The organism is Saccharothrix sp. CB00851, from assembly GCF_001905065.1.
Lineage (GTDB): Bacteria > Actinomycetota > Actinomycetes > Mycobacteriales > Pseudonocardiaceae > Actinosynnema.
On sequence record NZ_LWLC01000023.1, the window covers coordinates 230,687 to 288,357 of the forward strand.

Consider the following 57,671-nt stretch of genomic DNA (forward strand, 5'->3'; position numbering starts at 1 on the left):
AGCGGTTCTACGTCCTCGACGCCTCCCGGTTCGCGCCGCTGGCCCGATGGCTGGCGTCGTTCGACGCACCCACCGAGCCCTCCGCGTGGACGCACCGCCTCGACGCCCTGGAAACCGAGGTCTACCGCACCCGCCGGGACCGCCGCGCGGCCGACCAGCGCGCGGCCGACCACCGCGCGGCCGACCAGCGTGCGGCCGACCACCGAGCCACCGGTCGGCGCGCGACCGATCCACCTGCCGACGACCGCCGGGTTGCCGACCGCCGCGCCGTCGATCCCCCTGCCGCCGAAGTCAAGGAGCACACCGCATGAGCCCGACCCCCACCGGTCGCCTGTTCCGCACCGACCAGGGCAGCGACCTGGTGCTCACCCGCACCTTCCGCGCGCTCGCCGACGACGTCTGGGCGAGCCTGACCGAGCCGGAGCGCACCGCCCGCTGGTTCGGCCCCTGGGAGGGCGAGGCCGCGCCGGGCCGCACGGTGAAGGTGCAGATGGTGTTCGAAGAGCAGGAACCGTGGATGGAAGTCCGCATCGACGCCTGCGACCCGCCCCGGCGGCTGGCGTTTTCCATGGTGGACGAGGCCGGCACGTGGCGGATGGAGCTGCTGCTGTCCGAAGTGGACGGTGTGACGGAACTGCGGCTGGTGCACCACCTCTCGACCGAGGAGGGCATCGGCGAGGTCGGCCCGGGCTGGGAGTACTACCTCGACATGCTGGTCGCCTCCCGCACCGGCGCGCCGCTGCCCGCTTTCGACGACTACTACCCGTCCCAAAAGACCTACTTCGAGGACCTGACGACCTCCGGGTGAGAGTGCTTCAGCCCTTCCCGACATCGACCACGCAGAACAGATTGCCCTCCGGGTCGGCCAGGACGACGAAATCGGCCCCCGGCGGGTAGGTCCACGGGACGCGCTCCGCACCGAGCCCGATCAGCCGCTCGACCTCGGCCCGCAACTCGGCTTCACCGCTGACGTGCAGGTCGAGGTGCGTCCGGTCGGTCTCGTCCAGGGTGATGGGCGGCCCGGCGCCGTCCTTCGGGGCCAGGACGGGGCTCTCGTCGCCGATCGGTCCGTTGACCAGGTGGTAGCCGAGGGCTCCGCTCCAGAACTCCGCCGCCCGGCGGAGGTCGTCGACCTTCAGGACCACGCTTCCGATGTGCGCCATCGGTCCATTGTCGCCCGGATCAGTCGGGGATGCGGGCGGCGACCTTGGCCTGGAAGTCCGGGCACGCGGTGATGTCCTCGGCTTCGCAGCCCATCGCGTGCTCCAGCACCGACAGCGACGCCCGCAGCGAGGCGATCCGCTCGGCCAGCCGGTCGTGGTGCTCGCGGTAGAGCGCGCGTCGGGTCGGGCGGTCGGCGGTCGCGGCGAACAGCAGCCGCACCTGGTCCAGGCCGAGCCCGGCGTCCTTGGCGAGCAGGATCATCGCGATCCGTGCCTCGTCCGCCCGCCCGTACTGCCGCCGCCCGTTCGCGTGGCGGCGCGGTGCGAGCAGTCCCATGTCCTCCCAGTGCCGCAGGACGTGCGTGGCCAGCCCGAACCGCTCGGCCACCGTGCCGATCGACATCTCCTCGCTTGACTTCATGTCGACATGAAGTTGCACAGTCGGTGGTGTTGTCAACCCCGACGATCGCGCAGCCGAGGAGCCTCGATGACCGTGTCAAGCCGCCGAGGGCGTGGGTGTCGGCGCGGCGGGAGTGAACAGCCGGTTGTCGCGCAGCAGTGCCCAGAGCCCATCGACCAGACGTCGGGCCAGGGCGAGCAGGGCTTGGGTGTGGATCAGCCGTTCACCGCGTTTTCTGTCGTGGAAGGCACGGGAAGGGCCGTTGGCGCGGATGCTGGACAGGGCGCCCATGTAGAACACGCGGCGCAGCCTGCGGTTGAAGCGCTTGGGGCGCTTGAGGTTCCCGCTGACGCGTCCCGAGTCCTCGGGCACGGGCACCAGTCCGGCGTAGGCGGCCAGTCGGCCGGCAGAGGCGAACGAACCCAGGTCGCCGCCTGTGGCGACAAGAAACTCCGCTCCGAGGATCGGCCCGAGCCCGGGCACAGACTCGATGATCCGCGCCTGGGGATGGGTCCGGAAGCGCTCGGCGATGAGCTTGTCGATGTCCTTGACCTCCCGGTCCAGGTCGAGTGGCTCGCGCGCCAGGCGTTTGACCAGCACCGCCGTGCCGGCCTCACCGGGCAGCCGCACGGTCTGGCCTTCGGCCGCGCGCTGCGCGGCGACGACCATGCCGGGCACGCTCTTGCGCCATGCCTTGTGGCCAAGCAGGTGCGCGGTCAGGCCGGGCGCACCGGCGGCGCGGACCTCGTCAGGCGTGCAGGACCCGGCCACGAGGATGAGCGCGGAGCGGGTCGTGTGGTCAAAAGCGCCCTCCAAAGCGGGGAAGATGCCGGTGAGCAGGTCGCGCAGCCGGTTGGCACCACGGACCCGGTCGGCCATCAGGTCCTCCCGGCGCGCGATCAGCCGGACCAGCTCCACGACCAGTTCGTCAGGCGTGGCGATCTCGGCGAGGTCCGAGCGCATCCGGGCGGTCTGGGCGATCACCCTGGCGTCCTCGGCGTCGGTCTTGCCCTCGCCGCCGAACGCCCCGCTCATACTGTTGACCACCCGGCCGGGCACGTAGACGACCCTCTGCCTGGCCGTGATCAGCACGGCCAGCAGCAGGGCGACGGCGTTGCTGGTCAGATGACCGCCCAACGCACCTCCGTCGCCGCCTCGGTGGCGCGCACGACAAGCTGCTGGATGGCGCCCTGGTCGTTGGCCACCCTCTGCGAGAACACCACCTCGCCATCCGCGTCCATCGCGCAGGCGTGGTGCGCGGCCTTGCCCGCGTCGATCCCGACGAAGACAACCTGTCGAACTGTCACGCACATTCTCCCGTCACCGCAAAAACCCCGTGGACAACCCCGCCGGCAGGTCCCTGAACAGCGACGGTCCGCATCAGGTCTCAATCAGCGGCCAGGGCGTCCAGAACGACGGGGCGGCCACTCCTCAGAAGCCACCTCACGGCAGACACCCCATCAGCCACACCCCGTCGCTCCGGGCATCCGGGGTGTCAGCCCCGAACAACATCAACCTTAGGGAGCCCCCCGTGTCCGACCACTCGTCCACCTACTTCGACCGGAAGCGCAGCGCCTCCTACGACCGCCGAGCCGCCCGCCTCCTCGGCGGCCTGTACCGACGGGTCGCCGCCGACGTCGCCGCGCTGGCCGCTCCCGGTGCGGTCGTGCTCGACGTCGGCACCGGTCCGGGACGGCTGCTGCACCAACTCGCCGCCCGCCGTGCGGACCTGGTGCTGGGCGGTGTCGACCTGTCCGCCGACATGGTGGCCGTCGCCAACGCCGCCGCCGGCGCCTGGTCGTCACGCATCACGTTCCAGGTCGCAGACGTGACCTCGTTGCCGCGGCCGGACGACAGCGTGGACTTGATCGTCTCGACGTTGAGCATGCACGAGTGGCCGGACCACCGTCGGGCGGTGACCGAGCTGCGGCGGGTGCTGCGTCCCGGCGGCCTCCTGCTGGTGTACGACTTCCGCTTCGCACGCTTCGAACGCGAAGCGTTCTCGGACTTCGCCCGAGTCCGCCGCGCTCCAGTGCGCCTGAAGTGGTGGCCGATGGCCCTGTTCGCCGGCGTGACCGCCTCCAAGCACTGACCCTCACGGCTTTGGGCTGCGCATTTCGGCAGGTAGGGGTACGGTCGGTGGACGCAGCGGGTTGAGCCAGCAGCCACTGCCTTCTTCGACTCCGAGGAGGCTGCGGGCAGTGAGAACAGAACCTTTCGGGCACCCGTTCAGGGTGGACCGCCAAGTGCACGGCTATGCCGTTGTGGTGCGCGTGGCCGGCGAGGTCGACGCGATGACCGTCCGCGAGCTGAAACACGAGATCGCGGTCGGCTTGGCCCTGGCCACCCCACCGGCCCCGGTCGTCGTGGACCTGACCGACGTCGACTTCTTCGCCGCCGCCGGTCTGAACGAACTCCACCGCGGCCACTTGGCGGCGAAGGCCGCCGGCGTGCCACTGCGCGTCGTCGCCAGCCACCGCCACGTCCTGCGCCCCTTCGAGATCAGCGGCCTGGACCAGGAAATCACCCCGTGCCCGACCTTGGCCGAAGCCCTGGTGGTCCACACTCCCCGAGGCCTGCGCCGCTTCGCACTGCCCGCGACCTGACCGAGCCCCACCCGCCGCGAGCCTCGACACCACCCGCTTGACGGAACCTCCGCGCGAGCGAAGGTGATGAGCGGCGGAGAGCGTGCGTGCCGCGGTAGGGGCGTCTGTGGGTGGAGGGTCGCTTTCAGAATCGCCAGAGAGCCGGAGCCGGCGGTGCGGGCGCTGGGAAGGTGTGGACGGGGGTTGTGGGTCCGCCGCCGACCGGTGCGGGACGAAGGACTGCCACCGCGGCAGTGCACCCACCAGCAGGACCGGGCCGAAGATCAAGGTGGCCGCGAGGATCCGGCGGCCGGGGAAGGTGTGGGTCATGGCAGTGACGATGCCGGCGGGGGACCGGTCGCGAATCGGCCCACGGTCCGGAATCTCAGGTCAGACCAGGGTCCGAGTTGGCGAGTGGGTGCGCAACAGCACCGCGCTGTGAACGACCGGGTGCCACAGCGTGTAGGTCGCTCCACCACGGGTAGTCGGCGTGGGACTGCCGATGAGGAGGAGCACGTGGACGCGTTCAAGCCCGCCAAGGCCGTGAAGGAAGCTCTGGACAAGGCCGCGGAGAAGGTCGCCGACCTGGTCACGCCGCCGGCCCCCGGCTCGCCGGGCAGCGCGCCGCCCCCGGTGGACCCGCCGAACGAGCCGCAGGGGCCACTACCGCGCAAGCCCGACCAGGCATCACCCCAGACGCGGACCGCGACCGGCGCGGAAACCGGCGCCGCGGCCGACACACGGGAACAGCGGGGCGAGTACCTGACCACGTCCACCGGCGCGCGGCTCTACAACACCGACCACTCCCTCAAAGCCGGCGCGCGCGGACCGACACTGCTGCAGGACCACCACCTGCGCGAGAAAATCACCCACTTCGACCACGAACGCATCCCCGAACGGGTGGTTCACGCGCGAGGTGCCGCCGTGCACGGTGTCTTCGTCGGCTACGGCAGTGCCACGAACGTGTGCAAGGCCGCGTTCCTCGCCGAAGGCGTGACCACGCCGGTGTTCACCCGGTTCTCCACGGTCGTGGGTTCGCGCGGCTCGGCCGACACCGTGCGCGACACCCGCGGTTTCGCCACGAAGTTCTACACGTCCGAGGGAAACTTCGACCTGGTGGGCAACAACATCCCGGTGTTCTTCATCCAGGACGGCATCAAGTTCCCGGACATCATCCACGCCGCCAAACCGCACCCGGACCGGGAGATCCCGCAGGCGCAGAGCGCGCACGACACGTTCTGGGACTTCGTCTCCAGCCACACCGAGGCCACTCACCACGTCATGTGGCACATGTCCGACCGTGCCGTGCCGCGATCGTTCCGGATGATGGAGGGCTTCGGCGTCCACACGTTCCGGCTGGTCAACGCCGAAGGCGCCACGTCGCTGGCGAAGTTCCACTGGAAGCCGAAGCTGGGTGTGCACTCCCTGCTGTGGGAGGAGGCGCAGCTGATCGCGGGCGTCGACCCCGACTTCCACCGGCGCGACCTGTTCGACGCGATCGAGTCCGGCGCGTACCCGCAGTGGGAGCTGGGCATCCAGGTCTTCCCGGACACCCCGGAGCAGACCTTCGAGGGCATCGACCTGCTCGACCCGACCAAGATCGTGCCGGAGGAGCTGGCGCCGGTGCAGCCGGTGGGCATGCTCACGCTCAACCGCAACACCACCAACTTCTTCGCCGAGACCGAACAGGTGGCGTTCCACGTCGGCCACCTGCCGCCGGGCATCGACGTGACCGACGACCCGCTGCTGCACGCGCGCCTGTTCTCCTACATCGACACGCAGCTGAGCAGGCTCGGCGGGCCCAACTTCAACCAGATCCCGATCAACCGGCCGCACGCGCCGGTCAACGACATGCTGCGGGACGGCTTCCACCAGCACGCCGTGCACAGCGGTGTGGCGCCGTACAAGCCGAACACTCTCGACGGCGGCTGCCCGTTCATGGCCGGCGTGGAGACCGGCGCCTACGTGGAAGTCCCGCAGACGGTGGCCGAGGGCGTCAAGGAGCGTCGCGCACCCGCGTCGTTCGAGGACCACTTCACCCAGCCCCGGCTGTTCTACCGGAGCCTGAGCCCGGTGGAGAAGGAGCACCTGGTCCGGGCGTTCACGTTCGAGCTGGGCAAGTGCTACGAGCAGGCGATCCGGGAACGCGAGCTGCGCGTGCTGGCCAACGTGGACGTCGAGCTGTGCGCGCTGGTGGCGGCCGGTCTCGGGCTACCCGCCCCCGAGGCCACCGAGCCCGCCGCCGAGGTCACGCCCAGCCCGGCGTTGTCGCAGCTGGGCCAGGTGTGGCCGGCGGACGGTCGGCTGATCGGCATCGTCATGGACGCGGACGACCCGGCGAGCCTCGACGGGCTGCACGCGCTGCGCCAGACGATCACCGCGGGCGGCATGGTCCCGCTGGTCATCGCCGCGCGCGGCGGTGAGCTGGAGGACGGCCTGGTGCCGCAGCGGACGTTCCTCACCGCCCGCTCGGTCGAGTTCGACGCGTTGCTGCTGGCCGCCGCACCGCCGCCCGCACCCGACGCGCTGCCCGCCCGTGACGCGAAGGCCGGTGCGCCCGCCGTCACCGTCGACCCGCGCGTGGTGCTGATGGTCCAGGAGTGCTACCGGCACGCCAAGGCGATCGGCGTCTGGGGCAACGCCGAGGCCGCCCTGGTCGAGGCCGGTGTCGCGCCCGGTGAACCCGGAGTCGTCGCCGGTCAGACCGCGGCGGACGTGTTCGCGGAGGTCCAGACCCTGCTCGGCACCCACCGCGTGTGGGACCGGTTCCCGGCGACCGTGGCCTGAGGGGCGGACCGGCCGCGGCACGTCCGCGGCCGGTCCCGTCACGTCAGCAGATCAGGCACAGCGAGTAGTTCGCCCGGTACGTGGTGGCGCTCGCCGGTGCGACGATGTTGTGCGTCTGCGCGCCGCCGTCGGACCAGCTGCTGTACCGGTAGCGCAGGCCGAGCGGACCGCTCTGCGGGCTCGGTGCGCTGATCGAGTTGTTCGACCCGACGATCACCGTGCGGGTGAACGGCGTGGTCTGCGCCGTGCCGCCGACGCTCAGCCGCAACCCGCTGGGACTCGACGTGAACGTCAGCGCCACCGTCCGCGGGTCGAGCTTCGTCGTGGTGCTCTTGGTGCGGCCCGAGGAGTCCGTGGCGGTCAACGTCAGGTCCAGGTACGACGGGTACTCGTGGTCCGGTGCGATGAACGAGCCCGACGCCACCCCCGACCAGTTCTGCACCACGTGCTCGTGGCACGAACCGCTGGTGGCGCAGTGCTGGATGCTCAGCTTCCAGCTCAACGCGGACGCGGGCAGCGTGCCGTCCTGAGGGTCGGTCGCGTGCCCGGAGAACGGCACGTTCTGGCCCACCGACCAGTTCAGCGGCGCGGTCGGCGTGTCGATCACCGGCACGGGGTCGTCCGAGACCGGTGTGCCGACCGTGACGGTGACCGCGGTCGTGCCGGACGCGCCCGCCTGGTCGGTCACCCTGAGCCGGACCGTCACCGCGCCCTGCGTGGTGTACGTGCGGGTCGGGGTGGCGGAGGTGGAGTCGTCGTACTGGCCGTCCCCGTCGAGGTCCCACGCGTAGCTCAGCGTGTCACCAGGGTCCGGGTCGGTCGAACCGGTGCCGCTGAACTGCACGGCCAGCGGCGCGGGCCCGGACTGCGGGGTTGCGGTGGCGACCGCGGTGGGCGCCCGGTTGCCGGTCGGGTAGCTGACGCGGCGCAGCTGGCCCGCGCCCAGCGCGAGGTAGAACAGGTCGCCGCCGGGGCCTGTGGTGATCTGCACCGGGACGTTCACCCCGGTCACGAACGGCACCAGCTTGGCCGGGTCGGGCTGGCCAGCGGTGGTCTGCATGGCCCAGATGCAGCCGCGCGAGCTGTCGGCGAAGAACAGCGCGCCGTCGTAGGCGGGCGGGTAGTTGCTGCCCGACTCGAACGCGATGCCCGACACCGAGGAGCCGCCCGTCGGGCACGGGTCGGTCGCCACGACCTTCGCCGAGTGGTTGTAGGCGTAGTAGGGGGTGGTCTGGCCTGCGCCCGTGTAGAGCGACTCGCACAGGGTCAGGTTGGCGCCGTCGTAGCCGCCTTGGCGGGCCGAGCCCTCGTAGCAGGGCCAGCCGAAGTTCTCCGCCGTCGCGTCGTTCACGTCGGCGATCCGGTTGATCTCCTCCCACGTGTTCCAGCCGACGTCGCCCGCCCACAGCTCCTCGGTGCCGGGGCGGAAGGCGAAGCGGAACTGGTTGCGCATGCCGTGGGCGATGACGCGCTTGGCGTTGGCGTCGGCGTGGCCGGCGAACGGGTTGCCGGGCAGGCCCGCGCCCGTGTCGGGGTCGATGCGGACGATCGTGCCGTCGAGGCTCACCGGCTCACCGGACGGGCGGCGGATCGACTGCGCGCGCAGGGCGCCGCCGCGGGCGGTGGGTGCGGTGAGGTTGGTGCCCGCGGGCGACGGCGGGTCGGCGCACGGGTTGCCGACCTGGCCGTAGTCGGTGAAGTTGAAGCTCGCGCCGTCACCGCCGCCGACGTAGAGGCCGCCGTCGGGGCCGAAGACGACCGTGCCGATGGAGTGGCTGGGGTACTGCTGGCACCAGTCGGTGACCAGGGGCTGCTCGGCGGTCATCGTGCCGCCGGCGCCCATGGTCAGCTTGGACACCCGGCCGGTGACCACGCAGCCCTGGTCGGTGGCACCGGGCGGGGTCGGGCACTGGTCGCCCCAGCGCGGGTGCGTGCCGCCGGGGACGGCGTCGTAGGTGTAGGCGACGTAGACGTACGGGCGGGTCGGGAACTGCGGGTCGACGGCCAGGCCGAGCAGGCCGCGGTCCCAGAAGTCCTGGGTCTGCGGGCGGAGGTCGGCGAACACGGTGGCGGTGGTGTCGGCGAGCGAGTCGAAGACCTTGACCAGGCCGCTCTTCTCGGCGATGAACACGCGGCCGTCGGGTGCGAACGAGACGGCGGTGGGGCTGGTGAGGCCGCTGATGGCGAGGGTGTCGGTGAAACCGGTCGGGACGGCGGCGGTGGCCGTCGGCGGGAGCGCCACCGTGGACGCGGCGAGCAGGACAGCTGCGGCGGCCACGGTGGTGACCCGTCTGGAACGGGGTGAAAGCCGGGTGCGGCGCGGTAAAGGCATGGTCCGTTTTGTTCCCTTCGTGACACCTTTGGGTGAGCACGGAAGGGTGCCATGCGAGTCGGCGGTCACGCACCGCTTTGTCGGGTGGGTGCCGGGCTCTCATTCGAGCGGACTATCGGCGACCCCGAAAATTCGGCCCAGGCGTCGTCCGTCCGGTGGAGGCAGGTTCGGCGTTCAGCCCAGCACGGTGTCGCGCTCGGCCTTGCCCCAGGTCACCAGGAACCCGGCCGCCGCGGCGAGTGGGAACATCACCACGCCGTAGACGGCCGCCGGCACGGCGAGCTGCTCGCTGCCGAGCACGGTCACCGCGACCGTGATCGCCAGCGTGCTGTTGTGCACGCCGACCTCGAACGCCGACGCCACCGCCTGCCGCTCGCCGACCTTCGCCAACCGGGGGACCAGGTAGCCCGCGGCGAGGCTGCACGCGCAGAACACCACGGTCGCCAGCCCGATGTCGGCCAGGTAGCCACCGATGTTCTCCGACTCGGCGACGATCGTGCCAGCGATCACGGCCACCAGCACCACCGCCGAGAAGATCCGCACCGGCTTGTCCGCGCGGTCGGCGAACACCGCCGACCAGCGGCGCACCAGCATGCCCAGCACCACCGGCACCAGCACGATCGCGAACACCTGGGCGACCTTGCCGAACTCCAACCCGACCGCGCCCTCCGTCGACGGCTCGAAGTGGTCGAGGGCGAAGTTGACCACCAGCGGCAGCGTGATCACGGCGAGCACCGAGTTCACCGCGGTCAGCGTGATGTTGAGCGCGACGTCACCGCGGAACAGGTGGCTGAACAGGTTCGCCGTCGTGCCTCCGGGTGACGCGGCGAGCAGCATCATGCCGACCGCCAGCACCGGGTTCAGGCCCAACACCACCACCAACCCGAAGCACACCAGCGGCAGCAGGACCAACTGGGTGGCCAACGCGACCGCCACGGCACGAGGCTCGCGGGCGATGCGGGCGAAGTCGGCGACCGTCAACGACAACCCGAGCCCGAACATCACCACGGCCAGTGCGATCGGGAGGCCGACGCTCGTCAGTGCGGAATCCACGGCGATCACCTGCGTTTCTGCGTCGAACCCGGGGGAGGCCGGGGGAGGAGCGCATCCTCCCCCAGAACGGGACGAATCGGGAGGTTCGAGGCCGGTTCGATGACATTCGGTGATCAAGCGGCGGCGAACTGCCAGAAGCTCGCAAGGCGAGGACGCCTTGGATCTTTCAAAGCTTTCAAGCTCTTCAAGCATCCACGCCGAGCCTGGTCACTCCTTGCGGGCCACCAGCAGTGACTGACCCGGTGACGTGGTCAGCGGGTGGACCACCGGCGATCTGAACCCCGCGGACGTGAGCCAGCCGGTGATCTCCTCCACGCCGTACACCTGCCCACCTTGACCGTGGAACAGGTTGAGGCTGAAGACCCGGGCGAAGGCGTCGCCCGCGCGGTCCGGTGGGTGCTCGTCGTGTTCCAGCAGCACAACGGCGCCGCCAAGCCGCAGCGCCGACGCGACCCGCGCCAGCAACGCCTCGTTCGCCACCGCAGTACGCCCGTGCACGACGTTGAACAGCAGCACGGTGTCGTAGTCCGAGCCCAGGTCGAGCGTGTCGTAGTCACCGGCGCGCAGGGTGATCCGCCGGCTCAGGCCCGCGTCGGTGACGGCCGCCGCACCCACCGCCAGCGCGTCCGGCAGGTCGATGACGGTGGCCCGGAGCGCCGGGTGCGTGGCGCACAGCCGGATCGCGTGCTTGGCGTGCCCGCCGCCCACGTCCAGCAACGTCGAGCCGACCGGCAGGATCGAGGCCACCTCGGGCGCGATCGCGTCGGCGTGCCCGGACAGCATGCCCTGGAACCGGCGCAGCACGTCGGGCCGTTCGGCGAGCCACGCGTAGAAGTCGATCGAGGGCTTGCCGGTGCGCACCGACTCCTCCATCCCCTCCCACGACTCGAACAGCACCACGGACCAGAACTTGTCCACCTCCGAGTAACCGCCGCCGGCCAACCACTCGGTGGTCTCGTCGGTGTTGGCGTAGCCATCCGGCGCCCGGGTCAGGTAGCCGAACGACACCAGAGCCTCGGCCAGCAGCCCGGTGCCGCGCGGGTCGGCGCCCAAAGCGGACGCCAAGGACGCGATCGGGAGCGGGCCGTCGGCCAGCGCGTCGAACAAACCCAGCCGCAGCCCCGTCGCGACGGCGCGGTAGCCCGCCGTGGCGAGCAGGTCGTGGAACGACGGCGGGCCGTCGTCCGGTCCCAGGTGCAGTGGCATGGTCAGCCCCTTTCCGGCAGCACGCCCGCGGCGGCGAGGAAGTCGACGTGACGGGCGATCATCTCGGCGTCGGCGGGCGGGAACTCCACCCCGACCGACGCCGCGGCGGCCCACGTGGCGGAGCAGTCGAACACCGGGTGCGCACGGTGCGTGGTGGTCAGGCCGAACGCCAGCGGGCCGAACGCGCTGTCCGGGCTCTCCAGCATCAACGACCGCCAGTCCGCGTACTCCAGCAGCCGGGTCGGGTAACCCTTCGCGGTGAGCACCTCGCCCAGGTCGGCGTAGCTGAACCCGTCGGCCCGGTAGTAGTGGAAGTCCCGGCCCAGCGCGGACGGCGTCGTCGAGATGCCCGCGATCGCGCCCGCCAACCGGTCCACCGGCAGCATGTCGATCACGTCCGGCGTCGTCGGCACCGCACCCGCGTGCGCGCAGGTCGCGATCTGCCTGCTCAGGTACGACTCGGTCTTCGCCGTCCCGGTGCGCACGTCGCCCACGATCGCGGCGATCCGGTGGATCGACAGCGGCACGCCCCGGTCCCGCGCGAGCACGCCCATCATGTCGGCCACCCACTTGGTGGTGTGGTAGCCGGTGTCCAAGCCGGTCGGGTCCTCGGGCCGGTCGGCCTCGGTGACCAGCTGCTTGTCGTAGTTCACGCCGAGGAACACACCCAGCGTCGACATCAGGTGCACCGGTTTGGTCGAGTACCGGGTGGCCAGCCGCAGGACGTCGACCGTGCTGCCCACGTGCGGCGGCATCATCCACTGGTAGGTGAGCACGAAGTTCATCACCGCGCCGTTGTGGTAGATCGCGTCCACGCTCTCGGCCAGCGCGTCGAAGTCCTTCCGCGGCAACCCGAGCAGCGGCCGCGACATGTCGCCGATGACCGGCACCACCCGGGCCAACCGTTCCTCGGGGACGTTTAGGTGCGCGCGGCGCAGGTTCGCCCGGACCCGGGCGAGCGCCACGTCCGGCGTTTCGGCCCGGACCAGGCAGTGCACCTCGGCGTCCGTGCGGGACAGCAGTTCGGCCAACAGGTGCGCGCCGAGGAACCCGGTCGCGCCGGTCAGGAGCACCCGCTGCGCCGGTCCGGTCCGTACGGGGTGTCGCGGCTCGATGTCGTCCGGCGGTATCGCGTCCGCCCTCATCTCCGGCACGGTCGGCAGGCCGGACTTGTACTTCTTGGCGAACGTGTGGTCCGACGCGGCCGCCTGCTCCACCACCTCGGCCAGCTCCGCCAGATCGGCGGTGGCGAACAGGGCGCGCAGCGGCACGGTCACGCCCAGCAGCGAACGGACCTTGGCCAGCACGGCAGCGGCGATCAGCGAATGCCCGCCGAGGCCGAAGAAGCTGTCACGACGGCCGACCAGCGGCACGTCCAGCACCTCGGACCACACCTCGGCCAACGTCCGCTCGACCGGGGTGCGCGGCGGCTCGTACGGCGTCAGCCCGGCCGCCGGATCGGGGTCGGGCAGCGCCGCCACGTCGACCTTGCCGTGCCGGGTGAGCGGCAGCTCGTCCAGCACCACGACCGCGCCGGGCAGCATCGCGTCGGGCAGCCGTCCGGCGCAGAACGCCCGCAGTTCGTCCAAAGCGGGAGTTTGCGAGCGCGCTACGACGTAGGCGACGAGCGTGTCACCCCGCACCGCCACCGCCGCCGCGGCGACCTCGGGATGTGCCTGCAGCGCCGACCGCACCTCGCCCGGTTCGATCCGGTGACCGCGCAGCTTGACCTGGTCGTCCACCCGGCCCAGGAACTCCAGGGTGCCGTCGGGCAGCAGCCGGACCAGGTCACCGGTGGCATACCTCCGACCGCCCAGGACCGTCGGGTCCGGCAGGTAGGCCGACGCCGTGCGCTCCGGGTCGTTCCGGTAGCCACGCGCGGGCGCGAGGCCGCCGATGTGCAGCTGACCGGGCACGCCGACGGGAGCGGTGCGCTGGTCGGCGTCCAGCACGTACGCCCCCACGCCGGGCAGCGGACGCCCGATCGGCAACGTCGCGGCACGCGGGTCGACCTCGCTCGCGTCCACCGTGCGGTAGGCCGTGGCGCAGACCGTGGTCTCGGTCGGACCGTAGTGGTTGACCAGCGCGACCCGCCGACCGGTCGACGCCGCCCACTCGGCGACCGCCTTCGGTGGCACCGCCTCGCCACCGATCATCATCACTGTCAGCGGACCGGGGTCGACGTCGAGCCCCGCCAGGTCCGCGACCCAGCGCTTGAACAGCGCGGCGGGGGAGTCGACGGCGGTGATCGCGTGCTCCGCGCACAGCCTGAGCAGGTCGGTGCCGCCGATCGCGGCCGGTTCGGGGTGCACGACGACCGCCGCGCCCGCGCACCACGCCGGGAACACGTCGCCCACCGACGCGTCGAAGCTCAACGGCGGGATCATCAGGATCCGCTGCCCGGGCCCGAACCCGTGCAGGTCGATGAACGCGCCGGTCAGGTTGGCCAGCGTGTCGTGCTGCACCTGCACGCCCTTGGGCACGCCGGTCGACCCGGACGTGTAGACGATGTACGCCAGCCCGTCGTCCGGCACGTCCACGTCCACGACCGGCGGCGCGTCGGCTTCGCCGGTGAACGCGTCGTCGGTGGTGTCCAGCAACGCCCCTCGGAACCCGCCGAACCGATCCCGGTCGGCGGGCGAGGTGATCACCACGGGCGCGCCGCAGTCGGCCAGCAGCCCGGCGAGCCGCGCGGGCGGGTGCGCCGGGTCGAGCGGCACGTACGCGCCCCCTGCTTTGAGCACGGCCAGCAGCGCCACCAGTGCGTCCGGCCCGGCCTTCAACGCCAGCCCGACCGGGACCTCCGGACCGACGCCCCACTCGGCCAGCAGCCCCGCCACCCGGTTGGCCCGCCGGTCGAGCTGGGCGAACGTCACCTCGGTCCCCTCCGCCAGGTCGAGCACGGCGGTGGTGTCCGGGTGCGCGGCGACCTGCGCAGCGATCCGGGTGAGCACGCCGGGGTGGCGCAGCGACAACGCCGGGTCCAGGGGGTCCTGCGGCTCGCCGTTGAGCCGTCCGGCGGCCAGGCGGTCGGCCTTCGTCGTCGTGTCCACCGCGGACAGCCGGGCGGACGGGTCGGTAACCAGCGCGGCCAGCACCGCGAGCAGGTGGTCGGCCAGCCGCGCCACGGTGTCCGGGTCGAACACGTCGGTGCTGTAGTCGAGGTTCGCCGGCCAGTCGCCCTCGGTCTCGCGCACGTGCAGCGTGAGGTCGAACCGGCTGGTCTCGCGATCGATCGGCAGCTCGGAGGCCGCCATCCCGGCCCAGGAACCGGTGCCGCCACCCCGGTTGAGCACCAGCATGACCTGGAACAACGGGTGGTGCGCGAGGTCGCGGCGCGGTGCCACCCGGGCGGCGACCTCGTCGAAGCTCACCTCGGCGTGGTCGAGTGCGTCGATCGCGGTGGCCCGGGCCCGGCCGAGCAGGTCGGCCACGGTCGGGTCGCCGGACAGGTCCAGCCGCAGCGCGGTGGTGGTGACGAACATGCCGACCGAGCGCTCCAGCTCGGGGAACGGCCGGTGCGTGGTCGGCGAGCCGATCACCAGGTCGTCCGCGCCCGACCGGCGGGCCAGCAGCACCCCGAACGCGGCCAGCAGACCGGCGAACGTGGTGCAGCCGTGCGCGCGGGTCACCTCGGCCAGCTTCCCGGCCAGCGCGGCGGGCACGGTGAACCGGTGGCTGCCGCCCGCCGTGGTGCGGTGGGGCGTGCGCGGCCGGTCCAGGGTTAGGTCGAGCACGTCCGGCGCGCCGGCCAGCCGGTCGTGCCAGTGGTCGAGCTGCCGCTGCCGCTCGCCGTCGGCGAGCCGGTCGGCCTGCCAGTGCACGTAGTCGGGGAACTGCGCCCCGACCGGCTCCGGCGTCACGCCCGCGTAGACGTCGCCGACCTCGCCCGCCACCACGCCGAGGGACACGTCGTCGCACACGATGTGGTGCGCGCTGAACACGATCGCCGTGTCACCCGGGCCGACCCGCACCACGCGCACCCGCAGCAACGGCGCGACGGCCAGGTCGAACGGCGTGTCCACTTCGGACACCAGGAACGCGTCCAGCTCGTCCTCGCCCGACACCGACGAGAACGCCACGTCCTCGGGCACGTCGTCCAGCACTTGCTGCTCGGGCACGCCATCGGTGTCCACGATGCGCGTGCGCAACGCCTCGTGCCGCCCCATCACGGTCCGCACCGACTCACGCAGCCGGTCCTCGTCCAGGGAGCCGTTGACCCTCAGCGCGGCGAACATGACGTACGCGCCCGCGTCCAGGCCGAGGCGCCCGGTCAGCCACAGGCCGCGCTGGTTGCCCGACAGCGGCACGACCGCGCCCTCGGGCCGTCGTGGCACCGCCTGGCGGAGTGCGGTGGCCAGCCCTCGTTCGGCGAGCAGCTTCGCGAGCAGGCGTTCCCGGTGGTCGGAGAGCTCGGTCATCCCAGGCTCCTCTCAGGTGACGGCGTCTCGTCGGGCACCGCGTCGGGCAGGTCGTCCACGGCCCGCAGCCGCGGCCGCGACCAGGCGAAGGCCGCCAGAACCAGCATCAGCACGCCGACGACCAGGAAGATCAGGGCGATGCCGCGGCCCTCGCCGGTGCCGATCAGCGCGCCGACACCACCGGCCAGCGGTCCGTCGGACGCCATCAACGGCTCGGCCACGCCGTCGGTCAGCGGGCCGATCAAGAGGAACGCGACGGGCATCGCGGCGGTGCTGAGCATCCGCACGACGGCCAGCACCCGGCCCAGCACCGCCGGGTCGACCTTGGTCTGCAACAACGTCACGCAACACGTGTTGATCAACGGCAGGGTGAACAGGAACGCGGGCGCGGCCACCCCGATCAGCCACGGCGACGGCGCGAGCGAGTGCAGCACCAGGAACACCCCGCCCAGCGCCAAGCCCAGGTAGATGCCGTGCACCCGGCGCTTCGGCCCGCCCCACACACCCATCACCAGGCCGCCGACGAACAGCCCGCTGCCGCCCGCTGCCATCAGCACGCCCAGCGTCGCCGGACCGGAGAACGACAGGATCAGCGGCTGCACCAGCCCACCCGCGATGGCGAACAGGAAGTTCCACACCCCGAACACCGCGCACAGCGCGAACAACCCGGGCGCGCCGCGCAACCACCGCAACCCCGCCCCGATGCCCTCCCGCTCGTCGTCCGAGGCACCTGCGGGCCGCACGGCGTCGTCGGGCAGCTTGGCCAGCACCAACGCGCCGACCGCGAACACCATCGACACCAGGTCGATCAGCAGCACGCCCCGCAGGCCCACCAGCCCCAGCAACGCACCGGCCACCAGCGGAGCCGCGATCTGCACCCCTTGCGTGATCTGCATCAGCCCGTTGATCCGGCCCAGGTGCTCCTTGGGCACCAACGCGGGCACCAAGGCCGTGTAGGCGATGACGTGGAACGTGTTCAGCGTCGCGGTGAGCGCGGTGGCGACGTAGACCTGCCACACCGCAAACGCGTCGGTCGACACGGCGACCAGCAGCAGCGCCGTCACCACACCCGCGCCGGAGTCCGCGACCAGCATGATCCGCCTGCGGTCGAACCGGTCGGCCACCACGCCCGCGTACGGCGCGAGCAGGATGCCCGGCACCACCGCGCAGAACTGGATCAGCACGAACGTCGTCACCGAGCCCGTGCCCAGGTACACCCACACGCCGAGCACGAACGCGGTCAGCGCGGAGCCGATCACCGACACCAGCTGACCGGCCCACACCACGGCGAACCGGCGCAACCCCGTGTTCATCGCGCCTCCCCGAGCATCGACTCGACCTCCTCGGCCGACCTCCCGGCCAGTTCCAGGCGCAGTTCGGCCACCGCCGCCACCCGCGCCGGGTCGTCCAGCGCGACGAGCGCGGCGGCGACACCGGCGACCGTCGGCGCGGCGAACATGCGGCCGATCGGCACCGCCACCCCGAACGCGGCCCGCACCCTGGCCAGCACCTTCGCCGCCAGCAGCGAGTGGCCGCCCAGCGCGAAGAAGTCGTCGTGCACGCCGACCTCCGGCACACCCAGCACCTCGGCCCACAGGCCCGCCAGCACCTCTTCCACCGCGTCACGGGGCGGCACCCGGTCACCCTCGACGTCCCACACCGGCGGCGGCAGCGCCTTGCGGTCGGTCTTGCCGTTGGGCGTCAACGGGAACGCGTCCAGCACCACCGCCGCGGCGGGCAGCATGTAGTCCGGCAGCCGTGCCGCCAGCGCCGCCCGCAACCGGGGCCACAGCCCGTCCCGCGGCACGTCCCCCGGTACGACGTACGCGACGAGCCGTTCGTCGACGGCCAACCCGACCGCCTCGCGCACCTCGCCGGACGCCAGCAGCGCGGCCTCGACCTCGCCGAGCTCGATCCGGAACCCGCGCACCTTCACCTGGTGGTCGGCCCGGCTCAGGAACTCCAGCGTGCCGTCCGACCGGTGCCGCACCAGGTCACCCGTCGCGTACAGCCGTCCACCGGGTTCCGCCGCGAACGGGTCGGGCAAGAACCGGCTCGCGGTCAGCTCCGGCCGGTCGTGGTAGCCCCGGGCCACGCCCGCGCCACCGATGTGCAGCTCGCCGACCACACCCGGCGGCACCGGCTCCAGCCCCGGACCCAGCACGTACAGCCGGGTGTTGCCGATCGGCGGCCCGAGGACCACCGGCGCGGGGGAGGGCTCGACCCGGCCGGCGGACGACCAGACCGTGGTCTCGGTAGGCCCGTAGGCGTTCCACAGCACCGCGTCGTCGGCCATCAGGTCGTCGGCCAGGTCGCGCGGCAACGCCTCGCCGCCGCAGATCCGGGTCACCACGCCGGCGGGCACGCCACCGGCGGCGTGCAGGAGCCGCCACGTCGCCGGGGTCGCTTGCAGCGCGGTCACCTCGCGTTCGACCAGCAGCTCCCGCAGCGCCACGCCGTCCGCGCTCACGTCCGAAGGCACGACCAGCGCTTCCGCGCCCACGGTCAACGGCAGCAGCAGTTCCAGCACGGAGATGTCGAACGACAGCGTGGTCACCGCGGCGAGCCGGTCGGCGTCCGTGAGGGCCAGCAGCCGCTGGAACGACACCAGCAGGTTCACCACCGCCCGGTGCGGCACCTCGACGCCCTTCGGCGTGCCCGTGGAGCCGGAGGTGTAGATGATGTACGCCAAGTCCTCACCCGACGCGGGACACGGCTCGGGTGACGGCTCGTAGCGGTCCGCGTCGGCCAGGCTCAGCACCGTGCCGCCGAACGGCAACCCGCGCTCCGTGACCAGCACCGCCGCGCCCGAGTCGGCCGGCATCGCCGTCAGCCGGTCGACCGGCCAGCCGGGGTCGAGCGGCACGTACGCGGCACCCGCCTTCCACACGCCCAGGACAGCGGCCACCAGGTCCGGGGTGCGCGGCAGGCACAGCGCCACCGCCGACCCCCGGCCGACGCCGTGCGCACGCAGGAGCGCGGCGATCCGCCCGGCCCGGGTGTCCAGTTCCGGGTAGGTCAGCGCCGAGTCCACCCCGGACACCGCCGTGCCGTGACCGGTGATCAGGTCCAGCGCGGTGCGCGCGGGAGGCAGGTCGAGATCGGTGGCGTTGAAGCCCTCCAGCACCTCCCACCGCCGCACGCCGGTGAGCCCGTCCAGCTCGCTGATCCGCCGTTCCGGGTGCTCGGCGGCGGCGGTGAGCAGCGCGATCAGCCGGTCGGTGAACTCGGCGACGGTCGATTCGTCGAACAGGTCGGTGTTGTACTCCACGCCGAGGGCGAGCGTGTCGCCCTGCGGGTCGGCGGCAGCGGTCAGGTCGAACTTCGCCACCTTCGGGTCGGGCACCAGCGGCGTGACGTCCAGCCCGGAGAGCGCGATGTCGAGCGGTGGGGTGTTGGTGAAGATCAGTTGAGCCTGGTAGATCGGCGCGTGCCCGGTGCTGCGCCGCGGGCTCAGGTGCTCCACCAGCCGCTCGAACGGCAGGTCGGCGTGCGCGAGACCATCCGCCGCGACCTGCCGGATCCGGGCCAGCAGTTCGGTGAACGTCGGATCCCCACCCACGTGCGTGCGCAACGCGAGCGTGTTGACGAAGAACCCGATCAGGCCTTCCAGGTCCGGGTGCGAGCGACCGGCGACCGGCGTGCCGACCACCACCTCGTCCTGCCCGGCCAACCGGCCGAGCCGGGCCGCGAACCCGGCCAGCAGCACCATGAAGACGGTGACGCCGTGCGCGCGGGCCAGCTCCTCCAGCGGCCCGATCGGGACGTAGCCGTACCGCAGCGCGCCCCGGTAGGTCACCACGGGTGGTCGTGGCCGGTCGGTCGGCAGGGTCAGCAGTTCCGGCGCGCCCGCGAGGTGCCGCGTCCAGAAGTCCAGGTGCCCGGCGGAGACCTCGGCCATCCGGTCCCGCTGCCACACCGCGAAGTCCGGGTACTGCAACGTCAGCGCGGGCAGGTCCGGGTCACGGCCGTCCAGCGCCGCGGCGTAGGCCTGCCCCAGCTCGCCGAGCAGCACCGACAGCGACCAGGCGTCGGCGATGATGTGGTGCAGGTTGAGCACCAGCACGTGGTCGTCGTCGGCGAACCGGCCCAGGCTCGCCGCGAACAGCGGCCCCCGGTGCAGGTCGAACCCGATGCCGCCGCGTTCGTCGGCGAACCGCTGGGCCGCCGCGTCCCGGTCCGTGTCCGGCAGGTCGTGCGTGGTGAGGGGCGCGGTGCCGGTGGGTGCGACGAGCTGCACCGGCTCGCCGCCCGAGTCGGGGAACGTGGTGCGCAGCGACGCGTGCCGGTTCACCAGGACGTCCAACGCGCGCCGCAACGCGGCCACGTCCAGCGCGCCGCGCAGCCGCAGGGCCACCGGCACGTTGTAGACGGCGCTGCCGGGGGAGAACCTGTCCAGGAACCACAGGCGTTGCTGCCCGAACGACAGCGGGTACGCGGTGGGCGCGGCGGCACGGGCGCGCAGCCGTTGCGCCAGCAGCTCCCGCTTGCGCGCCGACGACGCCGCGCCGGTCTCCGACCGCCCGGTCACGACGTGCTCCCGGACCTGGCCAGCCGGTCCGCGGCGGCACGCACGTGGTCGCGCAGGTGCGTGGGCACGCGGTCGCCGAAGCGTTCCAGGTAGGCGGCCACGGTGGTGTCGTCGTCCCGCAGGAACGGGAAGTCCGTCGGCACCATGTGCCGGATCGCCAGCAGCGGCACGGGGCTGTGCAGCGGGCGGAACACCGGGTTCCACAGGCCCGCCTTCTGCGGCGGGCCGGGGTGGAACTCGCCCAGCATCAGCCCGTCCCGGGTGTACTGCGGTTTGAGCAGCTCCTGCGCCCGGTCGACGATGCCGAACTCGGTCAGGTCGGGGAACAGCACCACGATGGTCTTGAACTGCGCGCCGGGCCCCCGCTTCGGCTCGAGCTCGGTGAACCAGTCGCGGTAGTGCAGCAGCAGCGCGGCCAGCTCGTCGGGCCGCTGCGGTGTGCCCGTGTGCACGGACAGGTAGAACAGGCCGCGCTGCAGGGACGTGTCGGTGAACGGGCAGACCGCGCCCCGGCGCCCCAGGTCCGGGTGCGGTCCGCACAGGTACTCACCGGCCCACTCGAACACGGTGCGCAGCGGCAGTTCGTGCGCCGCGACCGCGTCGGGCAGCCGAGGCGCGGCGAAGTCCGCCGGCTCGACCAGGGGGTGGGCCTGGTGGGTCGGATGGATCAGCATCAACTCCACCTGCCTTTGTTCCGGGACCGGCGGGCCAGGCCCGCCAGCGCCGCACCGGTCGCCGCGGCCGTGATGGCACCGAGCACGCGGTCCTGCCGCCGTGCCCGCGCCAACGCCTCGCCGTAGGGGACCGTGGTGTGCGAGATCAGGGTGTAGAGCGGCACCCACCCGTTCGGGAAGAGCCGGTGCAGCGCCAGGTCCACCTTCTTGCGCGCGGTGAACAGCGGTGAGCGCAGCTTGTCGTGCAGCTCCACGAAGTTGCGCTTGGACAGCTCCGCCAGCACGTCGGTGTGCGGTCGGCGCGCGGCCTCGAACTGCGCCAGCGCGGCCGGCAGGTCGTGCGGGTGCGCGGCCAGGCACCGGTCGAGCACCGAGCAGTCCTCGAACGCGGAGTTCATGCCCTGCCCGAAGAACGGGTACACCGCATGCGCGGCATCACCGATCAGCACGACACCGCGTCCCTCGTCGGTGGTGACGTGCCACGGGGCGGTGCGCACCGTGACCAGGCTCGCGGGCGGGTGCGCCAGGAACTGCTCGACCACGTCCGGGATGAGCGTGAGCGTGTCCGGGAACCGGCGGGCGAAGAACGACCGCACCCGCTCGGGCTCGGTCAGCCCGGCGAACCCGTGTTCGCCGTCGAACGGCAGGAACACCGTCGCGGTGAGCGAGCCGTCCACGTTCGGGTGGGCCACGATCAGGCCGTCGTCACCCGGCCACACGTGCAGCGCCCGCGGTTCCGTGCGCGGCTCGCCGTCGTCGGTGGTGACCGCGGGCTTGGCGCGGTCGACGGCGGTCACCCGGCGGCCCCACGAGAAGTCGACGCCGAGCCGTTCGGCCTCGTCCACCAGCGCCACGTTCAGGTCGTGCCGCAGCACGGAGTGCAGGATCTGGTCCTCGGCCACGCCGTAGGGCTGGAAGCGGAGCGCGCCGTCCGGCTGGTGCACGGCCCGGCCGCGCATGGGCACGGTCAGCGGCGCCAGCCGCTCCAGCAGGCCGATCTCCCGCAACGCCACGATGCCGCGCTGGGACAGCCCGAGGTTGATCGAACGGCCCTCTTCCCGCACACCGGGTGCCCGCGGGTCGCCGCGCCGTTCCAGCACCCGCACGCCGAACCCGCGCCGGGCCAGGTAGCAGGCCGCCAGCGACCCGGCCAGTCCCGCGCCGACGACCAGCGCGTCCCGCCTCATGCCTCGTCCTCGTCGACCAGGGCGCCGAGCAGGCGGTCGATCTCCTCGTCGGACAGCTCGTCCAGCTGGTCGAGCAGCGGCACCGGTCCCCGGGCCACCGCGCCCGCGCCGCGATCGAGGTTCGCGCACAGCTCGGCGATGGTCGGCGCGGCGAACAGCGTGGCCAGCGGCAGGTCCACGTCCAGCACCACGCGGACCCGGGCCAGCATCTGGGTGGCGGTCAGCGAGTGGCCGCCCAGGGCGAAGAAGTTGTCGTGCACGCCCAAGGGCACGTCCGCCGGGATGCTCAGCACCTCGCGCCAGATCCACGCCAGCTGACGCTCGTTGTCGTCACGCGGCTCGACGCGCTCGACGTCCTCGGTCGTCCACACCGGATCGGGCAGCCCGTCCCGGTCGATCTTGCCGGTGCCGGTGCGCGGCAGCTCCGGCAGCACCACGATCCCCGCCGGGAGCATGTAGTCGGGCAGGCTCGCCGCCAGGTGCGGGCGCACCCGGCGGCGCAACTCGTCCTCACCGGTCGAGAGGTCGACGGGCACCGCGTACGCGACCAGCCGCACGTCGGCGGCGTGCGCGGACCAGGCGACCACGACGGCCTGCGCCACGTCCGGGTGGGCGCGCAGCACGGCCTCGATCTCGCCCGGCTCGATCCGGTAGCCGCGCACCTTGAGCTGCCGGTCGGCGCGGCCGAGGAACTCCAGCCTGCCGTCGGCGTGCCGGCGCACCAGGTCACCCGAGGCGTAGAGCCGTCCGCCGGGCGGGCCGAACGGGTCGGGCTTGAACCGCTCCGCGGTGAGGCCCGGCTGCCCGTGGTAGCCGGCGGCCACGCCCGCGCCGCCGATGTGCAGCTCACCGATCACGCCCGCCGGCACCGGGCGCAGCACCGGGTCCAGCACGTACAGCGAGGTGCCCTTCACCGCCGGGCCGAGCCGCACCGGGTCCGGCGCGTGCGACACCACCCCGGCCGCCGAGTACACCGTGGTCTCGGTGGGCCCGTAGCCGTCGATCAGGGTCGCGCCGTCGGTCTGCAGGTCGTCGGCCAGGTCGCGGGTCATCGCCTCGCCGCCGCTGATCCGCAACCGCACCCGCGCCGGCACACCCCCGGCGGCGACGATCATCCGCCAGCTCGCCGGACCTCCCTGCACGACCGTCGCTCGCGTCTGCTCGATGCGCGCACGCAGGAGCGCGCCGTCGGCCACGTCGTCCGCCGGGAGCACCACGAGCGTCGCGCCGCTGATCAGCCGGGGTGAGCATCTCCACCGTGGACACGTCGAACGCGGGCGTGGTGATGGACGCGAGCCGGTCGTCCGGTCTCAGCCGCATCAGCTCGCCCATCGCGCGCAGCAACGCGGCCAGCCCGCCCTGGGTGCACCGAACGCCCTTCGGCTTGCCGGTCGACCCGGAAGTGTGGATGACGTAGGCCAGCATCCCGGGGTGCTGCTGGACAGCGGGCGGTGTGTCGGGTTGGGCGGCGAGATCGGTGGTGTCCAGGTCGACCTCGACCCACGGCCCGGTCAACTGCCCCGTCACCGCGCGGGCCGCGCCGTCCGTGACGAGCACCGGCACGTCCGAGCCCGCCGCCATGGCGGTGAGCCGGGCCGGTGGCCACGACGGGTCCAGCGGCAGGTAGCCCGCGCCCGCCCGCCACGCGGCGAGGAGGCCGACGACCATCGGCGCACCCCGGTCCAGGCACAACGCCACCGGCTGGTCCGGCCGCACGCCCGCGGCCACCAGCACGTGCGCCAGGCGGTTCGCCGCGCGGTCCAGCTCGCCGCACGTCAACGCGCCCTCGATCGCGACCGCGTCCGGGTGCTCGGCCAGCGCGGCGAACACCAGGTCGGCGGCCGTCTCCGCGGGCACCTCGACGGCGGGCTCCTGCGGCGCGTCGTCACCGAGCGCGAGCTCGGCGACCCGGTCGGCGCGGGAGGCGTGCACGGCGGCGGCGAACACCCCGTGCAGCGCGGCGATCGTCTCCGGCGTGAACAGCTCGGCGTCGTACTGCCAGCGGGCGAACCACCGCTCACCCGCCCGTTCGACGGTCAGCGACAGGTCGAACTTCGCGCCGCCGTTGGCCACGGCCTCAGGCCTGAACGTGACCGGACCGGCTTCGCGTGCGGGCGGCACGGGTTCGACCGCGAACATCACCTGCACCAGCGGCGCGTGCGCGAGCGTCCGCTGGGGCGCGGCGATGTCCACCAGCCGTTCGAACGGCAGGTCCTGGTGGGCGAGCGCGGCCACGGTCGCCTCCTCGGCCGCCGCGACCACCTCGCCGAGCGTCGTCTCCGGGGTGAACCTCGCCCGCAGCGGCAGCGTGTTGGCCACGAAGCCGACCAGGCCCTCGGTCTCCGGCCTGGTGCGGGCCGCGACCGGCGTCGCCACCAGGAAGTCCGCCTGCCCGGTCACCCGGTGCAGCACGCACTGGAACACCGCCAGCAGCCGGGCGAACGACCCGTCCGGCACGTCCAGCCCGGCCCGCAGCTCCGCGCCGCGCCCGGTGGGCGTCGCCGGTCGGGCCCGGTCGGTAGGCAACGACAGCACGGTCGGCACGCCGTGCAACGCCTCGCGCCAGAACTCCTCGTCGGCCTCGAACCCGCCGCCGTCGGCCTGTTCCCGTTGCCACACGGCGTAATCCGGGTACTGGACGGGCAGGTCGGGCAGGCCGTGCGGCGCACCGGAGACCTCGGCCGCGTAGAGCCGGGCCAGCTCGTCGAACAGCACCGCGCACGACCAGCCGTCCGCGATCGCGTGGTGCAGCACCAGGACCAGCACGTGCTCGTCCGGCGCGACCTCCACCAGACCCGCGCGCAGCAACGGCCCGCCGTGCAACGCGAACGGTCGGCCGACCTCCTCGCGCACCACCGCGTCCACGTCACCGGTCAGCCGCGTCACCGGCACGGTCCACGACGCCGACACCACCTGCACCGGCACGCCGTCCTCGGCCGCGAACCACGTCCGCAACGCCTCGTGCCGGGCGACCAGCGCGTTCAGCGCCGCACCCAACGCTGCGACGTCCAGCGGACCGTCGATCCCCACCCGCCAGCCGATGTTGTACACCGGGCTGTCGGGCAGCAACTGGTCGACCAACCACAACCTGCGCTGTCCCGACGACGCCGGGAACCGGAACACCTCGTCCTGTCCTGTCACCGCGCTCACCGCGGTCCCTCTCCCCTCGGCCCGACACCCTCCGGCCACCCCCGCCGGTCGACCGCCACCACCCGGAACTCCGCCGTGTGCCGGGCGCCCGAGGCGTCGGTCAACCACAGCTGGTCCGGGCCGGGCAGCATCTCGCCCACGGCCAGCGGGACCTCCGGCTTCTCCCGGTCCAGCGCACGCACCGCGTGCGCGAACAGCTCGACCGACGGCTGGCTCTCCAGATCCACGTAGAACGGTTTGTGCTCCACCGGGCTCTTCACGAACACGAACCTCGGCATGCCGTACTCGCGTCGCCACGCCTGTGCCCGCAGGAAGCGGGTCGCCTCGTCCGGGGCGAACGCGAACGCCGACCGCGCGGCGGGTAATCGCCAGCCCTCCCGGGCGACCACCAGCCGGTCCAGGCTGACCCGGGGCGTGTGCTCGCCCGCGGGCAGCAGCCGGAAGTGCTGCACCAACTGCGCCATGACCTGCTCGTTCAGCAGCTCGACCAGGTCCACGTCCACCCGGCCGTCACGGCTGCGCGCCACCAGCCGCCCGCCGCTCTCGGTCACCTCGCACGCGCCGACCGGCACCGCGTCGCGCAGCCCCGGCCCGCACGCGTCGTGCCCGGACACGATCTTCAGGTCGTCCGGCGAGACCAGCGCGTCGGCGAGCCGTTGCGGCGTGCCGCCCTCCTCGCGGGTGGTGGCCAGCACGACCCGCGGTCCCGCCATGTCGTGCCGCATCGCCGCCCGCAGCTGGGCCGGGTCGGGGTGCTGCGACACGAACAACGCCGACCGCATGGTGTTCACGCCGGGGTGCACCTCGCCCAGCACCCACCGGTAGTCGCCCGCCCGGATCGCGTCCACGTCGCGTGCCGCGATGAGCACGTCCGGGCTGTGCTGGATCGCGCCGCGCCAACCCGGGCGCGGCGCGGCGAACGCCTTGAGCACGGCGGCACGCACGTCGTCCACCCGGTAGTGGGCCTCGCGTCCGTCCGGCGCGTGCCCGAGGGCCTTGGCCCAGCGGTCCTGCAAGGTCCGCACGAGCCTGCCGATCAGCCGTTCGTCGAGGCGGAAGATCGTGTCGTTGGCCCACAGCCAGAAGTCGGCCAGCCGCACCCGGTCCGAGCCGGTGGCCGCGACCCGTTCCCGGTACACCTCGCGCAACGCCCGCCCGTACAGCGCCGAACCGGCGGAGGTGAACCACCGCGCGGCTTCCAGCACCAGCGACAACGGCGTCCACAGCGTGCCCAGCAGCGCGGGGGAGAGGGTGACGTCGAGGTCGCGGCGGCACTCCTCGTGCACCACCGTGCGACCGGCGTAGAACAGGCCGGGCCGCCGCACGGCCGCCGTGCCGGTGATGGCGGTGAACTTCTCGTGCAGCTCGCCGATGGCGTGCACCAGCCGGTCCGGATCGCCCACGGCGGCGGCGACCGCGTCCCGTCCCCGCTCGATTTCCTGGAGCGCGCGTTCCGCTCCGGCGCGGACTTCGGGGTCGCCGATGGCCGTGATCTGCTCGCGCAGCGCCTTTTCCGGCACCAACGCCTCCGGCGGCACCTCCAACGTCCAGGCGATGCGCTTGGCCTGCCGCAGCCGTTCGAGGGTGTCGAGCACGTCTTCGACCGGCAGGCCGAGGTCTTGCGCGATCGCGGGCGCGCGGCGCAGCCCGTCACAGGCGGCGAGCACGGCCGCGTCCGTCGTCGGCAGCCGCACGGGATCGGTCATCGGGACGTGCAGGGTGGCGCCCACGACGTCCACGAACGGCATCCGCCTGGGCACCGCCCACGGCCGCACGGCGTCCGTGGTCAACGCCTCGGCCAGCTGCTGGACGGCCCAGTTCTCCAGGTAGGTGGTGCGCGCGGCGAGCAGGTCCCGCCCGGGTCTCGCGGTGATCGGGGCGGGCGCGTCGTCCACGACCCTGGCCCAGCCGACCGGCCCGAAGAACCCGATGGTGTCGTTCTTGGCGCAGTAGCGCTGGAGGTAGCTGACGACCGTGTGCTCCCAGCGGCGGTAGTCGACGTTGCGGGAGGCGGGCCGTTCGCCGGACAGCGCCTGGTGCAACGCGTCCACCGCGGTCTGGAGGGCGCGCGGGTTCTGCCACGCCACCGCCTCGCGGAACTTCGCGTCCCCGCTGACGGCCCGCAACACGCCGGCGACGGCCTCGCGACCGGCCTGGAACCGGTTCTCGTACTCGGCGAGCGCCACCGCCAGCCGCCCTGCCGCCTCCTCTGCCGCCACCAACGCCACGCCGACCTCTTCGCCGCCGACCGCCGCGCGTGCCTCGGCGAACCGTCCCTTGCGCACCAGCCGCCCGATCCTCCGCAACACCGACCGCCGCTCACCCCGCGCCCGGTCCTCGGCCTCCCGCAGCACCCGGAACGCCGCCCACCTCGCCTCGCTCACCGCGTCCTCGGCCGCCAGCACGGCCTCCGCCGCACGTGCCGCGTCCGGGCTGGCCACGGCCAGCAGCGGCTCGACGCCGAACCCCGTCCCGCGCAGCTCGACCCACCGCCACGCCGCCCAGTGACCGCCACCGGGCAGCACCAGGTGATCCGCCACCGGCCGGGCCGACGTGCGCTGCGCGGGCACCAGGTACGCCGACCGGTCCCGCCGCGTGATCGGCACCCGAATCGCCGACCCCGCCGCCGCGTCCACCACCGCCGCGCACCGCGCCAGCGTCCGGGCCCGGTGCAGGTCGGCGACCGGCACCTCGACCCCGAACTCCTCCCGCACCCGGAACGCCAGCCGCACCGCGAGCAGGGAGTTGCCGCCCACCGCGAAGAAGTCGTCCTCGGCGAACACCTCCGGCGCGTCCAGCAGGTGCCGCCACAGCGCCGCCAACCGCCGTTGCGTGGCGGTCGACGGCGGGGTCCGGTCCGTGCCCCGCGCGCCCGGGGCACGGACCGACCGCAGCGCCGCCCGGTCCACCTTGCCGCTGCGGTTCAGCGGCAGCTCCGGCAGCGGCACGTACCGCGCCGGGCAGAGGTAGGCGGGCAGCCGTTCCGCGACGTGCGCACGCACGTCCTCGACGTCAAAAGCACCACTCGGCACGACGTACGCGACGAGGTGCCTGGCGTCGTCCTCGCCGAACGGCAGCACGGCCGCCGCGCCGACCGACGGGTGTTCCCGCAGCACGGCCTCGACCTCGGCCGGCTCCACCAGGAACCCGCGCACCTTCACCTGCCGGTCCGCGCGCCCCAGGAACTCCAGCACGCCGTCCGGCCGCCACCGGGCCAGGTCTCCGGTCCGGTACAACCGCCCACCGGGCACACGCCCGAACGGGTCCGGCACGAACTTCGACGCGGTCAGCCCCGGCGCGTCCCAATACCCGCGCGCCAGCCCGTCGCCACCGGTGTACAGCTCGCCGGGCACACCCACCGGCACCGGCCGCATCTCCTCGTCCAGCACGTACACCGTGGTCCGCTGGACGGGCTTGCCGATCGGCACGGTCGTGCCCACGTCCCCGGCCGAACGCACGACGTGACACGTGGTGAACGTCGTGTTCTCCGTCGGCCCGTACCCGTTGACCACGGGTTTCCCGCCGCGTGCCGCCAGCGCCGCGCGTACCGCGTCCGGCGCCAGCACGTCACCACCGGCCAGCACGTGCTCCACGTCGGCCAGCAGCGCCGGGTCGAGCTGGTGGAACAACCCGGCGGTCAGCCACAGCACGCTCACCCGGTGCGTGCGCAGCAGGTCGGCCAGCACCACCGGGTCGGGTGGTCCGGACGGCGCGGCCACCACCCGGCCGCCGGTCAGCAGCGCGCCCCACACCTCCAGCGTGGTCAGGTCGAACGCGGTCGCGGACAGGTGCAGGAACGTCTGCCCTGGTCCGAACCGTGCGAAGGTGGGCCGCGTGACCAGCCGGACCACACCCCGGTGCGGTACGGCCACACCTTTGGGTCTGCCCGTTGACCCGGACGTGTAGTTGACGTACGCCACGCTTAATGGATGCGTGGGCACGGCCGGAGATACCGGTGACTGCTCCGAAAGGTTCAACCCGGACCACACAACGGACGACACACCGTCCGGCAGCGCGCGCGGCCGATCGGACACCACCAGAGGTGTGCCGGACTCGCGCAACGCCACCGCGTCCCGTGCCGCCGGGTTCGCCGGGTCGAGCGGCAGGTACGCCGCACCGGCCTTCAGCACGGCCAGCATCGCGGTCACGAGGTCCGCGCCGCGCGGTAGCGACAGCGCCACCGGCCGGTCGACCCGGGCGCCCTTCGCGAGCAGCACGTGCGCCAACCGACTCGACCGCTCGTCCAACTCGGCGTACGAGAGCCACCGCTCGCCGTCGAACACCGCGTCCGCGTCCGGCCGCAGCCGCACCTGTTCGGCGAACACCTCCGGCACGGTCGCGTCCGCCGGATGATCGATCGCGGTGTCGTTCCACTCCCGCAGCACCCGTGCGCGGTCACGCGGCCCGGACAGCTCGCGCACGGGCTGTTCCGGCGCTTCGGCCATGCCCGCCAACAGGTCGCGGACCTGCGTCAACACGGCGTCCGGCGCCCACGCGGGGAAGCGGCCGGTGTCGTGGATGAGCCGGAAGCTCAGGCGCGGCTCGGCGAACGCGTACAGCGTGAGGGCGTAACCGGGGGTGCGCAGGATGCGGACCTGCCTGCCCGGTGGCGCGGACGGTCGCGCGGCCAGCACCGTACCGAGCTCGCGGTGCTCGAACAGCACCAGGCTGCGCATCGGCGACGCGTCGTGCCCGGCGGCGCGCTGGATCACCGGCAGCGGGCACAACTGGTGGTCGCGCGCCCGCAAGGACCGTTCCCGCACCGACCGCAGCCAGTCGGCCACCGAGGCGTCCCGGTCCACCGGCAACCGCAGCGGCACGGTCGCCAGCAACAGGCCCAGCACGTCCTGCGCGCCCTCGACGGTGCCGTGCCGTGCGGCCCGCGTCACGCCGAAGATCGCCTCGTCGGCGTGCGCGTGGGCGGTCAGCACCAGGCCCCAGGCGGCCAGCACGACCGTGTTCACCGTGACGCCCACCCGGGCGGCCAACGCCCGCACGGCTTGCGTCTCGGCATCGGACAGGTCAAGCGCGGCCGTGGCCATGAGCGGTGTGTCCGGTCCGGCGTGTTCCAGCGGCAGGGGACCGGGCTCGGCCGACCCCGCCAGCTCCGCCGCCCAGAACCGTTCGTCGGCTTGCCGTTCGGGGTGGTCGGGCGCGACCCGTGCGTCGTACCAGCGGGCGTAGTCGGCGAAGTCGGGGCGCGGCGCGAACTCCAGCGAGCCGCCGGTGAGCCGGGCCGCGTAGTCGTCGTCGACCTCGGCCAGCAGCATCGCCAGCGACCGGCCGTCGAGGATCGCGTGGTGGAACGTCGCCACCACGACGTCACCGGGCAGTGCGACGACCCGCAGCGGCGGTCCGGCCACCGGGTCGACCCCGGCCTTGCGGTCGGCGGCCAGGAACGCGTCCAGGTCGGTCACCGAGTCGTCCACCAGGAGCGGGACGTCGTCGGGCCGTCCCGGCCACTGCTCCAGGCCGCCGTCCGCGCGCCAGGCGAACCGGGACCGCAGCACCGGGTGCCGTTCGACGGCGGACCGCCACGCCGCCAGGTACGCGGCGGTGTCCAGGCCGTGCGGCCAGTGCTGCACGCACTGGATGACGTCCGTCCCGGCCGACGGGTCCCGCAACCCGGCCGCGATCATTCCGCTCTGCAACGGCAGGGCGGGCGCGAGTCGTGACACCGAATCCGTGTGCACCAAAGCCTCCCCGACGAATGTGTTTTCTGCGCGCAGGACCGGACCGACCGCCGGGAAATTCCCGGCGGCCATTTTCCGGACAGCGTGGAACGCCTTTTGGCGGGAGCGCGCGTAATGCGCGAGGTGTGCTCGGGTGGAGCGTCAGTCGCGCTGCGCGGCGACGTGCTCGCGGACGCTGCGGGGTCGCATTTCCGTCCACACCCGGTCAATGTGGGTCAGGCAGTCTTCCCTGGTGCCACGGGTGCCCTCGGCCCGCCATCCCGGCGGTAGGTCCCGGTCGGCGAACCAGACCGAGTACTGCTCTTCGTCGTTCACCACGACGAGGAATTGCCGGTGATTCGCGTTCTCGTCAGTCATGCATCGATCTCCTGCCCTGGGCGGATGCGGGCGGGTCTCTGGTTCGCGTCACGTTACGCCGCGCGTCTCGGAATGTGGAATCCTCTGAACGGTCGAACCGTTCATTGGTCCGGTGTGGCGAGAACTATTCAGGCTTCCTATGGAACGTCGCGCGGCGTGTTCGACCGGTCACCCGGCGGTTTCCCCGGTCGGTTCGCGAACAATTTCCGGCAGGCGTGGAATCGCGACACTTGTTATCGCTAACAGACTGAAGGGATGCGACCGAATGGCCTAGCCGGTCGAATCCCTTCGACGCCAAGAGCTCGCGGGGAAGCCGAGGGCGCTTGGCTATTGAACCATCGCGGATCGTGCTGTTAGCGTTAACAGGCGTACTGGCGAGTGGCCGGTGATCCTGTCCACCCGCAGCCGCGGCCCGCCGCCCCGCGGCACCCCTGTCCACTTCGGCACCACCTCACCACACCCTCCGGCGAATGAGACTCCCCCGAGGCGGGTGCCTCCTGCCCGCCCCGGGGCTCCCTGTGAAAGGCAACGGCTGATGCTGCAACGACGCACACTGCTGGCCGGAGGCCTCGCCTCACTGGCGCTGGCCCGGACCGGGATCGCCGCGGCGGCGCCCGGTGACTCCGCCTACGTGATGGGCTACTTCACCGAGTCGCCGAACCGCCTCGCCGACCGCTACTCGCTGCACCTGGCGGTGAGCACCGATGGTCTGACCTGGGTTCCGCTCAACCAGGGCAACCCCGTCGCCACCCCGACCGCGGGCACCGGCGGCCTGCGTGACCCGTTCATCATGCGCAAGCAGAACGGCGGGTTCATCGTGCTGGCCACCGACCTGACCGGTACGGACTTCACCCGGCAGAACCAGTACATCCACGCCTGGGACTCGGCCGACCTGAGGTCGTTCACCGGCTACCGGCGGCTGAAGATGCACTCGATGCCGACGCACACGTGGGCGCCGGAGGCGTTCTGGGACGCCTCGCGCGGCCAGTACGGGATCCTGTACTCGGCCAACAGCGGCGGCCGTGACGCGTTCTACGTCAACTACACCACCGACTTCGTCACGGTCGGCGCGCCGCAGCTGTTCTTCGACCCCGGCTTCAACGTGCTGGACGCCACGATGCACGTAGGCAACGGCACGAACTACCTGTACTACAAGAGCTTCGCCGACGGACGCCTCTACGGCGCGCGCTCCAGCACGCTCGACCCGCGCAGCTTCGACCGCGGCACCTACACCACGGGTGTGGTCAGCGGCGGCATCGAGGCGCCGATCGTGGTCAAAGCGCACAACCGCAACGAGTGGTGGCTGTGGGGCGACTCATTCTCCCCGGTCAACGGCGAGCTGTACGCGTGGCGCAGCGGCGACATCAACACCAACTCCTGGACCCCGCTCAACAAGGCGCAGTACACCCAGCCGCTCAACGCCAAGCACCCCACCATCTGCGGCATCACCGCCACCGAGCACGCCAACCTGCTCTCGCGGTGGGGCGCACCGAGCTGGAACCGGATCAAGTCCTACAACTTCCCCGACCACCTGATCCGGCACGCCGACAACGTCGGTCGCATCGACCCCTACCCGTTCGACCCGTACCAGGACTCGCAGTGGCGCCTGGTCCCCGGCCTCGCGTCCTCGGCCGGCGTCTCGTTCCGCTCGGTCAACTACCCCGACCGCTACCTGCGCCACGTGAACTACGCGCTCACCCTGGCGGTGAACGACGGCAGCTCCACCTTCGCCGCCGACGCCACCTTCCACCGCGTCCCCGGTCTGGCGGACTCGGCGTGGACGTCGTTCCGCTCGCACAACTTCCCCGACCGCCACCTCCGTCACGCCGGCTACGTCCTGCGCATCGACCCGATCAGCACGGCGACGGACCGCGCGGACGCCACGTTCCAGGTCGGTCACTGACCCGTCGGTCAGGGCCGATCAGGCTGTGGGCGCGGCACCTCGGCGGCGTGCCGCGCCCACAGAGCCCTTCACCCCGGCAGCTGGGCCAGGGTGCGGGCGATGTTCTGCTCCACGATCTCGACCATCCCGGCGCGGTGGGGGAAGTCGCCGTCCAGCAGGCGCAGCGGTCCGGCCACCAGCGAGAGGTTAGGTGGCCAGGCGGTAGAGCGCCAGCCGGGCCGGGTCGAGGGTGGGGTCGGCGAAGTGGCGGTGGTAAGTCCTCGACGGATGACCTGATCCTGCTGTCGCAGAATCCGCGACGCCATGCGGCGCGTTCCGCGCGAACCACGCTGAGCCGGGTCACGGCAGGATCGAGTCGACGTAGCCGCCGTCCACGCGGACCGCCGCGCCGGTGGTCGCCGAGGCTTGCGGTGAGGCCAGGTACACCACCAGGTTGCCGATCTCCTCCGGCTCGATCAGCCTGCCCAGCAGGGACTGCGGGCGGTGTGCGCGCATGAATTCCCGCTGGGCCTCCTCCCACGGCAGGGCGCGGTCGACCAGTTGGTAGACGAAGTCCTCCACGCCGCCGGTGTGCGTCGGCCCCGCGATCACGCAGTTCACCGTGACCCCGCTGCCCGCCGCCTCCTTGGCGAACCCGCGCGACACGCCGAGCAGCGCCGTCTTCGACACGCCGTAGTGGATCATCTCGGCCGGGATCACCACGGCCGAGTCGCTGGCGATGTACTGCACCCGGCCCCACCCGCGCCCGCGCATCCCGGGCAGGTAGGCGCGGGTCAGCCGAACGGCCGCCAGCACGTTCACCTCGAAGTACCGCCGCCACTCGTCGTCGGTGATCTCCAGCGCGGGCCGCGCGCCGAAGACACCGACGTTGTTCACCAGCACGTCCACCTCGGGCAACGCCGAGACCAGCGCCGCCGCACCCTCCGCCGTCGACACGTCCGCCGCCACGCCGAGCACGTCCGCCCCCGGCACGACCTCCCGCAGCCGGGCCACCGCCTCGTCCACCACGTCGGACCGGCGTCCGTTCACCGCCGTCCGCGCACCGGCCCGCGCCAACGACACCGCGATCGCCTCGCCGATGCCCTGCGTGGACCCGGTGACCAGCGCCGTCTTCCCGTTCAGATCCAGGTGCATGCCGACCATGCTGGCCCAAACGGCGCAATGCCGCCGGTCACGAGTACAGCGCGCCCAGGAACTCCACCAGCAGCCGTTCCCGCAACGCCGGGCTCGCCGCCGCGAGCAGGGCGTTCACCGTGGCCATCCGCTCGGGCAGCACGCCGTCACCGCCGCCCATCCCGGCCGCCGCGAGCAGCCCGGCGAACTCCTCGGGGGTCAGCGAGCCCGGGTCCAGCCCGCCGATGAACGCCACGACCTCGGGCGCCACCCGCACCGGTCCGGCCTCGATCGCCGCCTCCACCGACGCACGCAAGTCGGCGAGCAGTTCTTCCTCGTGCCCGGAGTTCGCCGCCGTCACGGTCAGGTGCAGGTTGGCGGGGGAGGAGCGGTAGGCGAACTGCGGCTGGACGTACCAGTCCCGCGCCTTCATCTCGTCGGCCACGGTGAACACGTCGAAGTCGTCCCGGTCGGCCGCGACCGCCAGCAACGTCGCCGACGGCGTGCCCAGCACCCGCAACCCGTCGATCTTCGCGATGCCCTCGCGCAACACCCGCGTGCTCTCCAACGCCTGACGTGCCAGCGAGCGGTACCCGTCGTCACCGATGTGCCGCAGCACCGCCCACGCGGCAGCCAAGGGTCCACCTGATCGGGTGGACTGGGTGGTCGAGTTCAGCATCGTGTAACCGGGCCACGCGGCCGACGCGAAGTACTGCGCCCGGCGCAGGTCGGCCGACGCGTGCAGAAGCACGGACGTCCCCTTGGGGCAGTACGCGTACTTGTGCAGGTCCACCGAGATGCTGGTGACCCCCGGCACCGAGAAGTCGAACGGCGGCACGTCCGCCGCGTGCGGCAGCACCCACCCACCGATGCACGCGTCCACGTGGCACCGCGCGCCGCGCGCCAGAGCCGCCGCCGCGATCTCGCTGACCGGGTCGACCACCCCGTGCGCGTACGACGGCGCACTGGCCACCACCAGCACGGTGGAGTCGTCGATCGCCGCTGCCATCGCCGCCGGGTCGGCCCGGAACGTCTCCGGGTCGACCGGCACCGCGACCACCCGCACGCCGAAGTAGTGCGCGGCCTTGTGGAACGCCGCGTGCGCGGTCTCCGGCAGCACCACCGACGGCCGCGCCACCTCCGGCCGCGCGTCCCGGGCCGCGACCACCGTCAGCAGGCACGACTCGGTGCCACCGGACGTGACCGTGCCGACCGTCGCGGCACCGCCGCCCAGCAGCCGGGCGGCGGTCCGCACCACGTCGTTCTCCAGCCGCAGCAGGCTCGGGAACGCGGTCGGGTCGAGCCCGTTCACCGACGACGCCAACGCGTGGGCGGACGCCGCCAGCTCGTCCAGGCCCGGCAGCGCGCTGTCGTACACGTACGCGAGCGTGCGCCCGCCGTGGGTGGGCAGGTCACCGGCCCGCAACGCACGCAGCTCGGCCAGGACGTCCTCGGTCACGCGGTCTCCTCACGCAGCAGGGGCAAAGCCGCCACCGCCAGCACGGCCGGGATGACGGTGAAACCGAGCAGCGCGGCCGTCACCGCGCCGGAGGACTGCACCACGGAGCCGTCGGTGCTCGCGACGTACCCGCCCACGGCCAGGACCAGCCCGTACACGCCGGGACCGAGCGCCAGCCCCAACGTCTCACCGGCCGTCCACACCCCGGAGAACAGCCCCGCCCGCGTCGCGCCGGACCGCCGTTCCTCCGCGGTGATCACGTCCGGCAGCATGGCCAGCGGGAACACCTGCATGCCCGCGTAGCCCACGCCGATCACGGCCATCAGCACGAGCACCAGCGGCACCGGCAGCACCCGTGCCGCGGTCAGCCCGGTCACCGCGACCGCGAACAGCACCGATGCCGCGACCAGCCCGACCCGCTTGCCGTGCCGCCGCCCGACGCGTTGCCACAGCGGCATGACCAGCAGCGCCGGTCCGACGAACCCGGCGAACAACGCCGCCTGCAACCCCGGCTCGCCGAGCACCAGACGGGCGAAGTAGTCGACACCGGCGAGCATCGTGCCGAGCCCGACGGCCTGCACCACGAACACGGCCAGCAGCAGCCGGAACGGCCGCGACCCGCGCACCGCCGCCACCAACTCGCCCAGCCCGGCACCCGCCGACACCCGCCGTGACGCGGGCACACCCCGCGTGCCCGCGTAGGTGACCACCGCACCGACCACCATCAGCAACGCGACCGCGACACCCATCGCGCGATACCCGACCGCGTCACGCACCGCCGGCGCACCGGCACCGCTGACCAGGATCGCCGACGCCAGGAACGCCATCCGCCACGCCATCAGCCGGGTGCGCTCGTCGTAGTCCTCGGTGATCTCCGCGGCCATCGCCACGTACGGCACCTGGAAGAACGCGTACGCCGTCGCACACGCCAGGAACACCACCGCCACGTACACCACGGCGCCCGTCCCGGTGAACGGCCCGGCGAACAGCAGTGCGAACAACACCGCCGTCGCGACACCGCCCCGCAGCAGGAACGGCCGCCGCGCCCCGACCCGGTCGCTGAGCCGTCCGGCGACGGGGTTGAACAGCACGTCCCACGCCTTCGGCACGAGCACCAGCAGTCCGGCGACGGCGGCGGGCACGGCCAGGCTGTCGGTCAGGTACGGCAACAGCAGCAGCCCCGGCACGGTGCCGAACGCGCCGGTGACGAACGACCCGGTCGCGTATCCCGCCCTGGTGCCGCGAGTGATCAGCCGCATAGGCGGAAGAGTTTCGCATTCGACCCCGGACCTGCGCGAGGGCCACTTCGGGAGTCGGTACCCGTTGCTTGAACGCAACGATAGCTTCAGTGCAGACCAAAAGAAGCGTTCCGGGGCCGGACGACCAACCGCCCGGCCCCGGAAGCAACTAGCTCGCGGGCACGGTGTCCACGTGGTCCACGCCCGACGAGCGGTAGCCCGTCACGCGGGACTGGACCTGGGCCGGGCTGAGCACCTGGTCCTTGGCGAAGTACACGTAGTCGACGTGCTGCTGGTAGGCGCGGTCACCGGGGGCGCCCACCAGGCCGCCCGAGATGAACCACAGGTTGAAGTTGATCGACATGGGCGTCTCCGGGTAGTACTTGTCGCCGTGGTCGGCCACCTGCGCGCCGTCCACGAAGTACTTCACCCGGCCACCGGACACCTGGATCACCAGGTCGTGCCACCCTGCGTAGCTCTGCCGCTGGGCGGTGTGGATGTTGTCGGCGAGCCACGGCTCGTTGCGGTAGGTCTCCCAGGTCGTCTCGTACAGGATGTTCGCGGGTTCACCCCAGCCGCCGTTGGGCAGGTACTCGAAGTCGATCTCGCCGTAGTTCGGGTCGAGGTCGCTGTTCAGCGGCGTGATGGTGAAGAACGTCTGCACCACGTGGTCGCCGTCGGGGCCGTAGACCGGCGCGTCGGAGAACTTCACCCGGGCCGCGTACGTGCCCTCGAAGAACTTCCGCTGGTGGAACAGCTCGGTCTGGCGCGCCGAAGACCCGTTGTTGGACGACTCCAGCCGCATCGACTTCTGGCCGTCCACGGTCGGGAACGTCACCTGCGCCGGGTCCCACACCGCACCCGGCACGCCCGGACCGCCGCCGCCCGAGCGGACCGTCCAGCCGCGCTGCGAGATCCGCGAGTCGGCCGAACTCGTGTAGTTGAAGTCGTCGAACAACGCCGGGCCGTTCGGGTTCGGCGGGGTCGAGGACGTGGTGGTCGTGGTGGGACCGGTGCCGCCGGGCCCGGTGCCCCACAGCAGGATGGCGCCGCGGTGCACGGTCACCCGCGACCACGCCGAGTAGGTGCTCGCCGCGCGGAACGAGTAGTCGTCGGACTGGGTGATCGGCCCCCAGTTCGACCGGTAGAACCGCAGTTGCAGGTCACCTGTGTCGGCGCCGGGGCCGAGCGAGCCCGCGCCCGCGGTGAACCCGACCTCCAGGTACCGGTCGGCGGTGCCGCCGGTCAGCGTGCCGAACGTGCCGGTGACGTTGCCGCAACCGCGCACCGCCCACGAGCACGCGAAGCGGTAGCCGACGTCCGGCGTCTCGCTCTTGAAGTAGTAGCGGAGTTTCACCTCGCTCAGCGGCACGGTCGTGCCGCCGGTGTTGACCAGCTTGAACCACGGTTCGACCTGGTCGGTCGTGGCACCGGCGGCGCTGGTCCGGTACTGGGCGGTGACCGAGTCGGCGGCCAGCGCCATCGGTGCGGCCACCAGCGCGGCGACGGACACCGCGGCGGCGCCGATCGCGGCGATCATGCGTGCGTGCACTTCGGTTTCTCCTCAAGTCAGCAGGGTGGGACAGGGGAGCGGGCGTCGTCCTCCTTCCTGGGCAGGGGTACGGACAGCGCGCTCAGGCGGCCGTTGTGCGCGCGCATCCGTTCGGTGAAGTCGGTCCAGGAGGGGCGTTGCGCCCAGAGCGTGTCGGCCAACGCCGCGAGCCGCGGGTACGCCAGCCGTTCCAGGTGGTGCGCGGTCGGCACGTACTCCGTCCACAGCGCGCACTGGGCGCCGAGCACCCCGTCGGGCAACGGCAGGTGGTAGACGTCCCGCGAGGTCACGACCAGGCCGGGTTGACCGGCGGGTTCATCGGGGTCGGCGGACTGCGGGTAATCCAGGTAGGTGGACCGGTGCGGTGTCATCACCACGTCGTGCCCGAGGTCCATCGCGGTCCGCGCGTCGGCCGCGTCACGCCACGGCATCACCACCGCGCGCGGGTCGCCGATCGGTTCCCACGACACCGGCACCCGTCCGCGTTCCACCACGTGGGCGGCCATCGCCCGCAGGAACCAGCCGTGCAGCTCGTGCGGCCCGGCCAGCCCTTCGCGCCGGACGCGTCGCGCCGCGCCGGGACTGGACTCCCACTCGACGGTGGGGCACTCGTCGCCGCCGAGGTGGACGTGCGGGCCGGGGAACACCTCGACCACCTCGTCCAGCACGTCCCGGCAGAACTCCAGCACGGCGTCGTGCACGCCGAACACCGCGTCGCTGATGCCCCACCCCGTCCACACCGGCAACCGCCGGCGGGGGAAGTTGCCCAGCTCCGGGTAGGCGGCCAGGGCGGCGCGGGCGTGGCCGGGCATCTCGATCTCCGGCACGATCCGCACACCGCGTTCGTCGGCGTAGGACACCAGCGCGGTCAGCTCCGCGCGGGTGTACGAACCGCCGTGCGGCACGCCGTCGCCCATGCTCTCGGCCCGCCAGGCACCAACCGAGGTGAGCTTCGGGTGGCGGGGCACCGGCATCCGCCACCCCTGGTCGTCGGTCAGGTGCAGGTGCAGCACGTTCAGCTTGTGCACGGCCATCAGGTCGACGAACCGCCGCAGCACCGCGACCGGCTGGAAGTGCCGTGCCACGTCCAGCAGCACGCCGCGCCACGGCAGCCTCGGCGCGTCCCGCACGTCCACGCCCGGCAACGTCCAGTCCGCACCGGATACCGGCCGCGAGCCCAGCGCCTGCGGGGACAGCAGTTGCCGGATCGTCTGCACGCCGTGCGCCAGCCCGTGCCGCGTGGCGGCGCGCAACACCACCGCGTGTTCGTTCACGGTGAGCGCGTAGCCCTCGTCGCCGAGCCCGACCAGCCGGTCGTCCAGCGCGAACACCATCCGCCCGTCCTCGTGCAGCGGCAGCGGCAAGCCGGTCGCCGGGCGGAGCAGCGCGCGCAGCAGCCGGGCCGCGCCCTCGGCACCGGGCATGGCCCGGATCGCCGTGTCGCGGTCGAGTGTGAACCGGCCGTGCCGCCGGATCAGCCGCGTCGGTCGTGGCACGATCACGAATCCCCCCAACGGGTCAGCCCTTGACCGCGCCGCCGACGATCCCGGTGGTCACCCGGCCCTGGAGCACGAGGAACACCAGCAGCACCGGCAGCATGAACAGCGTCGAGGCGGCCATGGTGGCGCCCCAGTCCGTGCCGAACGTGTTGCTGAACGACGACAGCCACACCGGCAGCGTGCGGTCGTCCTGGTTCTTGATGATCAGCACGTTGGCGAAGGCGAACTCGTTCCACGCGGTGATGAACCCGAACAGCGACGTCGCCAGCAGGCCGGGTGCGAGCAGCGGGAACACCACGCGCCGGAACGCCTGCGCCCGCGAGCACCCGTCCACCAGCGCCGCCTCTTCGAGGTCGACCGGGATCGCGGCGAGGAACCCGCGCAGCGTCACCACCGTGAACGGCAGGGTGATCATGAAGTAGACCAGCGTGAGCATCCAGAGCGTGTCGAGCATCCCGGTGTCGCGGGCGATCACGTAGATCGGGATGAGCAGCGCCTCCCACGGCGTCATCTGGGCCACGAACACCATGAGGATGAACCCGCGCCGGCCCTTCCACCGCAGCCGTGCCACGGCGAACGCCGCCAGCAGCGCCACTACCAGCGACAGCAGCACGGCGCCGCCGGCGACCAGGAGGCTGTTGCGCCAGAACGACCAGAACCCCTGCGCGGACACCGCCGTCCCGAAGTGCTCGAAGGTCAGCGACAGGGGCAGGAACGTCGGCGTCGCCGCCTGGATGTCCCGGGTCGGCTTGAACGCGGTCAGCACCATCCAGTACACCGGGAACACCGACACCACGAACACCACGACCGCGGCCACCGCGCGCAGCACCCGGCCGGTCACGAGACCTCCTCCTGCCGGTACATCTGGCGGAAGTAGGCCAGCAGCGCCAGCACGAGCAGCAGCACCATGAGCATCGACACCGCCGCGCCCAGGTCGTAGCGCTGCAGCGACTGCGCGACCTGGAACGCGTACACCGGCAACGTCGTGGTGGCCTGCCCCGGCCCGCCCTGCGAGATGACCCAGATCTGCACGAACGCCTTGACCACCCAGATGACCTCGAGGCAGGTGATCAGGCCGAACATGGCCCGCAGCACGGGGAACGTGATGGAGGCGAACACCCGCCACGCGCCCGCGCCGTCGATCCGCGCCGCCTCGTACAGCTCGGACGGGATCGTCACCATGGCCGCGTACAGCGACAGCGCCGCGAACGGCACCGACTGCCAGACGATCAACGCCACCAGGATGGCGAACGTGGCCGGACCGTCGGCGAACCACGTGTAGTCGCGGTAGCCCTCGAACCCGAGCTGGACCAGCGTCCAGTTGACCACGCCGAGTCGGGACTGGAACAGCCACTGGAACACCGTGGTCGCCGCGATGACCGGCGTGGCCCACACCAGCACCAGGCCGGACATCACGAGCAGCCGCGTCCACTTGCCCAGTCGCACCAGCAGCAGGGCGACCAGGGTGGACAACACCATGATCAGCACGACGTTGACCGCGGTGAACACGAGCGTCCGCCGCACCACCGCCCAGAACTCGGGATCGGTCAGCACCCGCGTGTAGTTCGCCAGGCCGACGAACCGCGCGTCACCGCGGACCAGTTGTGGCAGGCCGAACTCCTGCAGCGAGATGACCACGTTGCGCGCCAACGGGTACAGCAGCAGGAACCCGGTGGCCGCCACGGTCGGCGCGATCAGCAGGTACGGCCACCAGGAGGTGCGCCGGCGGCGCGGGGGAGAGGTGGGCGGCGGGCGGTGCTCGACCGTCCGCGTCAGCGTCGTGGTCATGCCTCACGCGCCCGAGTTGAGCGCCTGGGTGATCACCTTGTCGGCCTCGGTCGCGGCGGTCGCCGGGTCGGCGCCGGTCAGCACCGCGGTGAGGAATTCCTTGATCGGGTTGCGCGCCTCGACCGCCGCCCAGTTCGGCGAGTTGGGCGTGGCGTGCCCGTTGACCGCGCCCGCCGCCATCGCCGCCGCGCCGGGGTCGTCGCCGACCGCGTCCGCCAGCGAGGTCCGGTTCGGCACGTAGTTCATCGCCTTGGCCAGTTCGACCTGCCACTTCTCCCCGGCCAGCGCCTTGACCACGGCGTACGCGCCGTCCTGGCGGGTCGAGGAGAGGGGGATGATCAGATCGGAGCCGCCGGTGAACACCGCGCCCGGGGTGGCCGCGGTCTTGCCGGGGATGGGGAAGAAGCCGAGCTTGTCGGCCAACTCGGGGTTGGCCTTGGCGACCAGCTTCGCCGCGCCGGGCACCGCGATGAACTGCGCGACCTGCCCACCCGCGACCACGTCGGTCTGCTGGGGCTTGGCCTCGTCGGAGTCCTTCGGCCCGTCGCCCAGCGCCTGGAGCTTCTGGTAGAAGTCCGCGCCCGCCAACGCCTCCGGCGTGTTCAGCGAGCCGGACCACTTGCCCCCGTCCGACTTGGCGAGATCGCCGCCCTCGTCCCAGATGAACCCGGACAGCACGTACCAGTTCTGGCCGGGCAGGTAGATGCCCTGGGTGTCGCCCTGGTCCAGCTTGGCGGTGGCGGCCAGCCACTCGTCCCGCGTCTTCGGCGGCGTCACCCCGGCCGCCTCGAACAGGTCCTTGCGGTAGATGACGACCCGGTTCGCCGCGTAGAACGGGATGCCGAACTGCTTGCCGCCCACCGCGCCCGGCTCGGCCAGGCCGGGGATCCAGTCGTCGCCGCCCAGCTCGCCGACCTTGTCCGACAGGTCGGTGACGCCGTCGCTGGCCGCGTACTGGGCGACCTGGGTGTTGCCGACCTCGATCACGTCCGGCGGGTCGGTGCTGGCCAGCGCGCTGGTCACCTTCTGCGTGATGCCGTTCCACTCCTGGATCTGGATCTTGACGTCGAGTTCGGGGTGCTCGCGCTCGAACTCGGTCTCGAAGCGGCTGACGAAGTCGTCGGTGGCCGAGTCCTTCATCAGCCAGACGGTGATCTCCTGCCGGCCGCCGGACGCACCCGGCTCGGCACCGCAGGCGGACAGGGCGAGCAACGACGCGAGGACGAAGGCGACGGGGCGGTTCGGCACGTCTCACCTCTCAGCTGACCAATTGGTAAACCCAGGTGGAGCGTGTCGAAGATGGCATAGACCAATGTGGCAGTCAACACCCAGTTCACAGCGGTGAGAGCGCTCTCGATCTTCATGTGAACCGACCTGACCACTGGTCTGACATACTGGTCGGCGACCGGCAAGACGAAGGCAGGCGGCATGGCCGAACCGATCCTCAAACGCGAACGGGTGCGCGACTACCTGCTCGAACTCATCGAGACCCACCCGCCGGGCGCGCCCATACCGGCCGAGCGCGTGCTGTGCCGCCAGCTCTCGGTGTCCCGGCCGACGCTGCGCTCGGCGGTGGACGAACTGGTCAACACCGGCCTGCTGGTCCGCCAGCACGGCCGCGGCACGTTCGTCGCGCCCGCCAAGATCACCCAGGAACTGGTCTCGGCCGACCGCGCGATGACGGTGCCGCAGGCGGGCGGGGCGTGGACGAGCCGGGTGCTGGAGCACGCCCGCGTCCCGGCCGGCGCGCGGGTCGGCCGCAGGCTGCGCGTGTCGCCGGCGGCCGAGATCACCTACATCGCCCGGCTGCGCCTGGTGGACGGCGCGCCGATGGCGATCGAGTACCTGCACGTGCCGGTCGCCGTGGCACCCGGTCTCACGGTCGAGGACATGGAGTCGGGCAACTTCTACGACCGCCTGGCCGACCACGGCGTGCACGTCAGCGACGCGGTGCAGTCCATCGAGCCCACGGTCACCAACGACGCCGAGTCCGAGCTGCTGGGCGTGCCGGTGTTCGCGCCCGCGCTGCTGTTCGAGCGCCTGACCAACGACACCACCGGCCGTCCGGTCGAGTACGTGCACTCGCTGTACCGGGGCGACCGCTACCGGATCGTCTCCCGGCTGTCGCTCGCACCTTCGGCACCTTCGCCGGGCGCCCGGACCGGCCACCACCCCGGGATCCCGCCCGGCGACCTGTCGTCCGGCCCGGTCCGCTCGGCCACCACCGGTGACGTCCAGTAGCCCTCGGTCGTTGCCCGTGCGACCGGCCGCCCGTGCTGCCAGGATGGGCCCGCCCGTACGACCTTCGAGGAGGACACGGTGGCTTCTCGGCTCAACCCGTACATCAGCTTCGCCGGCAACGCCCGTGAGGCGATGGAGTTCTACGAATCGGTCTTCGGCGGCACGCTGCGGCTCAACACGTTCGGCGAGTACGGCGACCCCGACGCGCCCGAGGCGGAGAAGATCATGCACGGCATGCTGGAGACGCCCGGCGGTTACACGCTGATGGGCGCCGACACCCCGCCCGGCATGCCCCTCAACGCGGGCGACAACATCACCATCAGCCTCAGCGGCGACGACTCCGACGAGCTGCGCGGCTACTGGGACAAGCTGTCCGACGGCGGCACCGTCACCGTGCCGCTGGAGAAGCAGATGTGGGGCGACGAGTTCGGCGCGTGCCAGGACCGCTTCGGCGTCTCCTGGATGGTCAACATCAGCGGCGCCTGAGCGGGTCCGCCGCCCGGCCTCGTACCATCGGCACGTGGTGAACCGGCTTGGCGAGTTGGAACGGGCGGCGATGGACGTCCTGTGGGACCGCGGCGAGCCGGTCGCGGTGCGGGACGTCGTGCGCGCGTTGGCCGACCGCGACCTCGCCTACACGACCGTCATGACGGTGTTGAACCGGTTGGCGAAGAAGGGTTTCGTCCGCCGCGAGGCCGGTGAGGGCCGTGCCTGGTACTACGCGCCGGTGGCCAGCCGCGAGCAGTACGTGGCCCGGTTGATGCTGGACGCGTTGTCGCTGACCGGCGACCGGGAGACCGCGCTGGCGCACTTCGCGCAGTCGATGACCCCGCCCGAGGCGCAGGCGCTGAGCCAGGCGTTGGACGAGCGGTGAACGCCGCGCTGCACCTGGCGGCGACGCTGGTGCTGTGCGTGGCGGTGGCGGGTCCGCTCGCCCGCGCCCGGTGGGTGTGGCGCGCACCGCGCACCGGGATCCTGCTGTGGCAGATGCTCGGCCTGTCCTGGGCGCTGTCCGCGGTCGGGTTGCTGCTCGCCCTCGGCCTCGCGCCGTACGGCGCACCCATCCCGGTCGCCTTGGCACGGTGGGTCGACGACGCGGTGCGCGGTGACGTGACGCCGTTCGCCGTGCTGGTCGTGCTCGGTCTGCTGTCCGCGTTGGACCTGGTGATCGGTCTGGTGTGGACGTGGTGCTCGGTGCTGCGGGTGCGGCGCAGGCACCGGGACGTGCTGGCCCTGGTCGCCCGCCGGGACGACGCGGCGCCGGGCGCGTTCGTGCTGGACCACCCGCACGTCGTCGCCTACTGCGTGCCCGGCGCCCGGTCGGCCGTCGTGCTCAGCTCGGGCGCGCTGACCGCGTTGACGCGTGACCAGGTGGACGCTGTGCTGGGGCACGAGCACGCGCACGGGCGCGAACGGCACGACCTGGTGCTGCTGCCGTTCAGCGCGTTGTGCGCGGTGCTGCCGAAGGTCCGCCTGGTCCGCTCGGTCGCGCGGGCGGTGGCGTTGCTGGTGGAGATGCGGGCCGACGAGAGCGCGAGCCTGCGGCACGGTGCCCAGCCGCTCGCCGCCGCGCTGCGCCGGTTCGGTTCCGCACGCCCGCCCGAGGGTGCCCTGGGCGCGGCCGACATCGCGGTGGAAGCCCGGTTGGACCGCCTGGCCGGCCTGCCGCCGCTGCCCGCCGCGCTGCGGTGGTCCGCACTGGTCACGGGGTTGGTACTGGTGTCGACCCCGCTGAGCTTCCTGGTCTGGTGAACCCCTCTCCGAGGGCTACTACAACGTGTAGTGCTACGTTCTGTAGTAGTCATCTCGGAGAGGTTGTTCGATGATCCAAGTCCTGGCGACCGCGTTGACGGTCGTCGCGGTGGTCGCCGCGGTCTGGGCGCTGGTGCTGGCGGTGCTCGACCACCCGATCACCTTGCGCACCAAGCCGACGCTCGGGCTGGCCGGTGTCGTCCTGCTGCTGGAGGTCGGGCTGCTGGCGCAGGCCGCGATCGGTGTGGTGGCGCTGCTCGGCACGGACCGCGAGCTGGACCGGGCCACGTTCGTCGGCTACCTGGTCGGCGTGGCCGTCGTGCTGCCGCTCGGCGCGGTGTGGTCGGTGGCGGAGCGGTCCCGGTGGGGCGCGGGCGTGCTGACCGTGACGTGCCTGAGCGTGCCGGTGATGGTCCTGCGGCTCAACCAGTTGTGGGCCGGCCATGGGTAACCGCCTGGCGACACCCGCCCTGCTCAGCGACTGGCTGTTCACCAGCGCGTTCGGCGTCTACATGCTCGCCGCCCTGCTGTGCTCGGCCGAGTACGCCCTGACCCGGCACGCGGCGGCCCCGCCGTCGTTCGCGGTGCGGTTGGGGCGGTCCGGTGTCGCGCTGACCGTCCTGGGTGGACTGCTGCACCTGGGTTCGGTCGTGCTGCGCGGTGTCGTGACCGGCCGCGTGCCGTGGGGCAACATGTACGAGTACCTGTCCGCGGTCGGGCTCATCGCCGTCGTCGCGTGGCTGTACGTGGTGTCCCGGTACGACATGCGCCGGATGTCGGTGTTCGTGCTGCTGCCGATCGCGTCGCTGCTGTTCCTGGCGGGCAACCGGCTCTACGCCGAGGCCGCGCCGCTCGTGCCGCCGCTGCGCTCGTACTGGATCGTCATCCACGTCGCCGCGGCGATCATGGCCAGCGGCGTGTTCCTGCTGTCCGGTGTGGTCAGTGCCCTGCACCTGGCCGGCAGCGGCGAGTTCGCGCGCAAGGGCAAGCCGCGCCCGACGCGACTTCCGCCCACCGAGGACCTGGACAAGATCGCCTACCGCACCGGCACGGTCGGGTTCCTGACGTTGACGTTCGCGATCATCACCGGCGCGGTGTGGGCGGAGCAGGCGTGGGGCCGGTTCTGGGGCTGGGACCCGAAGGAGACGGTCGCGTTCGTGTCGTGGGTCTGCTACGCCGCCTACCTGCACGCCCGTGCCACGGCGGGCTGGCGTGGCCGGCGCTCGGCGTGGCTGAACGTCATCGGCCTGGTGGTGGTGCTGTTCAACCTGTTCTTCGTCAACCTGGTCGCGGTCGGCCTGCACTCCTACGCGGGGGTCGACTGAGCGGGTCGGCGGAAGGCGGAGCGGTAGGCGTGGGGGTTGGTGCCGACGACCCGCTTGAACCGGTCCCGGAACGCGGTGGGCGAGCCGAAGCCGACCCGTGCGGCGATCCGGTCCACCGGGTGGTCGGTGGCCTCCAGCAGGTGCTGCGCCCGGCGGATGCGGGTGAGCTGCAGCCATCGCAGCGGTGTCGTGCCGGTCTGCTCGCGGAAGCGGCGGTTGAGGGTGCGGGTGCTCATGCCCGCCCGCGCGGCGATCCGGTCCAGGCTCAGGTCGTGCGCGCAGTTGTCCTCCATCCACCGCAGCACGGGTTCGAGCGCGGAACCGCGGGGCGCGGGCGGCTGCTCGTGCACGATGAACTGCGCCTGCCCGCCTTCGCGTTCCAACGGCATCACCGACAGGCGGGCGGCGTCGGCGGCGACCGCGGAACCGTGGTCCCGGCGGATCAGGTGCAGGCACAGGTCCAGCCCGGCGGCGGCACCGGCCGAGGTGAGCAGCCGGCCGTTGTCCACGTAGAGGACGTCCGGGTCCACGTCGACCTCGGGGTGACGTGCGGCCAGCGCGGCGGCACCCGCCCAGTGGGTCGTGGCGCGCAGCCCGTCGAGCAGGCCGGTCGCCGCGAGGATGAACGCGCCCGAGCAGATGGACGCGAGCCGAGCGCCACCCGCGTGCGCGCGCCGGAGCGCGTCCAGCACCTCGTCCGGAACCGGCGCGGCGCCGTCGGCACAGCCGGGCAGGATCACCGTGTCCGCGTCGGCCACGGCGTCCAGGCCGAACGGCGCTTGGAGGGTGAACGCGCCCGCGTCGACCGTCGGCGTGGCACCGCAGATCAGGACGCGGTAGGCGGGTTCACCGCCGGGCAGCCGGACGCGGGTGAACACCTCGATCGGCGTGGACAGGTCGAACGGCACCACCCCGTCGAGGGCGAGCACGGCCACGGTGTGCATGCCCCGGACCGTAGCGCCGCGCCGTCGGGTGGGTGGCGTCACTCCGGCTGGAACGTCCCGCGCAGGACTTCCGACGGCACCGGCGCGGGCTCCACCGCCGGTCGAGGGCTTGCCCGCGTGGCCCGGATCACCTACCGTCGAGTAAAAGTGAAGAGGTTTCGCGTATGGCGAACCGGGTCGGTCGGGGAGTGCGGATGCGGGTCTCACGACGGTCGTTGGCGGCAACCGCGCTGGTCGGCGCGCTGGTCGTGGTCGGGCTGCCGGTCGCGGACGCGGCACCGGAGCCCTACCTGGTCGGCCGGGGCATCGCCGACGTCACCGGTCCCGCCGCCGAGAACGGGATGATGGGGTACTCGGCGTTCGACCAGAAGACCACCGGCATCCACCAGCGCCAGCGCTCCCGCGCGTACGTCGTGGTCGACCAGGCCACCGGCAAGCGCGTCGCGTACGTCAACGCGGACCTGGCGATGATCTTCCGCGCGGTGCAGGAAGAGGTGCTGGCCAAGCTCCAGGCCCGGTACGGCTCGCTCTACACGCGCGAGAACGTGCTGCTGTCCGCGACCCACACGCACGCCGGGCCGGGCGGCTACTCGCACAACCTCGCCTACAACCTGTCGATCCTCGGCCTGCAACCGCAGACGCTCGCCGCGATCACCGACGGCATCACGGAGTCGATCGTGGCGGCGCACGAGGACCTCAAGCCCGGCGAGCTGTCGCTGGGACGCGGTGAGCTGACCGACGCCAGCGTGAACCGCTCGCGGGTCGCGTTCGAGCGCAACCCGGACAAGGGCCACTTCCCCCTGGGCATCGACCCGGCGATGACGGTGCTGAAGTTCCGGCAGAACGGCGAGGACGTCGGCGCGGTCAGCTGGTTCGCCACCCACAACACGTCGATGACCAACAAAACCACGCTGATCAGCCCGGACAACAAGGGTTACGCGTCCTACCAGTGGGAGCACGACGACCGCGGCGTGCGGTACCTGGAGGACCGGCCGGGGTTCGTCGCCGCGTTCCCCAACACCAACGCGGGCGACATGTCGCCGAACCTCAACCTGCGCCCCGGTTCCGGGCCGACCGAGGACGAGGTCGAGAACACCCGCATCATCGGCGAGCGGCAGAACCGCAAGGCGCAGCAGGTGTTCGCCGGACCGCAGACGCCGGTCACAGGTTCGGTGGACTACCGGATGCGGTTCGTGGACATGTCCGCCATGACGGTCGACGGCCGGTACACCACCGACGGCAAGCCGGGGACCACGTGCCCGGGCGTGGTCGGCGCGTCCACCATGGCGGGCAGCGTGGAGGACGGTCCCGCGATCCCCGGCTTCAGCGAGGGCATGACCAGCCCGTGGAAGGCGCTGTTCGAGCCGCTGGACGTCGAGGTGCCGCAGTGGCTGCGCGACTGCCAGTACCCGAAGGCGTCGCTGGTGCCGACCGGGCTGGTGCAGGCCACGCCGAACGTGCTGCCGCTGCAGATCGTGAAGATCGGGCCGCTGCACCTGGTCGCCGTGCCCGGTGAGGTGACGATCGTGGCCGGTCTGCGGATCCGGCGCGCGGTGGCCGCCGAGGCGGGCGTGCCGCTGGAGAACGTGCTGGTGCAGGGCTACGCCAACGACTACAGCCAGTACGTGACCACGCCGGAGGAGTACGACCTGCAGCAGTACGAGGGCGGGTCCACGCTGTTCGGCCGCCACACCCTGCCCGCCTACCAGCAGGAGTTCGCGAAGCTCGCCGCGTCGCTGCGGGCGGGCACGCCCCTTGCGCCCGGCGTGACGCCGACCGAGCCGCCGTTCACCGGCATCAACCTCCAGACCGGCGTGGTGTTCGACGACAAGGCGCCGTGGCACTCGTTCGGCCAGGTGCTGGCCCAACCCGCCGCCACCTATGCCCGCGGCCAGACCGCCACGGCGGTGTTCGTCACCGGCCACCCGAAGAACAACCTGCGCCGCAACGGCACGTTCCTGGAGGTCCAGCGCCTGGTCGGCGGCACGTGGACGCGGCACGCCGACGACGGCGACTGGTCCACCCGCTACCGCTGGCAGCGCGAGGGCGTGGCGAACTCGAACGCCACGATCACCTGGACCATCCCGGCCGACACCCCCGCAGGGCAGTACCGCATCGTGCACCACGGTGACTGGAAGAGCGGCTGGACCGGCGCGATCACCCCGTTCAGCGGCACGACCAGGACGTTCACCGTCGGCTAGGGCCGGTCGCGGCCGGGACCCCCCACCCGCTCGGCGGGGCGCCGATCAGCCCTCGCGGTCCAGCGGGCCCCAGCTCGTGGCCGCGTGCTCGTCCACGAGGCGCTCGCACTCGGCCAGCACCTCGTCGGTGATCCACCCGATCGGGTGACGGCACTCGATCAGGGGCTCGTTGTCCGGGCCGCGGCCGACCTCGTCGCCCTCCAGGATCCACGGCCGCGTGCCCGGACCACGCCGTTCCCGCAGGTGGCGGTAGTCGTGCAGGCGGCGGGCGACCCACAGCCGCAGGGGGCGGTCACCCCACCAGGGTTCGATCGCCAGCGAGTTGGCGGACAGGCCGGGCAGCCGCACGCCGCTCAGGCCGTCCCGGCTGCACCGGTCGCTGTCCGCCTCCGGGCCCTGTGACCAGCGCACGTACAGCTCACGCGCGGGCGCCCGGTCCTCGACCAGGGAGACCAGGTCGGCGAGGTCGGCGAAGGTGCGCATGCGCCGGGGGTACCGCGTGGGCGGAGGTTCGAACACGCCGGGCCCGGGTATGAGCTAAAGCATGACCGAAGCGACCACGACCGCCCGCCACTCGCTGTGGTCGGAGGCGATCCCGCACGGCCGGTTCCCCGTGCTCACCGGCGAGACCGCGGTGGACGTCGCCGTGGTCGGCGGCGGCATCACCGGCGTCACCACGGCGTTGCTGCTCAAGCGAGCGGGCCTGCGGGTCGTTGTGGTGGAGGCCGACCGGGTGGGCAGCGGTGTCAGCGGCAACAACACCGCCAAGGTCACCGCCCTGCAGTCCACTGTGTACTCGACCGTCGAGCACAAGCACGGCGCCGAGGCCGCGGCCGACTACGCCAACGGCAACATGGCGGCCGTGGAGCGGGTGGCGTCCCTGGTGTCCGAACTGGGCATCGACTGCGACCTGCGGCGACTGCCCGCGTACACCTTCGCGTTCGACGAGCAGGACCTCCCCGCGATCGAGGACGAGGCCAAGGCCGCGGTCAAGGCGGGCCTGCCGGTGTCCCGCGATCGTGGCGAGCTGATGGGCGTGCCGTTCCCGGTCGCCGGGGCGGTGCGGCTGGACGACCAACTGGCCATCCACCCGGTGAAGTACGTGCGCGGCCTGGCCGAGGTCGTGGACGGTGACGGGTCGCGGGTCTACGAGGCGAGCCGGGTGCTGCGCATCGAGGACGGCACGCCGACCCGCGTCCACACCGATCAGGGCACGGTCGTCGCCGAACGCGTGGTGATCGCCACGCACTACCCGATCCTGGACCGGGGCCTGTACTTCGCCCGCCTGGAGCCGATGCGCTCGTACTGCGTGGCGGTCCGGCTGGCGTCGGGCACGCCGCCGACGGGCCTGGCGATCAGCGCGGGCAGCCCGACCTGGTCCCTGGCGAGGTCCGGCGACCTGCTGATCGTGGCCGGACAGGGCCACCCGACCGGCGAGGCGCCCGGCGCGCCGTACGACGAGCTGACCAAGTTCGCCGCCGAGCACTGGGACATCGCCGAGGTCACCCACCGCTGGTCCGCGCAGGACCCGACCTCCTACGACAACCTGCCGATGATCGGCCCCTACACGCCCAAATCGTCCACGTTGTACGGAGCGACGGGGTTCATGAAGTGGGGCCTGAGCAACGGCACCCTGGCCGCGGAGCTGCTGACCGACCTGATCGTGGGCCGGGAGAACCCGCTGGCGGACCGGTTCAGCCCGCACCGGCTGAGCCTCGGGTCGACACCCAAGCTGGCCAAGCTGAACGCGAAGGTGGCCGTCGACCTGGTCGGCGACCGGCTGAAGTCGGCCGAGGTCGACTCGGTGGCGGACGTGCCGGTCGGCGAGGCGCGGGTGGTGCGCGACGGCTCCGGCAAGGCCGGGGTGTACCGGGACGAGACCGGCGGCGTGCACGGCGTGTCGTTGCGCTGCACGCACCTCGGCTGCCTGGTGCGGTTCAACCCCGCCGAGCGCAGCTGGGACTGCCCGTGCCACGGGTCGCGGTTCGACGTGGACGGCGCGGTGCTCGAAGGCCCGGCGACCAAGCCGCTGCCGCGCCGCGATCCCGCCTGATGACGGTCGGTGTCGAGGAGGAGTTCCTCCTCGTGGACCCGGCGACGCGACGTCCGGTGGCCCGTGCGGCCGACGTGCTGGCGGGCGTGCGGGACCTGCCGCCCGGCGCGCGGGTGCACCGCGAGCTGAGCGGCGCGCAGGTGGAGTTCGCCAGCGGAGTGTGCACCGACCTGGGCGAGTTGCGCGACCAGCTCGAGGCGGGTCGGCGCGCGTTGGCCGACGCCGCGCGTGCCGAAGGGCTGTGGCTGGTCGCGTCGGGCTCGCCGCCGCTGGCCGACCCGCGACCGGCGTTGAGCGCGGGGGAGAGGTTCGAGCGGATCGAGTCGGTGTACCGCGCCCAGGTGGACGGCTACCAGTGCTGCGGCTGCCACGTGCACGTCGGCGTGCCCGACCCGGAGACCGCCGTGCACGTGGTCAACCACCTCCGGCAATGGCTGCCGACGCTGCTCGCGCTGGGCGGCAACTCGCCGTTCGACCGGGACCGCGACACCGGGTACGCGAGCTGGCGGATGATGGACCAGGCGCGGTTCCCCGGCTCGGGCGTGCCGCCGTTCTGCCGTACAGCTGCCGAGCACGCCGCCCGCGTCGCCCGGCTGGTGGACAGCGGCGCGCTGGTGGACGCGAGCCAGACGTTCTGGCTGGCCAGGCCGTCGCCGAGGTACCCGACCGTGGAGGTGCGGGTCGCCGACACCGCCGCCACCGTCGACCACGCCGTGCTCCAAGCGGGCCTGACCAGGGCACTGGTCGACACGGCGCGGACGGCCGCAACCGCGCCGGAGCTGGACGACCAGGTGCTGGCGGCGGCCGTGTGGTCGGCGGCCCGCCACGGGCTGACCGGTCCGGGCGTCGATCCGATCACCGCACGGCAGGTGCCCGCCGTCGAGCTGGTGGAATCGTTGCTGGAGCACGTGTCCGACGCGCTGGGCGAGGACCGTGAGCCGATCCACGCCCTCGTGCGCGACGTGCTCGACCGCGGCACGGGCGCCCAGCGGCAGCTGAGCGCCGGATCGCCCGAGGCTGCCGTCGATCTGCTCGCGTGCGCACCGACCGGAACGGGTAGTCCACGGGCATGACCACTGTGGACCCTGCCGTCGACCGCGCCGTGCTGCCCGCGCCGCGCGGCCCCCTGTCCTCCGCCGTGCTGGACGCCCTGCGCGCCGACCCGCCGGCGGCGAGCCTACCGTCGCCCGGCTCGCCCGACCCGTACGGCGAAGACCTGCAACTGGCGCTGCACGTCTGCTACGAACTGCACTACCAGGGCTTCACGGGCGTGTCGGACGACTGGGAGTGGGATCCGGAACTGTTGAGGTTCCGCGCCGCGCTGGAACGGGTGTTCCTCGACGCGCTGCGCGCCGACGTGCCCGGTGGCGCGGACATCGACGGCGTGCTGGACGAACTGCTGGTCGAACCGGTCGACGGTGTCGGCGTGAGCCACTTCCTCAAGGACCAGGGGGAGTGGTGGCACATGCGCGAGTACCTGGTGTTGCGCTCGATCTACCACCTCAAGGAGGCCGACCCGCACGCGTGGGTGATCCCCCGGCTGCGCGGTCGGGCGAAGGCGGCCCTGGTGGCGGTGGAGTTCGACGAGTTCGGCGGTGGGCGCGGCGACCGGATGCACTCGCGGCTGTTCGCCGACCTGCTCGTGGGCGCCGGGCTGGACCCCGGCTACCTGCGGTACCTGGAGCACGCGCCCGCCGTGATGCTGGCGACGGTGAACCTGATGTCGTTGTGCGGGCTGCACCGGTCGCTGCGCGGGTCCCTGGTCGGGCACTTCGCCGCCGCCGAGATCACCACCGCGCCCAGTGCCGCCCGGATGGCCAAGGCGTTGACGCGCCTGGACGCGCACCCCGACTGCGTCGAGTTCTTCACCGAGCACATCGAAGCCGACGCGGTCCACGAACAGGTGATGCGGCGGGACGTGATCGGCGACCTGCTGGCCCGTGAGCCGGAGCTGACGGAATCCGTGGTGTTCGGCGTGCAGGCCACGGAACTGCTCGAACAACGGCTCGGCGATCACCTGCTCGGCGCGTGGGAAGAGGGGCAGACGGCGCTCCGCCTGCCGCTCTAGGGATGAAGGTCAACGTCGTTTGCGGTGGCTCGTGTCGCACAGCGGGTAGCGCTTGCTGCGGCGGCACGCGCACACCGCGACGACGAACCGGTCCGAACGCACCACCGTCCCGTCGTCGGCTCGCAGCTCCACCGGCCCTTCCACCAGGACGGGCCCACCGGGCACGACGGTCACCACCCGGACGTCACGCGTTGTCGGCACGGATCACCACCAGTTCCTCGTGTTCCTGACCGTCATCGATGAGACCGCGCCGGGCCAGCCACGCCGCCCGCCCGCGCATCACCGGCCCGAACGCGACCGTGCGGCGGGCCACCACCGACGCCTTCAACCCGCCACCGCGCAACTGCCGCAGCGTGACGTCCGGATCGGACAACGCCGAGTGCACGATCAGACCCATGCCCTTGTCGGCCAACAACAACGGCAGCACCGCGCACAGCCGGTCGAGCACGCCGCGCCCGTCCGGCCCGGCGTCCCAGGCCCGTGCGCGACCCCGCGCCGGCACGTCGATGCTGGGCACGTACGGCGGGTTGGCCGTGACCACGTCGAACTCGCCCTGCCCGACCAGGTCACCGAAGTCACCGTGCCGCACACGCAGGGTCAACCCGCGCAAGCGGGCGTTGACCCGGGCGGCGAGCAGGGCGCGTCTGCTCAGGTCCACCGCGGTGATCTCGCTCGCGCCCGCCAGTCCCGAGGCGACCGCCAACGCGCCGGTGCCGGTGCACACGTCCAGCACCCGCCCACCACGGGGCATCCCGGCCTCCTCGAGCGCCTCGGCCATCAGCCACGTGTCTTCCTGGGGCCGGTACACGCCCGGCGGCCTCCACAACCACATAGGACTGTGGTTCCCGGCCGCTGCGCCCGCAAACGGGAGGAATGGACCGCGCCGTACGGGGAATCCCCTTGTCCCGGAGCCAGGGAGGTCGGATGGGCGTCGTGGAAGCGGCCCGTGAGCACGTGCTGGTGGCGATGCTCGGCAACATCCCGCGCCTGGTGGCCGACCCGGTCTGGCGCGCCGACGACCCGGACGAGGGACGCGGGCTCGGCGTGCTGCTGGTGCCCGGATTCGGCTTCGGCGACTGGAGCCTGCAACTGGCTCGCACGTGGCTGCGCAAACGCGGCTACGTGCCCACCAAGGCGCGGATCGGCCTGAACGTCGGCTGCACGTCCGAGCTGGTCGACCGGCTGGAACGCCGGGCGGAGGCGCACGCCGAAGCGACCGGCGGCCGGGTCGTGCTGCTCGGCCAGAGCCGCGGCGGTGGGCTGGCCAGGCTGCTGTCCGTGCGCAGGCCGGACCTCGTGCGCGGACTGGTCATGCTCGCGAGCCCCGTGCTGGACCAGCTGGGAGCGCACCCGAGCGTGGTGCGGGTGGCGCGGAAGCTGGCCCGGCTGTCCCGGGCGGGCGTGCCGGGCCTGTTGGACGAGGACTGCTTCGCGGGCGCGTGCTACGACACCAACTCCACCGCCATGGCCGAGCCGCTGCGGGTGCCCGCCGTGGCCGTGTTCTCCCGCAACGACCTCATCGCGCCGTGGGAGCTGTGCGCCGACCCGTGCGCGGACTGCGTCGAGGTGACCAGCACGCACACCGGCATGGGCCTGGACCCGGAGGTGTACCGGCTCCTGGCACCGCGACTGGCCGCGTGGGCGCGGAGCCGGGAACCGGCGGTCTCGGCGGCGAGCTGACCTACCGCGGCCAGGACCCGCGCCGACCTACCGCGTCGGCGGCACGTGCAGCCGGGACCCGGTGGCCTCGGTGCTCGGCCACCACGCGCCGTCCTCGGCGACGTAGAACATCCGCGGCCCGATCTCGCTGATCGTGCGCACCGCGTCCACCAACCGGTCGACGTGGTCCACGCCGATGCCCAGGCCGAGACTGGCTCGCACGGCCGTGCGCTCGCCGGACAGGTGCCTGGCCAGCGGCCGGGCGCAGAAGTCACCGTGCCGGACGCCGATGCCGTACTCCACCGACAGGGCCGTCGCGAGCAGCCCGGAGTCCACGCCGTCCACGGTGAACGCGACCATCGCCACCCGTTCGCTGGCCGTGCCGAACAACGACACCTCGACCACCTCCGGTATCTCGGCCAGCCCCGAGCGCAACCGGTTCAGCAGCACCGATTCGTACGGCATCACCGCGTTCCAGGCCGTCTGCAGCGTCTGGCACGCCGCCGCCAACGCCACCGCGCCGACCACGTTCGCCCCGCCCGCCTCGTGCCGTGCGGCGCCCGACGCCCACGTCACCGTGCCGTCGCCGACGTCCACCGTGGCGCCGCAGCCCGCCAGGTGCGGCCGTGCGGCGGCCAGCCAGTCCGGCCGTCCCGCCAGCACGCCGATGCCGAACGGCGCGTACATCTTGTGCCCGCTGAACGCCACGTAGTCCACGTCCAGGGCGGCGATGTCGATCGGCTGGTGCGCGGCCAGCTGCGCCGCGTCCACCGCGATCCGCGCGCCGTGCCGACGGCACAGCGCGACCACGTCCTCCAACGGCATCAGCTCACCGGTCACGTTCAGCACCGCGCTCACCGCCACCAGCACGGGACCGCCGAGCGTGCGCAGAGCCTCGTCCAACGACGCCAGCATGTCCTCCACCGACGCCGGGATCGGCAGCCGGTGCACGTCCTGCCACGGCAGCAGCAGGGCGTGGTGCTCGCTGGAGAACACCACCACCGTCGTCCCGTCCGGCACGGCCATCGCCAGCAGCTTCACCGCGTCGGTCGTGTTGCGGGTCAACACCAGGTAGTCGTCGTCCCGGCAGCCGATGAACGCGCGGACCACGCGCCGCGCCTCTTCGAACCGGGCCGTGGACATCGCCGACAACGTGCCGGAACCCTCGTGCGCGCTGGCGTACCAGGGCAGGAACGCCTGCGCGGCCTCGGCGACGGCGACCATGCACGGCGCGGTGGCGGCGTGGTCGAAGTTCGCGAACGACGCCGTCGCGCCGGAGCCCAGCGGCACCTGGAGGTCCGCGCCGAGCACGGCGGGCAGCACCGACCGCGCGCCCT

At 72.3% G+C, this 57,671-nt stretch carries 43 protein-coding genes and 2 pseudogenes (2 of these 45 running past the window's edge); 17 read left to right on the top strand and 28 right to left on the bottom strand.

The genetic code is table 11. From position 1 onward, the window contains the following. Both A6A25_RS22480 and A6A25_RS22485 read left to right on the top strand, forming a co-directional pair. Window positions 1-311 carry the 3' portion of a metalloregulator ArsR/SmtB family transcription factor gene (locus A6A25_RS22480; protein ID WP_083668556.1) on the top strand. Its footprint begins 187 nt before the window's first position, so the window shows 311 of its 498 coding nt (coding positions 188-498); its start codon lies off the left edge, out of view; it ends in the stop codon at window positions 309-311. Next, on the top strand, window positions 308-808 hold the full coding sequence (locus tag A6A25_RS22485; protein WP_073892984.1) for an SRPBCC family protein: 501 nt from the start codon (window positions 308-310) through the stop codon (window positions 806-808). The genes A6A25_RS22480 and A6A25_RS22485 overlap by 4 nt, the downstream gene beginning before the upstream one ends. 7 nt (window positions 809-815) lie before the next feature. Here A6A25_RS22485 and A6A25_RS22490 read toward each other — a convergent pair whose 3' ends face one another. From A6A25_RS22490 to A6A25_RS22500, 3 genes and pseudogenes are all read right to left on the bottom strand, one after another. Then, window positions 816-1,163, bottom strand: coding sequence for a VOC family protein (locus tag A6A25_RS22490; protein ID WP_073892986.1), 348 nt, complete (start codon window positions 1,161-1,163; stop codon window positions 816-818). Between the two features lie 19 nt (window positions 1,164-1,182). Further along, entirely contained in the window at window positions 1,183-1,584 is a 402-nt protein-coding gene (locus A6A25_RS22495) for a MerR family transcriptional regulator (protein ID WP_073892988.1), read from the bottom strand. Between the two features lie 75 nt (window positions 1,585-1,659). After that, window positions 1,660-2,870, bottom strand: a pseudogene (locus A6A25_RS22500) (IS110 family transposase). A 224-nt stretch (window positions 2,871-3,094) separates the two neighbouring features. Between A6A25_RS22500 and A6A25_RS22505 the strand changes: the two are divergent. The 3 genes from A6A25_RS22505 to A6A25_RS22515 all read left to right on the top strand — a co-directional run bounded on the left by A6A25_RS22505 (window position 3,095) and on the right by A6A25_RS22515 (window position 6,935). Next, window positions 3,095-3,655 carry a class I SAM-dependent methyltransferase gene (locus A6A25_RS22505; protein ID WP_073892990.1) on the top strand — a complete coding sequence of 187 codons (561 nt, stop codon included), beginning with the start codon at window positions 3,095-3,097 and terminating at the stop codon, window positions 3,653-3,655. Window positions 3,656-3,764: 109 nt separating this feature from the next. After that, window positions 3,765-4,169 (top strand): STAS domain-containing protein, encoded by a 405-nt coding sequence (locus A6A25_RS22510; protein ID WP_073892991.1) that lies wholly within the window; start codon window positions 3,765-3,767, stop codon window positions 4,167-4,169. Window positions 4,170-4,664: 495 nt separating this feature from the next. Next, window positions 4,665-6,935 (top strand): catalase, encoded by a 2,271-nt coding sequence (locus A6A25_RS22515; protein WP_073892993.1) that lies wholly within the window; start codon window positions 4,665-4,667, stop codon window positions 6,933-6,935. Window positions 6,936-6,978: 43 nt separating this feature from the next. On the opposite strand, the gene A6A25_RS22520 is transcribed toward A6A25_RS22515, so the two are convergent. From A6A25_RS22520 to A6A25_RS22570, 12 genes and pseudogenes are all read right to left on the bottom strand, one after another. Beyond that, entirely contained in the window at window positions 6,979-9,267 is a 2,289-nt protein-coding gene (locus tag A6A25_RS22520) for a PQQ-dependent sugar dehydrogenase (RefSeq protein ID WP_083668558.1), read from the bottom strand. Between the two features lie 174 nt (window positions 9,268-9,441). Further along, window positions 9,442-10,320: a bile acid:sodium symporter family protein gene (locus A6A25_RS22525; RefSeq protein WP_073893272.1), complete on the bottom strand. Its 879-nt coding sequence runs from the start codon at window positions 10,318-10,320 to the stop codon at window positions 9,442-9,444. 207 nt (window positions 10,321-10,527) lie between these two features. Beyond that, window positions 10,528-11,526 (bottom strand): class I SAM-dependent methyltransferase, encoded by a 999-nt coding sequence (locus A6A25_RS22530; RefSeq protein WP_073892994.1) that lies wholly within the window; start codon window positions 11,524-11,526, stop codon window positions 10,528-10,530. A 2-nt stretch (window positions 11,527-11,528) separates the two neighbouring features. After that, entirely contained in the window at window positions 11,529-15,947 is a 4,419-nt protein-coding gene (locus A6A25_RS22535; protein ID WP_073892996.1) for a non-ribosomal peptide synthetase family protein, read from the bottom strand. Beyond that, complete coding sequence (locus tag A6A25_RS22540) at window positions 15,944-17,260, bottom strand: MFS transporter (RefSeq protein ID WP_073892997.1); 1,317 nt, start codon at window positions 17,258-17,260, stop codon at window positions 15,944-15,946. Before A6A25_RS22540 ends, A6A25_RS22535 begins: the two co-directional genes overlap by 4 nt. Continuing rightward, on the bottom strand, window positions 17,257-20,478 hold the full coding sequence (locus A6A25_RS22545) for a non-ribosomal peptide synthetase (RefSeq protein ID WP_073892999.1): 3,222 nt from the start codon (window positions 20,476-20,478) through the stop codon (window positions 17,257-17,259). Before A6A25_RS22545 ends, A6A25_RS22540 begins: the two co-directional genes overlap by 4 nt. After that, complete coding sequence (locus A6A25_RS22550) at window positions 20,475-21,152, bottom strand: DUF6875 domain-containing protein (protein WP_073893000.1); 678 nt, start codon at window positions 21,150-21,152, stop codon at window positions 20,475-20,477. The genes A6A25_RS22545 and A6A25_RS22550 overlap by 4 nt, the downstream gene beginning before the upstream one ends. Further along, window positions 21,152-22,339: an FAD-dependent oxidoreductase gene (locus A6A25_RS22555; protein WP_073893002.1), complete on the bottom strand. Its 1,188-nt coding sequence runs from the start codon at window positions 22,337-22,339 to the stop codon at window positions 21,152-21,154. Before A6A25_RS22555 ends, A6A25_RS22550 begins: the two co-directional genes overlap by 1 nt. Then, complete coding sequence (locus A6A25_RS46410; RefSeq protein WP_338013227.1) at window positions 22,336-23,556, bottom strand: AMP-binding protein; 1,221 nt, start codon at window positions 23,554-23,556, stop codon at window positions 22,336-22,338. The genes A6A25_RS22555 and A6A25_RS46410 overlap by 4 nt, the downstream gene beginning before the upstream one ends. 34 nt (window positions 23,557-23,590) lie before the next feature. After that, window positions 23,591-25,597, bottom strand: a pseudogene (locus A6A25_RS22560) (condensation domain-containing protein); the annotation flags it as partial. Next, window positions 25,486-31,182, bottom strand: a complete 5,697-nt coding sequence (locus A6A25_RS46415; RefSeq protein WP_158073791.1) for a non-ribosomal peptide synthetase — start codon at window positions 31,180-31,182, stop codon at window positions 25,486-25,488. The gene A6A25_RS46415 and the pseudogene A6A25_RS22560, both read right to left, overlap by 112 nt. A 141-nt stretch (window positions 31,183-31,323) precedes the next feature. Beyond that, entirely contained in the window at window positions 31,324-31,539 is a 216-nt protein-coding gene (locus tag A6A25_RS22570) for an MbtH family protein (protein WP_073893005.1), read from the bottom strand. Between the two features lie 535 nt (window positions 31,540-32,074). Here A6A25_RS22570 and A6A25_RS22575 point away from each other — a divergent pair. Further along, a complete protein-coding gene (locus tag A6A25_RS22575; protein ID WP_073893007.1) occupies window positions 32,075-33,442 on the top strand; it encodes a glycoside hydrolase family 43 protein in 1,368 nt (455 codons plus the stop codon). A 339-nt stretch (window positions 33,443-33,781) separates the two neighbouring features. Here the strand turns inward: A6A25_RS22575 and A6A25_RS22585 are convergent, their stop codons facing one another. The 8 genes from A6A25_RS22585 to A6A25_RS22620 all read right to left on the bottom strand — a co-directional run bounded on the left by A6A25_RS22585 (window position 33,782) and on the right by A6A25_RS22620 (window position 43,339). After that, a complete protein-coding gene (locus A6A25_RS22585; protein ID WP_073893274.1) occupies window positions 33,782-34,576 on the bottom strand; it encodes an SDR family NAD(P)-dependent oxidoreductase in 795 nt (264 codons plus the stop codon). 37 nt (window positions 34,577-34,613) lie between these two features. Then, window positions 34,614-36,014 (bottom strand): pyridoxal phosphate-dependent decarboxylase family protein, encoded by a 1,401-nt coding sequence (locus A6A25_RS22590; RefSeq protein ID WP_073893008.1) that lies wholly within the window; start codon window positions 36,012-36,014, stop codon window positions 34,614-34,616. Beyond that, window positions 36,011-37,273, bottom strand: coding sequence for an MFS transporter (locus A6A25_RS22595; RefSeq protein WP_073893010.1), 1,263 nt, complete (start codon window positions 37,271-37,273; stop codon window positions 36,011-36,013). The genes A6A25_RS22590 and A6A25_RS22595 overlap by 4 nt, the downstream gene beginning before the upstream one ends. 148 nt (window positions 37,274-37,421) lie before the next feature. Next, window positions 37,422-38,804 carry a cellulose binding domain-containing protein gene (locus A6A25_RS22600; RefSeq protein ID WP_198932811.1) on the bottom strand — a complete coding sequence of 461 codons (1,383 nt, stop codon included), beginning with the start codon at window positions 38,802-38,804 and terminating at the stop codon, window positions 37,422-37,424. A 17-nt stretch (window positions 38,805-38,821) separates the two neighbouring features. Continuing rightward, on the bottom strand, window positions 38,822-40,300 hold the full coding sequence (locus A6A25_RS22605; protein ID WP_241828848.1) for a beta-N-acetylhexosaminidase: 1,479 nt from the start codon (window positions 40,298-40,300) through the stop codon (window positions 38,822-38,824). A gap of 22 nt (window positions 40,301-40,322) precedes the next feature. Next, window positions 40,323-41,144, bottom strand: coding sequence for a carbohydrate ABC transporter permease (locus A6A25_RS22610; protein ID WP_073893014.1), 822 nt, complete (start codon window positions 41,142-41,144; stop codon window positions 40,323-40,325). Then, entirely contained in the window at window positions 41,141-42,091 is a 951-nt protein-coding gene (locus A6A25_RS22615; protein WP_083668560.1) for a carbohydrate ABC transporter permease, read from the bottom strand. The genes A6A25_RS22610 and A6A25_RS22615 overlap by 4 nt, the downstream gene beginning before the upstream one ends. A gap of 3 nt (window positions 42,092-42,094) precedes the next feature. Further along, window positions 42,095-43,339: an extracellular solute-binding protein gene (locus tag A6A25_RS22620; RefSeq protein WP_073893016.1), complete on the bottom strand. Its 1,245-nt coding sequence runs from the start codon at window positions 43,337-43,339 to the stop codon at window positions 42,095-42,097. A gap of 180 nt (window positions 43,340-43,519) precedes the next feature. On the opposite strand from A6A25_RS22620, the gene A6A25_RS22625 reads away from it, so the two are divergent. The 6 genes from A6A25_RS22625 to ccsB all read left to right on the top strand — a co-directional run bounded on the left by A6A25_RS22625 (window position 43,520) and on the right by ccsB (window position 47,409). Further along, on the top strand, window positions 43,520-44,332 hold the full coding sequence (locus tag A6A25_RS22625) for a GntR family transcriptional regulator (protein ID WP_073893018.1): 813 nt from the start codon (window positions 43,520-43,522) through the stop codon (window positions 44,330-44,332). Window positions 44,333-44,410: 78 nt separating this feature from the next. Then, a complete protein-coding gene (locus A6A25_RS22630; protein ID WP_073893019.1) occupies window positions 44,411-44,818 on the top strand; it encodes a VOC family protein in 408 nt (135 codons plus the stop codon). Window positions 44,819-44,888: 70 nt separating this feature from the next. Next, on the top strand, window positions 44,889-45,206 hold the full coding sequence (locus A6A25_RS22635) for a BlaI/MecI/CopY family transcriptional regulator (RefSeq protein WP_241828874.1): 318 nt from the start codon (window positions 44,889-44,891) through the stop codon (window positions 45,204-45,206). Then, a complete protein-coding gene (locus tag A6A25_RS22640) occupies window positions 45,203-46,084 on the top strand; it encodes a M56 family metallopeptidase (protein WP_073893021.1) in 882 nt (293 codons plus the stop codon). Before A6A25_RS22635 ends, A6A25_RS22640 begins: the two co-directional genes overlap by 4 nt. 70 nt (window positions 46,085-46,154) lie before the next feature. After that, on the top strand, window positions 46,155-46,535 hold the full coding sequence (locus A6A25_RS22645) for a hypothetical protein (protein WP_073893023.1): 381 nt from the start codon (window positions 46,155-46,157) through the stop codon (window positions 46,533-46,535). After that, the gene (gene ccsB, locus A6A25_RS22650) at window positions 46,528-47,409 is read left to right on the top strand and encodes a c-type cytochrome biogenesis protein CcsB (protein WP_073893024.1); all 882 of its coding nucleotides are present in this window, start codon (window positions 46,528-46,530) and stop codon (window positions 47,407-47,409) included. Before A6A25_RS22645 ends, ccsB begins: the two co-directional genes overlap by 8 nt. Here the strand turns inward: ccsB and A6A25_RS22655 are convergent. After that, window positions 47,391-48,353 (bottom strand): GlxA family transcriptional regulator, encoded by a 963-nt coding sequence (locus tag A6A25_RS22655; protein WP_073893026.1) that lies wholly within the window; start codon window positions 48,351-48,353, stop codon window positions 47,391-47,393. The two genes, ccsB and A6A25_RS22655, sit on opposite strands and share 19 nt — an antisense overlap. Window positions 48,354-48,547: 194 nt before the next feature. On the opposite strand from A6A25_RS22655, the gene A6A25_RS22660 reads away from it, so the two are divergent. Further along, entirely contained in the window at window positions 48,548-50,554 is a 2,007-nt protein-coding gene (locus tag A6A25_RS22660) for a neutral/alkaline ceramidase (RefSeq protein ID WP_073893279.1), read from the top strand. Window positions 50,555-50,599: 45 nt separating this feature from the next. Here the strand turns inward: A6A25_RS22660 and A6A25_RS22665 are convergent, their stop codons facing one another. Then, window positions 50,600-51,037 (bottom strand): DUF6098 family protein, encoded by a 438-nt coding sequence (locus A6A25_RS22665; protein ID WP_073893027.1) that lies wholly within the window; start codon window positions 51,035-51,037, stop codon window positions 50,600-50,602. A 61-nt stretch (window positions 51,038-51,098) separates the two neighbouring features. Between A6A25_RS22665 and A6A25_RS22670 the strand changes: the two genes are divergently transcribed. From A6A25_RS22670 to A6A25_RS22680, 3 genes are read left to right on the top strand one after another with little or no spacing between them, the layout of a single operon-like run. Beyond that, window positions 51,099-52,607: an FAD-dependent oxidoreductase gene (locus A6A25_RS22670; RefSeq protein ID WP_073893029.1), complete on the top strand. Its 1,509-nt coding sequence runs from the start codon at window positions 51,099-51,101 to the stop codon at window positions 52,605-52,607. Next, window positions 52,607-53,680 (top strand): carboxylate-amine ligase, encoded by a 1,074-nt coding sequence (locus A6A25_RS22675; protein WP_073893030.1) that lies wholly within the window; start codon window positions 52,607-52,609, stop codon window positions 53,678-53,680. Before A6A25_RS22670 ends, A6A25_RS22675 begins: the two co-directional genes overlap by 1 nt. After that, entirely contained in the window at window positions 53,677-54,675 is a 999-nt protein-coding gene (locus A6A25_RS22680; protein ID WP_073893032.1) for an iron-containing redox enzyme family protein, read from the top strand. The genes A6A25_RS22675 and A6A25_RS22680 overlap by 4 nt, the downstream gene beginning before the upstream one ends. Window positions 54,676-54,684: 9 nt before the next feature. Here the strand turns inward: A6A25_RS22680 and A6A25_RS22685 are convergent, their stop codons facing one another. Both A6A25_RS22685 and A6A25_RS22690 read right to left on the bottom strand, forming a co-directional pair. After that, on the bottom strand, window positions 54,685-54,876 hold the full coding sequence (locus A6A25_RS22685) for a CDGSH iron-sulfur domain-containing protein (RefSeq protein ID WP_073893033.1): 192 nt from the start codon (window positions 54,874-54,876) through the stop codon (window positions 54,685-54,687). After that, complete coding sequence (locus A6A25_RS22690; protein WP_073893035.1) at window positions 54,860-55,507, bottom strand: HemK2/MTQ2 family protein methyltransferase; 648 nt, start codon at window positions 55,505-55,507, stop codon at window positions 54,860-54,862. Before A6A25_RS22690 ends, A6A25_RS22685 begins: the two co-directional genes overlap by 17 nt. Window positions 55,508-55,599: 92 nt before the next feature. Here A6A25_RS22690 and A6A25_RS22695 point away from each other — a divergent pair, with 92 nt between their 5' ends. Beyond that, entirely contained in the window at window positions 55,600-56,355 is a 756-nt protein-coding gene (locus A6A25_RS22695) for an alpha/beta fold hydrolase (RefSeq protein ID WP_073893036.1), read from the top strand. Between the two features lie 27 nt (window positions 56,356-56,382). Here A6A25_RS22695 and A6A25_RS22700 read toward each other — a convergent pair whose 3' ends face one another. Beyond that, window positions 56,383-57,671 carry the 3' portion of an aminotransferase class V-fold PLP-dependent enzyme gene (locus A6A25_RS22700; RefSeq protein WP_241828849.1) on the bottom strand. Its footprint extends 61 nt past the window's final position, so 1,289 of the gene's 1,350 nt are visible here — the last part of the coding sequence; its start codon lies beyond the right edge, outside the window; the stop codon is at window positions 56,383-56,385.

What these genes read in the sequence shown, in the direction of transcription:
- A6A25_RS22665 (WP_073893027.1), bottom strand. Translation starts at nt 51,037, where the DNA reads ATGCGCACCTTCGCCGACCTCGCCGACCTGGTCTCCCTGGTCGAGGAC.
- A6A25_RS22550 (WP_073893000.1), bottom strand. Translation starts at nt 21,152, where the DNA reads ATGCTGATCCATCCGACCCACCAGGCCCACCCCCTGGTCGAGCCGGCG.
- A6A25_RS22555 (WP_073893002.1), bottom strand. Translation starts at nt 22,339, where the DNA reads ATGAGGCGGGACGCGCTGGTCGTCGGCGCGGGACTGGCCGGGTCGCTG.
- A6A25_RS22575 (WP_073893007.1), top strand. Translation starts at nt 32,075, where the DNA reads ATGCTGCAACGACGCACACTGCTGGCCGGAGGCCTCGCCTCACTGGCG.
- A6A25_RS22485 (WP_073892984.1), top strand. Translation starts at nt 308, where the DNA reads ATGAGCCCGACCCCCACCGGTCGCCTGTTCCGCACCGACCAGGGCAGC.
- A6A25_RS22690 (WP_073893035.1), bottom strand. Translation starts at nt 55,507, where the DNA reads ATGTGGTTGTGGAGGCCGCCGGGCGTGTACCGGCCCCAGGAAGACACG.
- A6A25_RS22680 (WP_073893032.1), top strand. Translation starts at nt 53,677, where the DNA reads ATGACCACTGTGGACCCTGCCGTCGACCGCGCCGTGCTGCCCGCGCCG.
- A6A25_RS22495 (WP_073892988.1), bottom strand. Translation starts at nt 1,584, where the DNA reads ATGAAGTCAAGCGAGGAGATGTCGATCGGCACGGTGGCCGAGCGGTTC.
- ccsB (WP_073893024.1), top strand. Translation starts at nt 46,528, where the DNA reads ATGGGTAACCGCCTGGCGACACCCGCCCTGCTCAGCGACTGGCTGTTC.
- A6A25_RS22615 (WP_083668560.1), bottom strand. Translation starts at nt 42,091, where the DNA reads ATGACCACGACGCTGACGCGGACGGTCGAGCACCGCCCGCCGCCCACC.
- A6A25_RS22585 (WP_073893274.1), bottom strand. Translation starts at nt 34,576, where the DNA reads ATGCACCTGGATCTGAACGGGAAGACGGCGCTGGTCACCGGGTCCACG.
- A6A25_RS22490 (WP_073892986.1), bottom strand. Translation starts at nt 1,163, where the DNA reads ATGGCGCACATCGGAAGCGTGGTCCTGAAGGTCGACGACCTCCGCCGG.
- A6A25_RS22670 (WP_073893029.1), top strand. Translation starts at nt 51,099, where the DNA reads ATGACCGAAGCGACCACGACCGCCCGCCACTCGCTGTGGTCGGAGGCG.
- A6A25_RS22625 (WP_073893018.1), top strand. Translation starts at nt 43,520, where the DNA reads ATGGCCGAACCGATCCTCAAACGCGAACGGGTGCGCGACTACCTGCTC.
- A6A25_RS22645 (WP_073893023.1), top strand. Translation starts at nt 46,155, where the DNA reads ATGATCCAAGTCCTGGCGACCGCGTTGACGGTCGTCGCGGTGGTCGCC.
- A6A25_RS22530 (WP_073892994.1), bottom strand. Translation starts at nt 11,526, where the DNA reads ATGCCACTGCACCTGGGACCGGACGACGGCCCGCCGTCGTTCCACGAC.
- A6A25_RS22520 (WP_083668558.1), bottom strand. Translation starts at nt 9,267, where the DNA reads ATGCCTTTACCGCGCCGCACCCGGCTTTCACCCCGTTCCAGACGGGTC.
- A6A25_RS22635 (WP_241828874.1), top strand. Translation starts at nt 44,889, where the DNA reads ATGGACGTCCTGTGGGACCGCGGCGAGCCGGTCGCGGTGCGGGACGTC.
- A6A25_RS22595 (WP_073893010.1), bottom strand. Translation starts at nt 37,273, where the DNA reads ATGCGGCTGATCACTCGCGGCACCAGGGCGGGATACGCGACCGGGTCG.
- A6A25_RS22540 (WP_073892997.1), bottom strand. Translation starts at nt 17,260, where the DNA reads ATGAACACGGGGTTGCGCCGGTTCGCCGTGGTGTGGGCCGGTCAGCTG.
- A6A25_RS22660 (WP_073893279.1), top strand. Translation starts at nt 48,548, where the DNA reads ATGCGGGTCTCACGACGGTCGTTGGCGGCAACCGCGCTGGTCGGCGCG.
- A6A25_RS22695 (WP_073893036.1), top strand. Translation starts at nt 55,600, where the DNA reads ATGGGCGTCGTGGAAGCGGCCCGTGAGCACGTGCTGGTGGCGATGCTC.
- A6A25_RS22535 (WP_073892996.1), bottom strand. Translation starts at nt 15,947, where the DNA reads ATGACCGAGCTCTCCGACCACCGGGAACGCCTGCTCGCGAAGCTGCTC.
- A6A25_RS22570 (WP_073893005.1), bottom strand. Translation starts at nt 31,539, where the DNA reads ATGACTGACGAGAACGCGAATCACCGGCAATTCCTCGTCGTGGTGAAC.
- A6A25_RS22675 (WP_073893030.1), top strand. Translation starts at nt 52,607, where the DNA reads ATGACGGTCGGTGTCGAGGAGGAGTTCCTCCTCGTGGACCCGGCGACG.
- A6A25_RS22655 (WP_073893026.1), bottom strand. Translation starts at nt 48,353, where the DNA reads ATGCACACCGTGGCCGTGCTCGCCCTCGACGGGGTGGTGCCGTTCGAC.